This window comes from Paenibacillus qinlingensis, assembly GCF_031455095.1.
In the GTDB taxonomy this organism is placed as follows: Bacteria; Bacillota; Bacilli; order Paenibacillales; family NBRC-103111; genus Paenibacillus_E; species Paenibacillus_E qinlingensis_A.
Genome location: NZ_JAVDSB010000018.1, coordinates 57,672 through 115,342, shown reverse-complemented (window position 1 = coordinate 115,342; position 57,671 = coordinate 57,672). Strand labels below are relative to the sequence as shown.

Sequence of the window (57,671 nt, the reverse complement as noted above, 5' to 3'; positions counted from 1 at the left end):
CCGATCAATCTCTTTCCGTGCAATCTCAAGTTGTTTGGCTAGATCACTCATAATTCCTCCAAAAGGAAATAACTTTGTAAGGCTAGTTTAGCATAGGAATACGTTGAAAAATAATAAGAAAAACTATCCAATCACAAGAGTTGTGAATATCTTTCTATCAGAGTTACATTGTGGGAGTTTAGCTCCATTTATTCATGTACATAATTAGTGTATTGACATATACTAATCATCAGTGCAAAGCATTGAATTTATTGTACTTTTTAGTGTAAAGGAGTGATGTAAAATGACTTATACTTTTTCATCTGAGCACTTTGTATACGAAGGGGATCGTTTGGTATATCGACCTCACTTTAATCCTTTTGACTATGAGATTCAGCAACTTATTCTAGAAGCAGAGCGTAATATCGGAGCACTTGCCCGATTGGGTCTAAAAAGTCACCCATTAAAACCTACTATCCTACGTAATTCTTTGGTAAGGACTGCACATTTCACAACTAAAATCGAACAAAACAAATTAAAATATAAAGAAGTTGAACAAGTCTATCAGACTTATAAAAAGAATCCATTAACGATTAAACAGAAGGCGCAGCTCGAAGTTAAAAATGTGTTTGAGACGTATGAGTTCATCTATGACTTAGACCCTTCTAGAGACTTCTCCGATATGGATGAACCTATCTTTAAAAAAATTCAACATTTACTGATGAACGACTTGACCAACTATCCTGATGGCTATAGACAAATTCCTGTTGCACTTCAGGACAATGACGGTCACATTAGTTATCAACCTCCCGCTTTTACTCAGGTTCCCATTTTGATGAATGCCTTCTTCTCTTGGTTGTATACAAGTGTATCCGGTTGTCTGCATGCCTATGATTCTGAAATTATTAATGAGAGAAAACTCCATCCTCTATTAATATCCGGCATAACTCTTCACCTAGTCGGATATGTCCATCCGTTTCCGGATGGTAACGGTCGAACTGCTAGAGCATTCTCAACTTTAGTTGGACTCATTCATAATGATCTCGCTAAAATTAAAGATGCTTTCAGTGTCGAGGAATATTTTGATAAACGTATAGAAGATTATTACGATACCCTAATGCTTGCTACACAAGGTGATCTAAAACCCTTTTTAGTTTTTTATCTGGAATGTGTTAATGCATCCCTTACAAAAGTACTGAATGAGCTGCAACGATATGATCGAATTAAGCACATTCGTGAGATCCTTGGAAAAGGCCATGCTAAGACAATGTTTGAGCTCATAGCCAGAATGGATGATGGTGAAGTATTCCACAGAGAGTTATTTGACGATACGTTAGATGCTTCTTCATCAAGTATTGCCAAAAACTTATCAAAGTTAAAAGATTTAGGGGTTATTCGTTCTGGTGAAAATCGCGGGGAATATACAATATGCATTTTAGATTAAATAAAAAAGAGGGTGTCTCAAAAGTCAATCTAGACTTTTTGAAACAGCCTCTTCTTTCATTAATGACTTACGAGTAATGAATCTGCTTCCTCTGATTCCCACAATCTAACTAGAGTTTCTCCATCTATTTAAAGCGAATTCCTCGAATTCGAAATGTTAACTGTATTACTTAGCCGCCAGCTCTCCAACTTGTTCCCAATCCGATTTCGTATAGTTCCCCATATACCATAAGGAAACACCTTGAAGATCATAGAATTTGGCGAGCCAAATTTTCTTGGCTATGCTCTGCGAGTCTTCGTAGTACAACACATGGCTGCCTCGCTCGTCTGCGAATGTAGCTTTCTTTAAGAAATACGGCATCGCCCAAGCAGCATCCACACCTGGCATCGCCAGCCTTTTCTCAACATCTGCAATAGCTGGATTAAGGGCTGATCCGGTTACGCCGGATGTGGTTATCCACTGGTTAGCTTGTTTGGAAATGCCAAGAACCAGTTTCTCCTTCGGTATGGATTGCAACGCTGCCATCACCGTATCGTTCACTAAAGGTAACGGAGCCGATGGCAGCATGTTATCGTCATGCGTGAAGTCATAAGCCATAAGGATTACCATATCGGCTAGCTTACCGATCTCTTTTAAATCATAACCCTTATAATAATAAGTTGGAGGAACAGCTACGGACAATGTAAGCGAACCTAACTGACTTTTCAACTCCTGAAGAAAATGGGTATAGTCCGCCGCACTTGCCGCATCCTTCAAACCTTCAAAATCAATGCTGACCCCAGTAAACGAGTATGCTGGATCTTTCAAAGTATGGAGCAAGGATGACATAAAGGCCGCCCGGGCCGCTTGATCTTTCAGGAAGTCTTTTAAATTAGCGCCATCATAGAAAACCATCAATTCCTTCGGGATTTGAGCCGCATTCGCTGCAGCAAGGACTTCTTCATAACCACTCGGCACGCGATTAACCGTTGAGTTGATATTCAATGAAGCTGTGCCAGCAGTACTGTAGGACAAGTTAGACCAACCTAATATGACATGAGAAAGCTTATTCATTTGCTCAATCGCAGCATAGGACTGGATCGCATAATAACCTGTGACATCGATCTTTTGCTCGGCAATACGCTTATCAATCAAACGATAGATAACAGCAGCAGCCTGTTTGCGTATCAAAGACTCCTTCGGGTTGAATCCCGACTGATCTCCCTCCATAATGCCACGATGCGCTGCGTAATACACATAAGGTTTCATAGCTTCGTTCATTGCCGAATCATCTTTAAAACCTCTAACGATCCGCTCATTCAACCAATCCGAAGTTAGCCATTGTTGGCGTGTCTTCTCGCTTTCGGAATCTAGCAACGATTTCCCTACGAGCATCGCAACTTCTTCTCTAGTAATCGTCTGCTCTGGATGAAATAAACCAGCTTGATCTATCAAGTTATCTAACCATTTCCGTTCATGAACAGCAGCAATATAAGGTGCCGACCAGCGATCCTTCGATACATCTGCGGGAGTACGCCCACCGGTGGCTTTGTTCTCTATTTTGCCTGCCATAACGAGTAACTTAATGAAAGCCTCTCTAGACAGATCATTATTGGGACGATAAGTTTGATCCTCGTAGCCGTTAATAATACCTAGTGCGGATAGTGTATAAATCGGGTCCTTGGCATAATCTTGTTCTTCATCCTGAAAGGGCTTGAGTTGCACATCGTAAGCAAACGCGTTATTTGCAAACAATAGGACAAACAGCGCGCCTAGTAACATTGTCTTTTTCCACATAATCTACTTTCCTTTCCCTCTATCGCAGCTGTCGCTAGCATTGAATTTATAGCAACATAGTAATAGACGAAATAAGAGAGTGTTAGTTCCGCTAAAATTATGTAAAAAAAATATAGAATCGTAGTCCCTCCTACTCAGGGTTACGTTCCAATAACATTCGAATGGGCATATATAAACTCAAGATTAGAAGAATGCCACCTAGTACGTTCCACAATATCATCAACATTTGGACATGCCTCCCTCGGAATTTCATAAATCCTCTCTCCTCATTATAAGTGATCCTAAAGGCCTATCCAAGATGAAGAAAATCACTAGAATAGCAAATAGACTGTCGATTTTTGTCAGTTTTCTATGACTTAAGTCATGTTTATGGTAAAATGAATAAAATATAGCATGTTACTGCCATGAGGAAAGAGTAGAAGATGTAGGAGGAACGTTTGAAGGAGTGATTGCATTGTCTCACACAACTATTCTAATCGCAGATGACCAGCCCCTGATCCGGGATGGTTTGGCCGCCATTCTAGGCATGGAGGAGGGATATAGCGTCGTAGCAACAACGGGGGATGGCATAGCCACCCTTGAACAAGTACAACTTCATCGTCCTCAACTCGTTCTGATGGATATCCATATGCCTAAACTAGATGGTCTAGAGACTACCAAACGAATCAAAGCCGAATTCCCGGAGATCAAGGTGCTTATTTTAACCACGTTTGAGGATGAATCCTATATCTGGGAAGCGATACGACACGGTGCCAGCGGCTATTTGGTAAAAGGCGTCGAGACGAAGAAAATACTCTCAACCATTCAAGTGTGTCTAGATGGCGGCATTACATACCCCTTAAGTATTCAGTCGAGGCTTGTTCAAGCAATGCGTACATCAGAGGAATGTGAAGAGCGAGCTCTGGAAGAAAAGTCTAGCGAAGTGCAACAACAGGATGACAAGCTTGCTGGTTTATCTACCCAGGAACGAAATATACTGAGGAATTTAAAACAAGGGAAGTCCAATCAAGCTATCGCTGCTGACCTGTTTTTGACCACGGGGACTGTGAAAAATTATCTAAGCGTTATCTATAAGAAGCTGAATGTCTCTGGAAGGTCGGCAACGATTGCTTATTTGCATGAGAATGATTTGGTATAGGTTAAAAAAAGGAGTAAGGTTCTTGGAACCTTGCTCCTCTTTGTTGTCTTACGTTACAACGTCATGGCCTGACCATACCGGGCTAAGAATGCTTCCTTCTCTTTAAAATCCGGCATAAGGCTGCCTACACGTCTCCAGAAGGAGCGATCATGGTTCATATGCAAGAGATGACACAACTCATGCACGATGACATAGTCAATGACATCAACCGGTGCCATGGCTAGGCGATAATTAAACGTTAGCTTTTTATCCGAGCTGCAGCTCCCCCACTTTGTTCTCGATTCATCGATTTCGATGATCTTGGGTTTGACTTTCAGCTGGGTTTGATACGTTTTGATTCGCTCCGCGATGACCTTCTTGCAGCTTGCGAAGTAGAATTTCTTCAGGCTAATTTTCAACTCATCCTGCGAAAGACCATTCGTTTCAATTAACTCGTGGAGAAAATAATATTTCCCAAGATGAAGGAACTTGCCCTCGTCTTCATATTCCCTGACTTTCGGGATAGGTTGTCTAGCTCGGTTAATGGCGTCTAGCTTGTCTAGAATAGACTTGCTGTGTTGTTGCACAGCGTCGATGAGTTGTTCTTCACTGGTGCCGTTGGGCGCTTTGATCGTAATGAAACCTGTATCATCGATGTGGATATATAGTTTTTTACGGATAGCATATTGGACGTTGACGTCTATGGTTGTGTTATTGAGTTCGATTTTCATTTGGTTTTATCTTTCATTTTGATAAATTCAATGATGTGATCAACGGTTTCCTGTTGCTGTTGCTCACTGGAAATCGTCGCAGTTCCATCGCCTTTTTGAGCACCGTAATTGCCAAATTGCCCATGATTACCGCCTTCAATAACGAACACGTTCTCTTTGTAGGTGATCTTCGATTTATCCAGTACACCATCAAGCGAGCCGTATACGGTTAACGCATTTGCTGGCGGAATGTCACCATAAATGTAGGCGCCAAGCAATATAAGCCCCTTAATCTGATCTTGGTGCTTAGCAGCGTAATTGCTTGCCATTGCTCCGCCTAGTGAATGTCCACCGATATACCAGTTTTTGATTTCGGGCAATTTGCCAAACACGTCATCTGCGGCATTGCTATTAAAAAACGCAAGGTTAAAAGGCATATCAACCAGCACGCACGTTATCCCGTTTTGACGCAACTTCTCAAGCAGAGGTAAGTAAGCAATATGTTCAACCTTTCCCCCTGGATAGAAAATGAAACCCGTCTCGCTCGGCGTTGAAGGTGATAGGATAGTCAGTTTGCCATCTGTTGTGATCGTCTTTTCATTGACTAAGGCATCCTTGGAAACATCAACCGCATGATAATAATTAGAGACATAGATTAGAAATGCCACTGCGAGTACAAGAATGAGCGAAAGAAGTGAAATCAGTGTTATTTTGAGCCATTTCTTCATGTATGGGCCTCCGAAGGTTGGTAGTACTTGTTATTTCTTATATGATCTACGAAAAATCAACAGAATGCAAACAAAAGCACACTTGGCTATCAAGTGTGCTCTTGTTTATTTTTTAAAAATTAAGGAATTGTCCACGACTACTCTCATTAATTAAATATGTGATAATTCGTTTCACGACATAATTAGCAGATTCGTCAATGGATGACTTGCTTGCATCGATTTGAATTTCGGAGTTGCCAAGAGAACCATTGGTGCCCGAGCTCACCTGAACCTCAATAAATTCTTTGCCAATGATATCCCGTGCGGTTTCTAGATCGTTACCGTTCGAGGAATTATACGATACTAATGCAATAAGTCCAGCATCGTTCATCAATTTAGCAAGTTCTGCTAATCGCTGTGCCGATTCTCCTTGGCCTTTCCCCAGCAACATGGTGTGATGGCCTGTTGATACTAGACGTTTTTCGACTTCCTTCGCAAGGGTCGATTGATCTGAACCCGTGAACCAAAGGGTCAACGGATTCTGACCTTTTTGCTGAGCACGAACTTCTCTGTTGATTTCCGTATCTAGTCCTACCGCGTTGTCGGAGCTTTGAAGAGTCTGCTCAATCACTCCACAAGCAGAAGTCATATTGGTGACACGATCAATAAGAATAAATCCGCCGATGCTTTTATTTAGTTCGAAAGAATCAATAACGATAGCGTCAGATAAAGAAAACTCACATTTGGCCAACTCATTTTTGACAATATGATCGGTTGGCACCGTTTTTCCCGTATTAATTTCGATTTTATGTGTAATCGCCGTTACAGTACCTGGCAGGATTTTCGTTCCTACTTTGACCAGGTAGTTCTTGCCTGGCGTCAGTACAGAGTCGTCCATCCAAAGAATCGTAGCACTAAAACTGTCTGCCTCTTGCATCTGAGTATCCTTCGTGAATACACAGCCCCGCGACACGTCGACTTCCCGATCCAGTTGAATGGTTACGGGCTGTCCAGCATAGGCATAATCTCGATCTTGGTCGCCCACGAGGATCCGTTTGACTTTCGCCTTCTCATGACTAGGCAACGTGATCAACTCATCACCAACCGCGATACGACCACCCTCAATTTGACCTTGGAAACCTCGGAAAGTATGATCCGGACGGCATACACGCTGAATCGGCATCATAAATGGCTTCGTATTATCGCTCTGATGAACGTCCACATTTTCCAAATATGGCAACAAGGCAAGACCCTCGTACCAAGGGGTATTTGGTGATTTTTTCGTAATGTTATCCCCTTCAGTGGCGGAAACAGGGATCACCTGAATGCTTTCAAAATGAAACCCGGCGGTCAATTGCGAGAATTCTTGTTTGATCGTATCAAATACCTTAGGATCAAAACCGACTAAATCCATCTTATTCACAGCAAGAACGATATGTTTAATTCCCATAAGTGCACAAATCCGAGAGTGGCGCTTGGTTTGGGTAATAACCCCTTTCTTCGCGTCCACAAGAATGATAGCCAGATCCGCAAAAGATGCACCTACAGCCATGTTACGGGTATATTCTTCGTGTCCCGGCGTGTCCGCTACGATGAACGAACGGTGATCCGTCGTAAAATACCGATAAGCCACATCAATCGTAATACCTTGCTCACGCTCTGCTAACAGCCCGTCAAGCAGCAAGGAATAGTCAATTTTGCCGCCGCGGCTGCCAAGTCTGCTGTCTAGTTCCAGCGCTCTTTCTTGGTCGGCGAACAAAAGTTTTGCCTCATAAAGCATATGTCCAATCAGCGTAGATTTGCCGTCATCCACACTTCCGCATGTGATAAATTTAAGAAGACTCTTCATTTTAGAAATAACCCTCCCGTTTACGTCGTTCCATACTTCCAGCCGCTTCTTGGTCAATTACCCGCGTCGTCCGCTCGGATGATACTGCACCCAGGGTTTCTTCAATAATGGTATCAAGTGTATTCGCTTCTGACTCGGCACCGCCAGTAAGCGGGTAGCAGCCTAGTGTGCGGAAACGCATCTTCTTCATTTCAACTTTCTCATGAGGCTCGATCCTCATGCGATCATCGTCCACCAAGATGAGATGTCCGTCACGTTCGATGACAGGTCTTTCTTTGGCAAAATAGAGCGGCACAATATCAATATTTTCTCTGCGAATATATTGCCAGATATCTTTCTCCGTCCAGTTGGAGATAGGGAACACACGCATGCTTTCGCCTTTATTAATTCTTGTATTAAAAAGTTTCCACATTTCCGGTCGTTGGTTCTTCGGATCCCAGGCATGGTTCTTATTCCGGAACGAGAAAATTCTCTCCTTCGCGCGCGACTTCTCTTCATCCCGTCTTCCGCCGCCGAACGCTGCTGTAAATCCGTATTTGTCCAATCCCTCTTTCAGGGCTTGGGTTTTCATAATGTCCGTATACGCGGAACCGTGATCGAACGGGTTAATCCCCTGGTCAATTCCCTCTTGATTGGAGTGAACGATCATGTTGATTCCGAACTCTTTGGCTTTACGATCGCGGAATTCAATCATTTCCTTGAACTTCCACGTCGTATCAATATGCATGAAAGAAAATGGCGGCTTCTCTGGATAAAAAGCTTTCAGCGCCAAATGCAGCATAACGGAACTGTCCTTGCCGATCGAATACAGCATCACAGGCTTTTCACATTCCGCAGCTACTTCTCGGATAATATAAATCGCTTCAGCCTCGAGTTGATCCAGATGTGTCATTTCATCTATAGAATCAAGTATCAGTTTTTCCATGGAAAAGGTGCCTCCTTTTAATTCTTACTAAATCTATCGCCTTTCTTTATATACTAACAGAAAATGGCTTTCGTGCAAAGTGGAAGAAAGTGAAAAAGTTATGATTTCTGATAACTTTGTCGAATGATGTCGTACTTGCAAAACAATCATCATTGTATCATGGGAGCCTAGAGTATCTAAATTATATATGCAAATCGTGGGCTAATAGTTACGGATGCGTGCTGTGGTCATATGCAAGCTGCTTTTGATCGAAATCTATAAAAGTGCAGGTGGGCTACCGCTCGTCAGGAGCGTGATATTTTTGAAAAAATAAATAAGTAACCAAAAGACCTTCAATGACGCAACTACTTTAAATAAAGTTACGGGAAAACGCTAATCCGTGTAAATGGACAACCAGTTGAAAAATAACGTTATGCGATAACGCTAAAAGCTTCAAAATCGAAGTTTCCTGCGTATCTCAACACTTTAGCGTTATACCATCACTTTATTTCCAGTAAAAATGAGAAAACACACAAGTTAAGATGATGCCATCACCTTATCTTGCATGGTCTTCTGAGAAGTGGAAATTAAAAAGGAACTTAGCAGGTGTATCAAACCGCTAAGCTCCTTTTTCACAGACGCGAACAATACTGTTATTTACTAGCTGCCTTCTTTTCACCAATGAGCGAACTCAATCTCTCCAACAGATCCCCGCCGCCTGTTAATGAAATCGAACCGACTTTCTCGCATATTTTCTCGAGGAATTCCAGCTCCTTCAGACGAAACAACGTCTGATTCTCGTCCATTAGCTTCGCGGTGTTTAACAAACTACGGGTCGATGCGGTCTCTTCACGACGTGTAATGAGATTCGCCTGGGCCTTCTTCTCAGCCAGCAGCACGGTATTTAAGATATCTTTCATTTCGCCAGGCAAAATGACATCCTTCACTCCTGCGTTCAAGAACTGTACGCCGTACTCTTCGCCCTTCTCCCGCAAACGGGATAAGACGAACGATGCAACGTCCTCTTTCTTTTTCAAGAGATCGTCTAACTTTAGGTTTCCGACATATTCACGCAGTATGAGCTGAAGCTGGATGTGGATTTGATCGTCAAACGATTTCATTTCCAAGGCACGTAATGGCTTTACGATCTTGTATTGGCAGACGAAGTTCAAGCGTAGGGTAACCTTGTCTTCTGTCATGATTTCTTGGCCGATTAGATCCATTTGCAGCTGCCTTACATCAGTCGTTTTTACCACAGTCGAGACAGGACCTCTCCAGAAGTAGTACTTGCCAGGAGAAAGCTCACGCTGCAAAACGTGATCATAAAACAAAAATCCAGACTCATAACTCGCAATTTCATAGCCCTGTACATAGGCCGTAAGCTTCGGTAGAAGCGAACGATTTACCTCAACAGGTAACTCTGGTTTTCTAATATCCGCATGTAAAAATGTATGCTTTTTTAGGACATTCCAGTAAGCGTAGACACCAGGTTTGAGCAGTTGTATAAATTGACCTTCCTCATAATGCAGCATGTATTCATGATCTTGTACACGAACGATTTCTAGTTCCTGCACCAGGTTGTCATCGTGGAGAAATAACTGTAAATCTTTGCCCGCTACAACGAACGGATCCGCGATATTCAATACGACAACCGAAGATTGTGACCACATGATATAGTGGTAGGTCCCTGGCATAAGCTTTTTCACATAACTTCCTTTATGAAAGAGTAGACCGCGCTGGTCAGCTTGAATCGTTATTTTTTTTAACATGTTCGTTACCTCCTAAATAGTTCGACCATCGGTTGAAGAATCCCATCTGTAAGTCCGGCGGAATCCCGTTTGAGATAAGCAGTCCCCCTGTGACGTTGAAGGACATTGGATTCCGGAGGTTGACCCTACTTCAGCCACCCTTCCTCCCCCTTCTTTCCCAAAAAATCTACCGGAGTCTCGCCCCATCTGTATCCACGGACTGCAAAGCCTACCTACAGTGCGCTTAAACTAGCCGCTAGGGATTCTACCCTTTGGTCTTAAAAAATAAATTTTTTGCTCGATTGGAAATCGAGTGTTCAACCAGAATCGCTCAAATATGCGATTGGGGAATTGAACCCCAATGGTGGATTCTTATCGATCCGAGCGTACAGGATACCGTCGCATATGATGCACGGCACTGCGGGATAACGGATATCCATGCCTCGTTACGACCGTCCGACTAAGAACCAATGTGTCTTACAAGTTCTATATTCGCTTATTTTGAACAGTACGAACATGGCGAAAGTATTACGAGTAGGGAAAAAAAATGCCGCAGAAAAGGAACCCTCCTTCTCTACGGCATTTCTATATATACTACCCAACGCCCGCCAAACTCACCAACGGCTGCACATACGGACGGCTTTCATACAGCGGAATTCTGACCTCAAAAGCACTTCCGACGCCCAACTCGCTGCGCACGCGAATGCTGCCATTGTGAAGCTCCACAAGCTCTCGCACAATGGCAAGCCCCAGACCGGAAGAGTCTTTATGCTTCACGGGTCTGCCTCTCTCCACTTTGAAGAAGCGCTCCCAGATGAGCCCTTGATCCTCCGGTGATATACCGATTCCTGTATCGGTTACCGTGATGAGGACACACCCTTCCGATGGAACGGCCATCGCCTTCAATTCGATTGTTCCGTTCTCGGTGAACTTAACGGCATTTTTGATCAAATTGTTCAGAATTTGTTCTAGCCGATCCGGATCGGCATGAGCTTGCGGCGAATTGTCATCCTCATAACAGTGAATGAACGTTCCGCGTAGTTCTGCCTCCGGTTGAAATTTAAAGGCTAGCTTGGACATCATTGCCTGAACATCGACCGCCAACCACACCAGATCAATTTCCTTATTTTCCAACTTCATTAGATCCGTAATATCATCAACCAGTCGGTTCATATGTATCGTTTCGTTATACATGATTTCGTAATATTTATCCCGCGATCCATCTTCAATCAAACCATCCTGAAGTGCCTCCAAAAACCCTCGCATCGCCGTTAGCGGCGTTCGCAGTTCATGGGAAACATTTGCTAAAAAGTCATGTCGCAGCTGGTTCAGCTCTCTTTTTTCCAGATCAACGCGCGCCAGCTGCTCCACCATATGATTAATGGTCGTGGCCAGCTCGCCAATCTCATCCTTGGAATCAATCTGGATTCTCTCGCTATAGTCACCGATAGCAATCTTGGCTGCTGCCTTATCGATCTGTTGGATGGGGCGGCTAATGGTCCATGACAAGTAAAAGGATACGCTAAATGAAAAAAAGATACCGAGCAGCGTAACCCAAAGGATGGTTTCTCTCAGCTGAGCGATCGTCTCATTCATCCCTTTAAGAGGCGAATGCAGGACAATCCCCCCGTACACGTCGTTGTCCTTTCCCCATGGAACGGCAACCGAAAGCATACCTTCCTTAAAACCGTCGGATTGATTCCATATGGCAGGTTCACCATTCAGAACTCCGTTGATCACTTCCTTGCTGACAATCTTGCCTACATTCACCTCATCCTTGGATGAGGTCGTGACGATGTTTCCGTCCAAGTCAAATATCCAAATACGGGAGTCAAAGGCTTGATCGAAAAAGTGCAGCTGTTCCTTGGAACGATCACTCCATTCCTTCTGATTTTGAATGGCTAGATTCACTTGCTTAGCTTGCCGGATCATCTCATTACTTTTGGAATTGACGATATAATCCTTGGCAAATAACGAAATAACGAGCCCCACCGCACATAGCCCAAGCAGCACCGTAACGACGGAGCTAGTCAGCATTTTTCGTAAAATGCTCTTATTTAGATTTAGATGATTTAGGTACATGCGGCTACCTCAAATTTATAGCCCACGCCCCAAACCGTGTGAATGCATACATGATGACACGGGCTTAATCTTTCTCGAAGCTTTTTAATATGAACGTCCACTGTTCGCATATCGCCTAAAAAATCATATCCCCACACCTGCTCCAGCAGCTGTTCTCTCGTAAACACGTCGCCCGGCGATTTCGCAAAAAAGGCGAGCAGTTCAAACTCCTTCGGGCGCATGTCAATTTTCGTACTCCCCGCGAGCACCTCTCGGCGGTTCACATGAATAACCAAATCATCAAACTCATATTGGACGGGTGCATCTACCTCAACAGTAGGCTGTCCCTTCTGCATTCTGCGAAAAATCGCTTTAATGCGCGCCACCAGCTCCCTTGGACTGAAGGGCTTGGTCATATAATCATCGGCGCCTAGCTCAAGGCCCAGCACCCGATCAAACTCATCATTCTTCGCCGTCAACATAATGATCGGCACATCCTCATAACGCTTGGTAATCTCACGGCACGTTTCATAACCGTCGAGCCCCGGCATCATCACATCTAGTATCACGATATCAGGCTTAACTTCCGCTAACAGGGTCAGGGCCGCGACGCCGTCAGGGGCTTCGAATAATTCGATAAGCTGCTGACGGAAATAGAGTCGGATGATTTCTCTCACATTCGGATCATCATCCGCAATCAACACTTTCCAAGTCACAAACGGTTCACACCTTTCTATGAATTCCGCGGAGAGGACCTACCACTGCAAGTTGCGAGGTGAACCCGCGACTTCCTAAGGTCCCCCTTTAAATGTTCTTCCTTTCCCAATTCATATACGGTAAAATGAGTACAGAACATTTGTTCTAATTCACTATATGGACTGGAGGTGAAGTCATGTCAGCGCAAAAGTCAGTTTACAGAACCTATCAAGTATGGATTAAGCCCGGACATCGGTTGTATCCGTACCTGGAGAAGGTGTGTCAGGATGCCAAAAATCTCTACAACACGACCAACTTTTATATCAGACAAGTTTTTACCGCTTCTGGACAGAGCCAACCACTACAACCACTACAGCAACAAGTGATAGACACGCTACAGACGCACATTGACGCCATGAATGAACGACTGAGTGAGAAGAATCGTTCCCGTCCATTTCAATTACCATCGCAGGAGAGTCCTTTTGTCAATTACCGCTTTCTAGACGCCTTATTCAAAGTGATGGAGCAAGTCGACTATCGAAAGCTCCCTACCCAGAGTAGTCAAGGGGTCATGCAGGTTGTGTTTCAGAACTGGAAGTCCTACTTCGCCAGTATCAACGACTACCATAATCATCCGGAGAAGTACAGTGGAAAGCCTTGTATTCCGGGCTACGCCCGCAGTCAAGCAAAAGAAGTGGTTTTCACGAATCAGGATTGTGTGATTAAAGAACGGAAATATCTTAAGCTTCCGAAAACGCGATTACAGCTTAACATCGGCAAGTTGGGTCATACCGATGGACAGTTGATGCAGGTACGTGTTGTTCCAAAATACGGACAATACATGGTGGAAATGGTCTTTGCATGTCGGATTGAAGAGAAAGAATCAGAGAATAAACATGTACTAGCAATAGATCTTGGCATCAACAATCTTGCAACCATCGTCACGACAACCGGATCCAAACCGGTGTTGGTGAAGGGCAAGGTAGTGAAAGCCATCAATCAGTATTACAACAAAATGAAAGCTCGATATACAGGTATTCTTCGGCAAGGTAAGGAGCCGCAAGAAGGCGTAAATACTTCCTACCGTTTAAAACGATTGCAACTTAAACGCCATCGAAAGCTCAAAGACCTGTTCCACAAAGCGAGTTATCATATCATTAAACTGGCTGTGGAGCAAGACATCAGCACTATCGTAATCGGGCATAACGACGGGTGGAAGCAATCATCTAATATCGGGCGGCGAAATAATCAGTCCTTTTGTCATGTCCCTCATCAGATGTTCCTTTCGATGCTCCAATATAAAGCCGCTGCACAGGGAATAGCCGTTATCTTCACAGAAGAAGCCTACACCTCGAAAGCCAGCTTCTTGGATCATGATGCATTGCTGCGTTATGACGAAGAGAGTGCTTTGATGTTTGCAGGGAAACGGATCCATCGCGGACTATATAAGAGTGCGAAGGGTTTGATCCATGCCGATGTTAATGGCGCAGCCAATATAATGCGAAAAGTATTCCCAAACGTATCCGCTAAGGAAGCTAATGGGATAGAGGGGTTGGATGGAACAATAACCATCAATGTGTCAACTCCACTGGTGTTAAGCATCCTGAAATAAGTAAGGTTGATACACTAGAAACCCCCCACTTCAATCCTAGCTTTAGCTAAAGGTAAGTGTAGGGAGTATTCATGATCCTTTCATAGATTTCTACAACTTTTTCCATTTTAAGGGGGTATTCGAGATCGTATCCTTCATATTACACAACAGGAATTGCATGATATCGCTTACAAAAAAGTGACAAAAAACCGTAATATACGTACACCTCACACCGCCAGATCCCGCGTACTGCAAGGTATTTATCGCTTACAGCTCAGAAAAAAGAGACTGCTTCAAAAAGTCAGTTTAGACTTTTTGAAGCAGTCTCTTTTTTTTTGATTAACTGTATGTTACCACGAAGAAAGTGCCGTTCTCTTCCATGTATTCGGTGCCACACACACATAGACGAACCCATCATCCCACGCCATCTCGCCAACTTCTCCGGGGGCCGTAGATGAGGCAGGCGTCATAGACTTTCGGATGCGGATGCTGTCATCACTGATGTCCAGTTTCGTCTTGGCGTCCGAATTTCCGATACCGATATTGCCGCTGCTGCGGTTAATTGATAACGGATTGTCCAAGGCTTTACCCTCATCCGAATAACGGATGATCTGCAGATTGGAGCCGGCGTTTCCTCCGGTTTCCTCGGAGTTATCTGCACGCATTGCCCAGCGTGGCGTCGTCACGTTCCCATCGTCGGCTTTGGCCCAAGTGAGATCTCGATTAACGCCACCCGTGCCGGCAACCCTTAGGATGCCATCCATCACATTAAAATTAGAGGAATGCGTGCGAATTTCAGCTACATCCTGGTCGAACGGAATTTCTAGTCGCGTGAAAAGCTCATTCGCGTTCTTACCGTCAGGTGCCATCGTCGTCTCGAACGACATATGATTGTGATCGTGCTGCTCCGGGTTATTCGCTTTGGCATGAGCGACGATAGCCGCCTTGTCTTTTCCCTTCTCATCTAGCCAAGAGATGGCCGGCTTCGCCCGGTCTTTGGTCCACTGCAGCCGGATAAGATCCGACAAGTGACCTTCTGAGGAGATCCACTGCTTATCGGTAGAGAGATGAATCCGATCATTGTGGGGGACCTCTAGGCCGCCTCCTGGTAAAGAAGATTTCTGAAAGGTGCCGCCCGTACCGGTCGCCTCATTACCGCCTGCGAAGGCCATTCCTGAGACACCAAGCGCTGCACCAGCCAACAGAGAGATTACTAAAGCCATTTTTTTCATGCTGCATCCTCCTCCTTCTTGTTCATCGAACCCGTTCAACGATTAGCGGTCAATAGGTCGATCCATCTCACGTAATCATGGATAGCGATGCCGATATAGCTCGGATAAAGGGAGAGGTTTTCCTTGACCTGTTTCAATTCTGACTCCATAATCGAGGAATTCGACTTATAGAAGGTCGTATAATCGGCTTCCATACTGGGCAACGTATCCACGGCAATTACGGCCTGTTTCTTCAGCGTAGCTGCTTCTAAAATGATGGATTTGGCTCTGGCAATGATACCATTGCTGCCGAGTGCCTTATTCCGATAAGCCATAATGACAACACTATCCGCTTTCTCCAGAAGCCAAGCGCTAAAGGAGTAGTTAGATCCGGGAACCTTACTGTTGTTGATCCAAAAGGGAATATCGAGGCCCATCGTCATGCTGCGATCCGAGTTGTTCATTTCCGATTCGATGAATCGGATCGTTGCCATCCACCGCTCGAGCACCCAGGTCTGATTGGTCTTCCACATAGCCAAGGTATAGGGTTCAATATCAAAATGGAAACCTTGGAAGCGCTCCAGAGCACCTGCCGAGGCGTTATATTGCGTTACTGCTGCAATCCATTGCCGGATATCGATTTGGTTATCTTCGTAGATCCAATCCGATTGACCGGCCAGCGCCTCAATCTTGATGCCCTGCTCATTCGCTCTGCGGATAAAATTCCGGTAAACATCCTGACCTGGATATGTTTTTTCATAGCGCAGATAAATGGATGTCAGTTTTTGGCTCGCCGCAAACTGCAGGATGCGGTCACCATCGGTCTGAATCAGCTTGCTGTCCCAGATCCAAGTGGACCTTTGCGCTTTGTCCGCCGAAGTAATCAGTACCAAATTTCGTTCTCCCACCCAATCGACATCGGCTCCGAGGCTCTCGCTAACCGCTCTCAGCGGAACCATGGTTCGGTCATTCTTCAGGACTGCCGGAGCGTCTAATTCGACTTGCTTGCCGTCGATCGAAACTATATTTTGACCAATGGTCAATAATGTGGTTGCGTGCTGACTTCGAAAAGTTACCTGTTCCAAGGAACGATTCCATGTCACTTCAGCCCCCAGCTTTTCGGCAATTTCCCTAGCCGGCACCATCGTACTCCCCGTCTGTTCATTGATGTAAGGCGGAGCATCCGTAAAGACGATCTTCTCGCCGTTGACCTGCACGCCAAGCTCCGTGACAAGCGAGTACACGGGGAAAAATAAAGGAATGCTTGCTAACATTTGAATAAGAATTAAGCATACAATCGTCTTTCTCATCGGAACGAACAGATTAAACCATACTATATTCAAGCTCTTCCTTGACCACCTCTACAATGCCTTCCACATAACCGGACAATTCCCTTTCATCCGGTCCTTCCGCCATCACACGCACCAGCGCCTCCGTGCCTGAAGGTCGCACAAGTACACGACCACGGCCGGCCATTTCACTTTCCACCCGACGGATGACGGCATCGATGCGGCCATTGCCTTCCAGCTTATATTTATGAATCACGCGTACATTAACCACCAGCTGAGGGTATTTGACGACAGGCGACACGAGCTCCGACAAAGGCTTCCCTGCTTGAAGCATGACCTGCAGCAGCTGAAGGGCCGCTAACATGCCATCCCCTGTCGTTGAATCATCCAGCAAAATGATATGTCCGGAAGATTCACCACCTAAGTTGTACCCGCCACTCTGCATCGCTTCCATGACATGTCGGTCTCCGACCTTGCTTTGATAGGAATCGAGGCCGAGGGTTTGCAGCGCTTGATGAAAACCAAGGTTACTCATAACGGTAGAAACGACGGTGTTGTGGCGCAGACGACCCTGCTTGGCCAGATGAGCGGCAAGGATATAGAGGATGTGATCCCCGTCCAAAATTTCGCCCCGTTCATCAACGGCAATCAACCGATCCGCATCCCCGTCGAACGAGAGCCCCACATGGGCGCTATGTGCCAGCACAGCCTTACGCAGATGCTCCGGATGTGTTGAGCCGCAATCCTGATTAATATTTAAACCGTCTGGCTCATGATACATGAGCACCGTCTCCGCACCCAACTCGGCGAACAGTTGTGGAGCTAGCACAGAAGCTGCCCCGTTCGCGCAGTCGAGCACGATCTTGCAGCCAGACAGCCCCACTGCAGCCGTAGATTTCAAATAACTCACATAATCCTGCGCACCCTGTGGGTCATCGCGCAAGGTGCCAATCGCCGCTCCCGTAGGGCGGGAACTCCGATGCTCGTCACCTTGCAAGCGGAGCTCGACTTCCGCTTCCCAGGCATCCGGCATTTTGAAGCCATCGCTGCCAAAAAATTTGATCCCGTTGTCCTCCACCGGATTATGAGAGGCAGAGATCATTACCCCTGCGTCCATGCTCGACTGCCGAGTGACATAAGCCACCCCCGGCGTCGGCAGGACGCCTAGTCTTACCACATCCGCCCCAGCCGATAACAACCCGGAAGTCAAAGCCGCTTCCAGCATGTGCCCGGAAATGCGGGTATCCCGCCCGATGGCGACAGTAGGCCGATTCCCTTCACAGCTGCGCGTCAGCATATAACCAACAATCAACCCTAATTCAAAAGCCAGCTCAGGCGTTAACCCGCGGTTGGCAACTCCTCTAACACCATCCGTACCGAAAATAGCTCCCATATCAGCTCTCCTCCCTATGACTTGTTAGGCAAAAATCCCCATGTGTTCATAAAAGGCGCGATTCGCCTCTTCCAATTGTTCCGGGGTATTAATCCCCATTACCTCTGTCGGATCCTCGAGGATCATCGCCTCAAATCGCTTCTGACCTCCGGCAATACCGGTCTGGCGCATCACCTTCACGATATCGGTCAAGTAGTATTCCTTCTGTGCATTCTCATTGGTAATGCCAGAAAGTGCTCCAAACAAGCTTTCATTATCGAAACAGAAAATCCCTGTGTTAATCTCGTTAATCAATTTCTGCTCTGGCGTTGCGTCTTTCTCTTCAATGATATCAACAACTTCCCCGCTAGCAGCATCTCGGATAATTCTACCGTAGCCAGTTGGATCGGCAACGATCGCAGTTAACACCACACCAGCACTCGTATGGGCCCGCTGGGCCGCTAGTAGCCGTTCGATGGTGGATTGCCTGATAAGAGGCGTATCGCCCGTCAGCACCAAGGTTGAGCCGCTACGGTTACGTAACAGCTGCTCAGCTTGCTGAACGGCGTGTGCCGTTCCCAGCTGGTTCTCCTGCTCGACATAGGTAACACGCGTTCCCAAGCACTTCTTGACCAGCTCCCCTCGATGCCCGATCACCGCCAATATCCGGGTGATCGGTATCGCTTCCAGCTTGCCCACCAAACGAGCGATCATCGGTACGCCTCCGACGGGATGAAGCACTTTGGGCAGCTCCGACTTCATCCGAGTGCCTTTACCTGCCCCTAACAAAATAGCGAATGCTTCCATGTAAGTGATTCAGCTCCCCTCTGGTTCGTTATTTAACTATCACGCTTTTATTCTACCGTCACGCTTTTGGCCAAGTTGCGCGGTTTATCTATATCGTTCTCCAGCGCCAAGGAGGCGTAATAGGAGATTAACTGAAGCGGCACGACAGCCAAGATCGGTGCCAGGAGCTGGTGAGATGGCGGGATAAAGCAGATTTCATCGACGCTATTCAACAGCCCCACATTGCCTTCTATTGTAATCCCCATGACATGCGCGCCACGGGCCTTAACTTCTTTAATATTGCTAACTGTTTTTTCATACAGATCCATCTGGGTAGCCAGCGCAATCACTGGTGTATCCTTCTCAATCAGCGCCAACGTACCGTGCTTAAGCTCTCCGGCTGCATAAGCCTCGGAGTGGATATAGGAGATTTCCTTCAATTTGAGAGAGCCCTCAAGCGCAACGGCGTAATCCAATCCCCTGCCGATAAAAAACAAGCTTTCCGCATTCTTAATTGATTCCGCATACAGCTTCACTTCATTAGCATCTTCCAGCACCGTCTCCACCTGAACGGGAAGTGACTTCAAGCCTTGGATCAGTTCCGCATGAAGCTCAGTAGACAATGTCTGTCTTTCCTGAGCCAAATATATGCTGAACAAATAGAAAGCAAGCAATTGAGCGGTATAAGCTTTCGTCGAGGCCACGGCAATTTCCGGGCCGGCCTTCGTCGCGATGACATAGTCCGCATCTCGCGCAACGGAACTGGTTGGCACATTCGTTATCGCCAACACTTTGGCGCCTTGCCTTCTGCTTTCTTGCAGGGCAGCAAGCGTATCCGCTGTTTCCCCTGATTGGCTCACGACGATGACCAGCGTTTGGTCTGTGATAATCGGGTCCCGATAGCGGAACTCCGATGCGATATCGCACTGCACCGGGATGCGCGTTAGCTTCTCAAGGACCGTGCTGCCGACAAGGCCGGCATGATAGGCGGTACCGCAGGCGACGATAAAGATTTTATCCACCTGTTGAAATGCGTCTGCGGCATGCGCCAATTCCGGGAAGCTCACTTCATCTCCCTCGTTGATGCGCCCGAGCATCGTGTTGCGAAGGGTTAACGGCTGTTCATGAATTTCCTTCAGCATGAAGTGCTCAAACGGCCCCTTCTCTACCTGATCTGCGCTCCAATCGATATGCATCAGCTTACATGCCGCCGGCTCCCCTGTCTCGACCTTTGTGATGGAGACGCCCTCGTGCGTAAGGATGGCCAAATCGCCATCCTCCAATATATACACCTCACGAGTATGTTCAATCAGCGCGGAGATATCCGAAGCAATGAAGTATTCACCTTGACCCGCTCCAACAACCAGCGGACTGGATTGTCTGACTGCAATAAGCTTATCCGGCTCATATTCCGTCATGACGCCAAGCGAGTATGCCCCTTGCAGCCTCTGAATGACCGCAAGCATAGCGATGTAGATATCACCTTCGTAGTGCTCGGCAAGCAAGTGAGCAATGACCTCGGTGTCCGTCTCGGAAGTAAAGATGACGCCTTTATCCTCCAGCTCTTTCTTCAGCTCCATGTAGTTTTCCACGATGCCGTTATGCACGACCGTGAACTTACCCGACATATCCGTATGGGGATGGGAGTTAACATCCGACGGTCTGCCGTGAGTAGCCCAGCGCGTATGACCGATTCCCATCGATCCTTTCAACGGCTGCTTATCCAGCTGACCCGATAGATTGGCTAGGCGTCCTTCTGCCTTGCTAACCTTGAGTTGATTCTGCACCAATACCGCGATCCCCGCGGAATCATACCCTCTGTACTCCAGCTTGCTTAATCCGTTCAGCAGAATCGGCTGCACGTCTCGCGTTCCAATATACCCTACTATGCCACACATCGTTGGTTTCTCCTCTCTCTTTTAGGATGATTCTACACGCCTACTGCGAGCCTTACTTCTTGCTGGCGAATACCAGTTCCTAATTTGTAAATATTATCAGCTTTTATGTCGACAAAAGCGTTGCGTGTATCAATAATCGGCACGCCTAGATCTGCGAGTTCACGGTTATTGAAAATGCGATGATTCGTGATCAACACCATGCAGTCATATTGGGCAAAAGCGGACAGATCATAGTTCACAGAGTGTACCGTCTTATCATCTTTATCAAGGAAGGAAACGGCATGTGGATCGTAATATTCCACTTGTGCTCCGCTCTCCCGTAGAAGCTCGTACAGCTCCAACCCCGGCGATTCACGAAGATCATCCACATCGGGCTTATACGCCATGCCTAGAATTAGAATCTTCGAATTGCGAATGGATTTTGCATACATATTGAGAACCTGAGAAGCTTTGTACCGGACGTACTCCGGCATATTATCATTGATGGACTGTGCCAACTCGATAAATTTGCTATAAAAACGGAATTCCTTCGCTTTCCACGATAAATACATCGGATCCAGCGGGATGCAGTGACCGCCGATGCCAGGACCTGGATGGAACGGCATGAAGCCAAACGGCTTCGTCGACGCCGCCTTAATGACCTCCCAGACGTCAATGTCCATTTTGTCGCACATCATGGCCATCTCGTTAATGAACGCAATGTTGATACTGCGGAACGTATTTTCCAGCAGCTTGGACATCTCCGCTACTTTCGGCGAGGAAACCGGTACAACGTCTTTCACGACATGGCTGTATAACGTGACGCCGAGGTCGATGCACGCTTCCGTCGTACCGCCGATCACCTTCGGCGTATTAAACGTGTTAAACTTCGGATTACCTGGATCGACCCGCTCCGGCGAGAAGCAGAGGAAGAAATCCTTGCCGACCTTGAGTCCTTGCGCTTCCAGCTCGAACTGGATAAGCTCTTCCGTTGTTCCCGGATACGTGGTGCTCTCCAGGATGATCAGCGCTCCGCGCTTGAGATTTTTCTTAATTTCTCGGACGACACTCTGAATATAGGAGGTATCGGGATCTTGGTTCTCACTAAGCGGCGTCGGTACGCAGATCGAGATCGCATCCAGCTTTTGAACCGTATGGTAGTCATCCGTTGGAATAAACCGACCGGACGCTACCGCTTTCGCTACTTCTTCGCTCGGAACGTCCTGAATATACGATTGACCGTTTTGAAGTGACTCTACCTTTTTGAAATCAAGATCGATACCGTATACCGTAAACCCGCCCTTCGCCATCTCCATACACAGAGGCAGCCCTACATAGCCTAGACCGACGACCCCGATTTCGGCTGTTTTTGCTTGAAATTTATATTTTAATTGGTTATATGCATTCATTGTAATTCTCCCTCCTATGTTTACACGTAGATTAGCCCAGACGGGAATTCAGTTTCTTAATTCGCCACTCCAACTCCGAAATGGAGAAGGGCTTCGTCACATAATCCGATGCGCCCAATTCAAAGGCACGGTCCATGCTTTTCGGCAGCTGCTTGTCCGTTAGTACGATAACTTGCCCTTCGCCGGCATAATTCCTCTGAATTTTGTCAATCAACTGGTACCCATCAAGAATCGGCAGGTTCAGCTCCGTAATCACTAAGTCCGGCATCGTTTGCTCATATTTCTCGAGCGCTTCACTGCCATCCTTGGCCTCCTCGACCTTGTATCCGTTAATCTCAAGCCGCAGCTTGACGAACTCTCTGCTCACCTCGTCTGGATCGGCGATGAGAATCGACGTTATTCCCTGCTGAACCCCATGATTCATGAACAGGTGAATATCTCGGCTCTCCCCTTTTCCTTGGAGCGTTGTTTGGAGCAGCTGTGACATTGACTGTTCCGTCAGCTCCCCACTCTCTGGGAAACTGGCGACGACCATCTGGCCTTGGAGCAAATCTTGCTGTTCTAGGAACTCTTTGAGTACGAGAGAAGCATAATGGGTGTTGATGAGCTTTTGGCCAGATAGAACAATTCCGAGAAGGCCGCTTGCATTTAAGTAGAAGCAATGAAGGGGTACCTCCGGCTCAAAGCCGCTCACATAGGACTGCATTTGTTCCAATACCTTCTGGCTCACCACTCTGCTTGGCGCAAGGATCATCCCGTAGGGAGCACCCTTTTCATAGGAAGCTTCAACCTTTTCTGCTAATTGCAACATCGCTTCTTGAATCGGATCATGAACGAGTACCGCCATCTTCTCCACTCCTCTTGTCTTTGTTTATTTATTAAAATTGGTGCGGACCATCGTTCCCCATGAGTTGTTATTCCGTAGGAATTGAACATGTCCGTTTAACCTCCACCAAACACCGATTTGCCGATACCCCGCGAACATGAGGAGCGAGAACAAGAGCATTTTGTTCAGGTCGCGCAGCTTGGGATACCGGCTGAAGGCCGTCTCTTCAATAAACAAGGCCCCCAGACTTAACGCAAAGCAGGAAAATAAATTGACTAATGAAAAGATCACAACGGTGTGCCAATCTGTCATATTCAGCATCCAGTAGCCCAATATCGCCAACAGGCCGCTAAGGCGGAAATACGGATTCAGTGTTTCAAACACAATGTTATAGGGAAGTGTCAGCAGCCCAAAAATTTTGTATTTCGGACGCAGCACCATGTGAATGCCTTCTTCAATCATATTTTTCAGATTTCCACGCCCCCAGCGCTTACGCTGGCTGCTCAAGATCCGGTACGAATCAGGGGCTTGTGTCCAGCACACAGCATCTGGGCAAAAGGCTACCCGGTAGGGAATTTTATTCTCCAAACAGTGACGGTGAAGCTTAATCACAATGTTCATATCTTCACCGGGGTAGCCCCCACGGTAACCGCCGACGGCGATGACCATCTTTTTTTGAAACACGCCGAAGGCTCCCGAAATAATAATGAGACCATTCACAGCGCTCCAGCCAATCCTGCCTCCCAGAAAAGCTTTCGTATATTCGACATGTTGCAGGGCTGGAAGCAGCTTACGTGGGAATTGAATATCCTTCACAATGCCATCCTCCACCGTGCAGCTGTTCACGATACGAACATTGCCCCCAACGGCGATCGTCTCCTCGGGGTTCTCCATATAGACACGGGCAATCCGCGTTAAGGCATCCTTTTCAAGCAAAGAATCCGCATCAATCGTGGAGATTAACGCATAATGGGAAAGGTTGATACCAGCGTTTAACGAATCCGCCTTCCCGCCATTTACTTTATCTATGAAAAAAAGATTGGGATAGTCGGGATTATGGTACACCCCTCTGACTTTTCCGGTCTTAATGGAGCTAGAGAGCACCGGATGAATGAGCTCCAGCTTGAATTCTTCCAGCATGCACTTCAAAGTCCCATCCTGTGAACCGTCATTGACGACGATGACCTCATATTCCGCATAGTTGAGTGCCAGCAACGACCTTACGTTCTCAATAATGGTTAACTCCTCGTTATAAGCCGGCACCAACAGAGAAACCGGCGGGAGCTGACTGGAACTAGATAGCTTGTTGATCCGGTTATACTGAATGCCTCGCTTGATCGCGAAAATATGCCGAATCGAAAATCCGAAAATGAAATAATAGAGCAGCGTGACAAGAACGACATAAAAGAGCGCGACGTAGCTATAATAAAGCAAAAATTCCCTTAAACCATGGAGAAATGAATCCCATATCACTTGATATCCAAAAACCCACATGTTTACACAACCCTCCTATACGACACGATAGATACGTTTTGACTTGCGAAAGATTTTGTCATAGGTATACATCAGCGTGTTATATTGCATGAGCTTATTCCAATTGTGCAGCCCCATCGACAGATGCTTGATCTCATCCTCAATCAGCTGCTGCATGAACTGACCGCGTTCCGTGCCTTGAGCCGCTGCAGCACTTTCACAAAATGCCACCATACCTTCTTCTCCCATACGGAGCAGCCCCTTGCCTACCGCATACACGATTCGTTGATCGGGGTCGCTCAGACTGATGGTCATGAGCTCGACGTAAGCCGTATTCTTGAGATCGGCCAAAGCCTCAATCGTTAAATGGCGAATACCCAGATTGGGATGATTCAGCAACTTGCTAACGATGTTTCTAGGCAGCAGACGGGAGCTTTTTAGGTACAAATCCACCGCTTTCGTTTGAATGTCCTCCTGCTCGGCATCCATGAGACGATAGACCGCGGAAGCCGCTGCCGGATCGGTGTAGACATTGAGCCCGATGAGCCCAATTCGAACGTAAGCCAAATTCTGATGACTCACATAGCCCGTGTACAAGGAAGCGGCATCCACGTCCGAATCGGCGATAATATTCACAATTAACTCGTAGTATTTCTTATTGTGCTGAAGCAGCATCCCAACCATGGCTTGGAGATCCTGCTGGCTGCGGGCACACTTAGCGACCGCTCGGGCGACAACAAACAGCGACGAATCGAGCGGGTGCTTCTGTAACATGTCCAGTAGGGCTGGAGCTGCCTCCTTCACCCGCATGCAACCCAAATGATACGCGGCATCCAGCTTCACCCGATAAGAGCGGCTGTTGAAGCGCTGCAGATGGTGCTGCACGAGCCCAATATCTACGCAAAGCTGCACCAGCTTGTGCCGCTGTTCGCCCGCAAAGATTTCCATCATGTCGTTCAGCTTCTCTTGCATCGCCTCTCTCTCCACCGAGTTCATGGTCCAAGGAGGGACTCTTAACGGCTCCATCCCATCCAGATTGGCTTGCACATACGTCAGGTAATCCTTGAATTTCGTTTGGAAGCGGTCGTTCAACTTCCTCCTTCTAATACTTCTCAACTTAATGGCATAAATAATGGCCACACAAATCAGATTAAAAGCCAAAATAATATATAACGCTTGTATGGCTACATGAAGATTGGTGTACACACCTGCACTCTCCTCTATTTCAGCTCCCCGATTGAACGTTAGTCGTAATGGGGCCATTGATCTTTTGCAACGCCTCTTTCATGATGTTGTAGCTTTGTTTCGGCCGTTCCACGTATTTCACCTTATCCTCCCAGCCCGGCCAGGTGTATAGCGGCATCTCAGACACTTGGACCGGCTGAGCCGCAGCTGAGTTGTCTAGGCCAACGACCTGCTCATTCTTCACAATCCATGGAACAAAGCGAACGCCTTTTACGTGCGTCATTGCAAATTTGTTCTTAGTCGGGGCGGTGTAGTTAATCACGCTCAGAGAGCTTGGATCGCTGAATCCCAGCAACATCCAAGGAATACGCATTTCGAGCACCTGCCCTTGAACCTGCCACATCGCCTTCGAATTGTAGTCAGGACGTGCTGGATCGCTATAGCCTCTCGCAAAAAGGCCAACCTCTACATCCCCGAAGGGGTGATTCACCCTGGAGTCGGGATATTCCAGCAGATAATTAACCGCTAGCTTCCATGGCTTGAAAATCCCCGAGTCATCCTGCTTTTCCTTCGGATCGACCTCCGGCAGCCCAGAACGCTCATAAAGGCGAGCGTGAATATCGTAGTTAGAAGCGATCGTTAAACGGCTTTTTTTGTCATCCGACAGCTCGATTAAGGTTTCCAATCCTTCATCAAGTGTCATGCCGTGAAGCTCTGGTCCGTGACGATTGCCGCCGGGCAGCGTATCTGCCCCGAAATAGATGCTTTCCTTCGACGGATCAAATGGCTCAGATAACTTGGCTTGCAAGTAAAGGTAGCCTTCGTCCTGTGTAGCCCAAATCTCCTCAAAGCCGGGTGCCTGCACATCGAGTTTCTTCTTATCCTTCACCTTGTTCCAATCTGAGGCGTCCCCATCGATGAGGAGTTTATTGTCTTTACTCGGGTACATCCCGAGTACCCCGAAGAACGACTCATTCGTCAGCGTGTTATACCAGTACGCCCGGCGGTCCGCTTCATCATAGCGCTGCGTGTTCCACGTCTTCTTGAACCATTCGTCCTGCCACGTGAACAAAATCGCCCCAGCGTAGCCAGAGCCATGAATCTGTTGTAGTAAATCCGCATCAATCTCTCCCTGCTGCTGCTCGCTATGACCACCTTGATTGCGGCCGAGCGTGCCCAAGTGAGCTACACCCACGGAAGCCGGCACGCCATATTCCGTCACCATGACCGGTAGATTGGGATGCGCTGCTTTTAGCTTATTCAGGTACGTAAGGTAACTATCCGGTTCCCCCTTGCTGTTGGTCATTTCCTGGAACGACTTATCAAAGGCGAAGAAATCCGGATAATACGGATACACATGATACGAGGCAAAATAGCCTACCTCCCAATTCACCGCCTCAATATGCGTGGGATCGACACTAACCAGATCCTCTTCAACCAGCGGCTCGCCCGGATGCGCAATCGGATCCGTCGTCACCCAATTGGCGAAAGCCATGGGATGCTGCCAACCATATTGAATTTCCGTTTGCGCCGCCGTGTCGACCATCAAGGCCAGCCACTTTTCAAAAGCATTCGCGCCCGGTTTATTCCGAAAATATTTCCCGTCATAGTCTGGGGTGTCCGCGTGCCGATCATTGGTCCCCTTCACCATCTTCGGATCCCATTCCGTCCCAACAATCCAGCCCATCAGATACGGACCAGCATTGTATTTGTAGGCACCTCCTGCTTTTCCCGAATGGGGCTCGGGTGTGAGCGTCGTCTGGCCATAAACTGCCGCAACCGCGTCCTTAATCTCTTGCTCGAATTTCTCCTTAATCTTAGGATCGAAGGCATCCTGCCCTTCAATCAACTGTTCCTCCGGGCTCCAAATGCCCTGAAGGAAGAAAAGCGGATCTTTCTGATGCTTCATGTTGTATTTGGAAAGCGCCTCGTAAAACTCAGGCATCATGATCGTATACACCCGAATCACATTGACTCCCATATCCTGAATCATGCCGAACCATCTCTCATAGTCGTCCTCCGAGATGACCAGTTCACCAGGAAAATGTCCGGGGATCGTCGCCCCCATATTAATTCCCTTAGCAAAATAGGGCTGCCAGGCTTCATTCGTGTATTCCTCGACATTCGTTCCTACAGTCCTAAATTTGACATGTATGCCGCTTGCCAGCGTCGTGCTTTCAATTCTAACCAAAAGCGGACGCAGCCAATAATAAAACGCACCGGCTATAATCACTAGGACAAGACCTAATCTTACCAACCATTTGATCCACTTCCGCATCCTATTCACCTTCGATAATTTGCTAAATTCATCTGTCTATTGCCATGGTACGACAGGAAAGTGCATATGTCTGTTTTCAAAGTGTTAAACATTGTGAGCGAATTATGGGCATTGTGTTCGGGATTTGAATTGTGTGATCAAAGATTAAAAAGATTGTTAGAGGATTGTTAACAGGGGATAAGATTGTGTAAATGAGGGGGGTTAAAAGTAAAAAACACCTGATTTGGGTATCAGGTGTTTCGTTATACTAAACTATTCATTTCGTAATTAATGAAGCAACTCCCAGTACCCGTTCCGTGCTACCTAACTGGATTGCACAGTGGCGCTATGTAGATTCGCTTGCAGCTGCAACTCGTGGAGCTTGTGCTCAAGAATCCCCTTTTCGAATCTGACGTGGAGCAGCTCTGTATCGAGATTCTGTGCCATTGCGTGGATCGTCGTGACGATATCCTCAGCAGTGAGGATGTGAATCGAATCGGCGTGGCGGGAGATGTATTCAAGTAAGATATCGATGGAGTCTTTGCAGAGGGAGATTCTTTGCGTGAGCGTGACTTCTTCTTCGATGATGGATTCGTATTGGGTTTGGATGGGTTGCATGGGATCGCCTCCGGGGGTGAATGATACGCATATACGTACCAGTTTTTAACATATTATATGGTACGTTATCGCGTATAGTCAACCTCCAAACATGGAAAGGTGATCCTTTATGGCAAAAAAAGTCGTAGTTAAAATCGCGGAGCTTACTCAGAAACACAACATCTCCTTACGTGAGCTGTCGAGATTATCGGATGTGAGACACGCCGCGCTTAGCGAGTTGGCGAATGGAAAACGTGAGAATATTAATTTTAGTCATATTGTACGGATTGCAGAGGCGTTGGGGATTGAGGATATCAGGGAGATTGTGGATTTGGTTGAGGGGTAAGCTGGATTGCTCGTTCTTCTTTATATGATATAATTCTAATAAGAATTACTCTAAATGAGGTGCATGTACTATGCAATGGCAAGAAGTACGCAATATTTACCCTCACCAGTACGTTTTGCTAGAAATCCTGACTTCCCATACCAAAGATAATGTTCAGTATGTAGATGAAGTCGCTTTGGTTAGAGCGATTCAAGACCCCGATGAAGCTACTAAAGAATTATCTAAGTGTAAGGACAACTACATCGTCTACCATACCGGTCAAGAAATTATAACCATCGAAATCAGACATAATCCCTTATATAGGAGTAGACGACATGCAGATTGAATATGCTCATAATTTACTCCAAACATCTATGACAATTTGTTATAAAGGGCAACCTCGTTATAAACCATATCAGAATGGATTTTGGTGTATTCCACAATGATATTAATCACATTAACGGACTTATTGGCCTAGATATACTTAAAGGTGGTAACATGGTTATTGATCTTCAACAGATGGAAATGTATCCATCCTCAACGGCATAACATTGAAATAGGGACGTGCATAATTCGCATGTCCCTTTTCATGTCCAATACCAACGTCCACTTACTGTTAAGCCGTCTCCTGTTCAGTCTAGTTTTTGTTATTCTTAAACCGATCTGGTCTGCCTACATTTAGGAAACGTGGAACAACCCAAGAACGCCTTCCCCTCTCTCCCTTTCCTAGTAACCATTGGAGCACCACAAGTGCATGTGGTTTCTTTGGCAGCTGCGACTTGTGCTTGGGATAGTAGTACCTCTTTTCGAACTATATCTTTCACCGGTTGAACTTTTATCTTCTTGTTCATTTCCGCTCCAGATAAGATATCTAGCGAACTATTTAAAATTTCTTGATCCGATCTATTTTGTACCATCCGAGGCCCTTGAACCTTAAAACTGCTAGTTTTTACTTTCCTTTTCCTGACACTGCCTTTTTTCTTGCTAACAAGTAAAACACCAATGACACCCAGAGCGACAACTGAAATTAATACTCCTATCCCCATACCAGTAATAGTCCAGTTTTTAACGAAACCCTTTATATCATCAAATCTCTCAGAACTTGTAAATAAAATAAAGACGGCTCCAATGAACCAGACTAGTGTCGCAAGCTTCTCGGGTAACCATTTGCTCAGGAAACGGTAATAAAGCAATGCTCCTATAAATGTAAATAGAGCAATGCACATGGCAATGAAATAAAATGGTGCAACAAAACTTTGTGTTGCCAATTGAGATAATTCGCTGTTCATATATGTGGTTTCCTTTCTAATTTCAAGTGGGAATGTAGAATTATGATATACCCTTCTGGGCTTTCCATCGTTTTATTTTATCGTCTAACATTAAACCATTAATCAATTTAATATTAAGCTTCTCCGCCGCTTCTTTAGCAGCTCTTGTGTAGTTACTAGTCGTAACAATCCAGGCATCGTAACAACCGTGAACTTGTTTCCCTGCTTTAAGTCTCAGAACAATATCGTTCCCAACATCTTGCTTCCATCTTTTGCATTGTACCGCAATTTTGTAACCTTCTTTTCCTTTTAGAATCAAGTCAACCTCGTGATCACCTGATCCACCAATACATTCTACCTGATAACCTTGATCTTTGTAGTACAAACTATTGCTTTGAGCTCTTTTCGTTGGAGCTGTTGGCCTCTGTTTTATTTCTATCCTTTCTATCTGCCCTTCTTTTCTTCGTCCATCTTGAACCAAATATTTCACCAAGCAGAATAGAAGAGAAAATAATTACGAAAAACATCCACCAAATTTGTTTTAAGTCTGTATAAAAGAAAATTGATAGACCAGTAAGAACAGATATTCCTCTGATTATATAGGCTACTTGCCTTCCTTCTGCATGATACGTTCTTGCCATTTTAGAACCACCTTTAAAGAGTATTATCATGACGACAATCAAAACTATCACTAAACTTACAATATTCGACAATATTCCTGATTTTTCCTTTAATTCTAGATACTCTGAAATATTAAACATAAAAATAGACTGCATAAAAAGGTTAATACCCCTTTAGCAGCCTAATTTGCGTTATCCTCCATCCTACTCAACTTCAATCCCCACAACCAAACTACCTTGATCCAAATGCTCCCGATCCAACGTCACCTTTACCTTACCAGCACGCCGTTTCTCTCGCCAATCACGAAGCTCCTCTTCCGTTTCCAAACGTAACTCAGAAACTTCATTAGCCCTATTAAAGATATAATCTGTCGTATACAAAATCCGATAAATCCCATGTCCCGCGGGAACAATGGCCGCATTTCTTTGGACCCACTTATCCACTCCAAAAACAACATAGAGCTCGTCCGTCGCACCACGGCTTGAGGGAATTGCTGTTATGGCTGAGCGTGGAACAACCTTCCAATCCCTTACTCTTCCATACCAAGAAATACCCGCTTCTTCTGTTCCGAATAATCGAATGGACTGGTACAATGCCACGTACTCTATGCGAGTCAACACCTTATGGTCCGTAATATTGCGCAATGGCGTATGATAAAATCCATGCTCTAAAGCAGCTTCCAACTGAGGCTTTTTACTTAAAGCACCAACCAAAACATTCTTACCAGACATCTTATCCTTGTAATACTCCTTCGTACCTCGCGGCCTAGTAGTCCGTTCGTAAGCCTTCTCGGGACTATCCATAATGATCTCGTCCAAGAACTTCTCCATCAAGCTCGTTGAATTTGGCAAAAAGGGAAAGGCACCAATGTTGATAAGCTCCACACTTTTATAAAATTTATGCTGCTGGAACCGCTCCTCATCATGATAAGGAAACAACACATAAGCCCCGAACATGCTCCGCTCGTACTCTCGGCCTTGTCCCTCGGAGTAAACAATCGCATCGCGATAACGATGCATTGTGTTAATATCATCTTCTTCTGGTCCGGGCATCCGGTACCTATCAAAATATGGCGTCCCCTCATAAGCCGGATTAATCCGGTATTTGGCATCAAAAATATACTTATACTCCGCCGCGGCGTCGTTTTTCTTCAAAGTCAGAACATTATCTGGCCGCTGGGAGAGAGTCGGGCTCTTATCTCCCTTAGGCAGCGCATTATAGAATAGCGTGAATATCTCACCATTCATAGGATTCTTATAAACCATCTTAGCCTGCTGCGACTTATCCAGTGTGACGAACAGCCCACTCCGATTAAGTTTAATAATATCTTGTTTCAATAGTTCATACTTTTTGCTTAAAAGATGGTGAATCTTCAAGAAACACCAATATTCATAGAGTTGAGCCAGATCTTTCATCGATAGTCGGAATAGATCATTCTGGATCGATAAACCTTTTAATAGCATTAAATAATACCGATACACCTCTCGGTACCCTGAAGCCATTTGCAAGACTAGCGATATTGAAAACTGCCGCATCTCACCTACATTTAGAAAATCATGCTGCAACAATCGCTGCACATGACTCAACATCAAATTCAATTTCTTCGTAAGTTCAGGATCTTCCATGCGGCTTTTCTGCGCCAAACGTGTTTTAATGTCCTTAAGCTTTTGCCCAATACGTACAAGCACCCATTTCACAAAACGATTCTCAGCCGTATCATAATTAACGTGGCGCCTATTTTCTAACATATGAGTTGGGGTATATCGCTCTCCACTTACCGAAATAACACCGTTCACCGAGTCTTTCACTAATAGTTGTGGACGCTTAGCTAGAAAGCTGATATTCTCTTTGCCAGCTCTTTTGACACGTGCAGCGTCTACCAGTCGATTCTCGCTCTGCAGCTTGGAGTGGGGTGAGAGCTTAATGCGTTCAACAGCCTGAACAAGCTGCGTAAATATATGCTGAAGGATCGTAAAATACTCCGTCAAACTCTGATGATTCGTCTCTTTCAAACCGGTCATGTTAAATGTTTTGCGCAAAAAATCAAAAGATAAGTTATAAATCTGTGCATTAACGTCGTTAAGAATCATTTGATAGTCATTCTTGTAATCGATTTTGGCTGGAAAAATCTCTAGCTGAAGGCGGAAAATAGCCTCCCCATTCAAACGAAGCTCCAGTTCGGACTGGCCGACTTCATTTTGAAAATTAAGAATCCCTGACAAAATCATCTTCCCTAGCGGCTTAACAGCCTGCCTCAAATGAACATTATCATGGAAAAAGGATAAGGAAATATCCCGCTTCTTTTCGATTACCAACTCATAAGACTGTGTCTCATAAAAAGTTGGCGTACATGCATCGCCTGGGCACCAGCCCCTTACAGTACCATGCTCATGGGAGAAAACAGAAATAGATTCGATACTTAGCGTATCTTTAAGTGGAGCAGCATGAAAATGTGCATCCACCCACTCCTGATCCCCATTACGATGAAGATTCAACGTCTCAACTGTAGGATGGAACGGCTTACCCTGAATATAGAGATTAAAAAGATTCGTTTCAATCCTTAGTAATTCCCTACTTTGATTAAGAGATCCAGTATGAGGTAAATCCATCTTCTTCTAACCTCCGTAGCATGAAGGCAATTTTCCTTGCGCTATGTGGATATTTGGACGCTGCCAATGTCTCCATTGAAAGATAAAGCTTTGAGGCATCTTCCATGTATTCTGAAATAGGTAGATTGCGATCCTGAGCTACTTGCATGATTTGAAGCAAAACTTTTTTCACAGATGCACTACTTCCCTGGATACGAGGCAAAATCTTCTGAAGCAACTGCATATCAAACGCGGCTTCCCCACTCAGCAATCCAAATCGTTCGTTATAAATCATATAAAAACAAACCGCATCCCGAATACGAAACCCTACATGTGAATGGATCTGTTCCAAAATGCCATTGATTTTAACCAATAACTCGGTCGTATTTTCCGTTAGCTGCTTATGATCCCTGTAGACATCAACAAGCTGTAAGTATTCACTTCGTAATAAAGAATTCGGAGGCAAGGGGGCATCGGTACGATCTGTAGTATCTTCCAACGACGGATATTGACCAAGCTCAATATAATTAAACTCAATTGTGTTCGCACGGTCTAATACCTTCTTGCTAAAAGGATGCGTGGTCTCATCCATATTTACTGTTCCTATAATGTAGACGTTGTCTGGCAAATAGAGATTGCCATACATTTGTTTATCCGACTCATTTTGTAAGGAGTCTCTATGTATAAGTGGCGTTGTGACAATCCTTTGATTATGCCACTCCTGCGTCTCAAGTACACTCAATAGATCACTAAAATAATGCTCAACCCTAGCCAAATTCATCTCATCCAAGCAGATAAAATATGGCTTATGTTGGTTACCCGACTTTGTAGCCTCAACCAAAATCTCAGTTAACTTTCCAGGGCGAAAAGCCCCTGATAAGTCCTTATATCCCAATAGATCTGAAGGATCGCTCCAATCTGGACGAACTGGGATGAGCGAGAACTGGCCATTACTCGTCGTAGCTCCAACAGCCTCAGCGAATAGTTTTACCAGCTTCGTTTTTCCTGTACCTGACACCCCTGCAAGGATGACGAATGGCTTTGTTTTTAGGGATAAGAAGAAGTTCTCGATCCAATGGTCAGGATACATGAACCCTTTATTAGCAATGAAATTCTTGATTGTGGCTACTCGCTCAATTACCGTCATTGAATCCACCAGAGGTGTCTCCTCCCACTCCGTATACGTGTATTGCTGGCTTGATTTAGAAACAAACTTCAATATCTCTAACCAGTTAAGCATGAAAATAGAGCGTTGTTTCTGGGTAACTTCTCCCCAAGTCTCGAGAGTGCCGAGTGCTTCGTTAAATTTGGGAGAGAATTGATCTAAGGTGAAGGATTCTAATTCCTTACAGATTTGAATAGCTCTATTGATACTTTTAACAAGAGGGGTCTGGAGATCTGCGTCGGTTAAATTGCTTCGAATCAATCTGACTTGTGCTTCGCTAAGTGTCCATTTATTTTCATTGAAATGGTTTGCGTACTCCTGACCTAAATCAGTTAATGAGAATTGGTTCTCATTTATAGTGATTAAACCTAGATCTCGCAAAGCTCGTCCGAGATGCTTAACTCGCTCTTTGGGATGCTTCACGTCATCTCCGGAGAGAAGGACTGTGGCTTGATCGGTTATTAAAGTCTCTAACGAAATAGTGTTTGGTCCGAATTCGTGGATGTATTTTAAGATACCCTGACCAGCATACAAATGGCTGATCGTATAGTTAAAACTGATTGACTGTTCGGCTTCTTCAATCGGATTAACGACTCTACGAACGTATTCGTTATAGTTGGTGACCGTATTTTTTAAGTCTGCAATTAGTTGTTCATCATCTGGAAGTTGATCCAATTCGTAGCGATAGTAAGCTATCGTAGAAACTTGATAGTCTTGGCCTAAACCACCAGATGTTAGATAAATTGCATCATCTTTGATCATGCCTTCCAACGGGAGCATGCTTCTAATTTCATTTACTTTTTGTTTGAAATATTCATAGGCTGCTGGCTTACCTTTTTCGGCAACTGGGATCGTAACACCTTGCATGAAGGTAAGGTAAACAGACTGCATGTCTTCCGCGAAAAGATAGACCAGGTACTCGCCTTGGCGGGTAGTCTCTGTAATACGCTTATCCATAATTGATATCCATGGAATCGTTGCCCAGTTACCTTGTCCAACCGATCCCTGGATCTTCAATTCTGAGTGTATGAAAGGAAGCTTCCTTAGCGCTGAGGGGATTTCTTGGCGTACAAGATTACCTAGTCTGTGTCCTGCAAAGGTTTCTCTTTTAGCGGTTATGTAGGCGAAAAGAATATCGGATATGGCTTCTTTTAAGGAGAAACTATCGCTATATTTCTGATTATAGTAGTTCACTAGTTCCGCTTGGGCGTACTCATAAAGCTCACTTTGAACTTCATTGGACCACGTTTCGTATAACTCTTTCTTGAAGCCAATTGAGTCTTCTTGTTGTTCAAGAATGGCGGACAGTGCTGCAATTGGAGTGGAAATAACAGACTGAATGCTATTTACGGTCATACTGTTCCAGCTAGTTCCGGCCTTATCTGGTGGTTGGTCGACAATTAGACCGTTCGACTCTCTTTCTTGAAGCAATGAGAGGAATCTATGCTTTAAGTTTAGTAAAGATACCAGTCTGGATCCGCTTGCTTGAATCTCGGTTATAAGTGCTATGATGAGCACCATTTTGTAGGATTTTTGTTTGTTTGAGAATATATTATGAAGTTCTACTGGTAGAGACAAAATTATCACCTGTTTCTTAAAGAGTATCTGGAGAACTTTACTAAAATGTAGATATTGGTCTAATCCATTCGACAAAGAGAGGTCATCCCCTCCTTTTAAATGTGAAGAGGAAATAAGCTTGATTAATTTCCATAATTTAAGCCAGCAGAAACAGTCTCGGGATATCGTAAACAATATATTACATATTTAAAGGTATCTTTCCCAAGTTGTAGAATTAATGCTATTGGACGGAGCGGTAAGAGAAAATCTAGTAAAAGAACAATTAACCTAGGGGAAGTATATCATGAGGAAGTTAACTAGTATTTTATTGTCAGTAATGGTTATTTTGTCGCTATCTGGGTGTAGTACTAATAATACGAATACAACTAATCTAAACTCACCAAAAACACCAATTCCAACAGTTTCACCTTCTCCAATAGCATCTGCAACTGCAATACCAACAGCAGTACCTCTGATAACTGCAACTCCCGCATTATCTCCAAGCCCAACACCTTTAATTATAACTGCAACTGCAACTGATAAATCAAAAGCCAGTCCAGATCCTATAATGACTCAAAAACCAATACAGACACAGACTGCTGAAAAACCAACAAAAGAAGTTAAAACAACTGTAAAAAATCATTTCCGTTTCCTCCCCAGCACAACGGAACTCGACAGCAACATTAAAAGCTAAGGTTGCACCAGGAGCAACAGCCAGTATCGTCGATCATTACAAAAGTGGACCAAGTACAGCTGCTGGATTGGAACCAAAAAAAGCTGATTCTAATGGAAATGTAAGTTGGTCTTGGCGTGTTGGTGGAAATACAACGTTAGGAAACAGGAGAATTACTGTTTCATCAGATGGTTCTAGTGAAGAAACGACGTTTGAAGTTGTTCATTAAGCAAAATCCCCTCCTGCTATAATTAGTAGGAGGGGATTTTTAATACAATAATTAATATAGTACACACCTGTTTATGTAAGACGAGTACTGTCAAGATGTACTATCTATAATTTCAAAATGACCAAAGGTGATAAGAGGATCTGATGATACTCTCTGTATAACATAAATTGACGGTTTAAGAGTAACTCCTCTAGTATATTGATTTCCAACAACATCTCTATAATTTATTTTAAGATTTAATAATGGCCAATTCATAGCCTCTTCATTGTCGAATACATCTAAGAGAACGGAGCAAAATAATAAATAGGAGCTAGGTAATTCAATCTTTGTTGATTCATTTATTACATTTACGGGGAGTATATAGTCCGTTTTATACTCTAAATCACGTAAAAAATAATATGAATGATTTGTAGAGTTTATTTCAATTCTTTGGGTCTTACTATCATAAGTAAGTCTATATACATTGGCGTTATTATTTTTATGTATTCTATCTATAAGTGACTGGACATCATAAGACCAAGAGAGTTGTATATTTTTAGCTGCCCCTAGACCTATATTAAAAAATTCTAGTTTAAAATCTGCCGATTCATCACTTCGATTGTTAGACCACTTTAATAAATAAGAGGAATTTTTCCCCTTAAATGCAGCAAAAGATGCTTCTTTAATAAGAATAACTGGAATAGTTGATTTCTGAATTTCTTCCCTCTGTAGAGTAAGTTCTTTTCTCTGTAAATAAATCGTATAGATTATCCCAGCAAAGGCCAATCCAGAAAATAACGAATTAACTGCCCCAAACATATCACCGAAAGTGCCCCTCTTGCCTTCAATACTTTCACGAGCTGAAAGACAATCATTCTTTCCTGAAACTATACAATCCTTTACATATTTTTCTTCTAAATTCTCATAATAGTTATTTATCCCATATCCAGATAATGCCCACACTAGGATAACAAGAAAGAGAGATAGAACAAATATAATAATAGACCATTTTTCATTTTTCATTTTTATTTTCATTATCGATCTTTCCCTTTTTTCATTTACAATATTCTAGTATTTACGTTATCTGAGCTGACACTATAAAACGGTTGCTGACCTTATCAATTTGCTATGCTGATTCTATTGATGAAACAACATTATTTAAATTAACTTCCTCAATATCACCATCATTAAAATACTTTTCTATTGGATCCCTTCGATATCTTAAAACTGCAGGTCCCATTCTTCTCTCATCATTTAAAGCATCAAAAATTACTTGCCTTGAATCGATTTGTAATGCAGTGAAACTCTTCCAATCTAGAGACACATCAGACAAAACATGGCTATTAAATCTGTATTCATAGAAACTACCATCTTCTTTTATTAACAAAGAACGGGCTGAGAGTCTATTTGAGTCAATATCTTTAATTGAGATAATTCCTGCATATTTAAGTAATTCATCAAAGTTAAAGTTGCCCTGGAGTATGAATGAGATATCTGGAAGTCGAAGACCAATTAAAAAATCAACTAATCTTCGATATTTAATTACTCCACGTGCAATTTCTTTAGTCTGAGTATTGCCAATAGTTGATAATATCGCTGTTTTCAAGTCTTCAAGTTGTTCGGATAGACTCAAATTTCTTCTAGATTCAAAAGCTATCTCTCTTTGTTCTTTCAATAACCTTTGAAAAAGTGAAGCCCATTGTTTCCTAAGATGGCTTTCTATATCTTCTACTCTGGAAAATGAAATAACACTATTTCCTTTAACTCTAGATCGTAAAAAGTTAATGAACTCAAAAATGTATTTTGCTGTCTCAGGTTTATCTATTGAAGGAAAGTTAATTTTCCCTATTAGCTGTTTATTTTTTTCATATACAAAATGATCATGCCATACTTTGTCCTCGATGAATGCAAAAACTGGTACAGAACTTTCAATTGCTTTTAATACCTCAAGTTGAGTTATTGATAGTTGTTCAACGTTATCTAGTACATCTACATTAAAACTTGAAGTTAGTAAATCTTCAATATTTAATGAGGAGATTGCATCTGGTATTATTCTTCCACCAAATCTTGATCCAACTATTAACACAATCATATCGGAATTAGGTACCTCTTGAAGGCAACTGGTATGTGTGTGTGTTCTTGGGTCAAATAGAACATCAGAATATTCACTCATTATAGGTTCATAACCTAATCCTAATAGAAAAGTCCTTAATTGTTCTCTCGCCATACCAAGATCATAACAAGTAGATGAAATAAAAACTTTGGGATTTGGCACGCTTTTCCCTCCGAACATTTTAATTTAACGATACCATATTTTCCCTGTAATAGAAAATAACAAATTATTATAAGTTGACATTATTCTAATACCAATTCGCCTACTGTTCTTTTCTTTCAAATCCTCGTCGGCTTAATCAGCGGTAGCCGCGATCTGAGCTTGCCCTCTCAGTACATCTTTTACTTCATTCAGATTTTTGTAGCATGACTATTTAACATCTGAATAATGTCTTTACATAAAGAAAGGTAAAGGATAGAAATGATCTAGGGAAATAGATAGGATTGATCGATGAAAATCAGTTTGGATCAAGGTTGGATATGGTTTGAACAAGGTGTTTAATTGGATTAATAACTAAAACAACGTTGAAATATCGAAATATCTAGGGGTATTTGGCCGCGGCAATGAAATCACCGCTTTCTTGCTTTGTTTACTCATTTCATTCTGATAATAAAACAACCGAGTGAATCCAGGTGTACGCCTGAATCACCACTCGGTTGTTTTTGCTTTCTTTTCGGTCTCACACTTATGCCTTCCTAGTAATAGCATTATGAATTTGACACACTCTTTACTAGCAGCGCCACATTTTCTACATGTGTCGTCCAAGGAAACATATCCACCGGCGTCACCTCCGCGACGCCGTACCCGCCATTGACCAGCACGCGTAGGTCGCGCGCAAGTGTCGATGCGGAGCACGACACGTACACCACGCGCTGCGGCCGCAGCTCGAGGATGGTCGCCAGCAGCGCTGGGTCGCAGCCCTTGCGCGGCGGGTCGACCACGATCACGTCAGGCCGGACGCCCTGACGTGTCCACTCCGGCAGGACGACCTCGGCCGGTCCTGCCTCGAAGTGCACGTTCGTCATGCCGTTTAACTCGGCATTCTTACGTGCATCGGAGATCGCCTCTTCGACGATCTCGACGCCGTACACCTGTCCCGCGCGCTGCGCCAGGAACAGGGAGATCGTGCCGATGCCGCAGTAGGCATCGACAACCGTTTCGCCGCCTGTCAACGCGGCGTACTCCAGTGCCTTCCCGTACAAGACTTCCGTCTGGACGGGGTTCACTTGAAAGAAGGATCGCGCGGAAATTGCAAATTTCACATCGCCGATATAGTCATAGATGACGTCGCTGCCCCAGAGGGTGCGCGTCTCATCTCCAAAAATAACATTCGTCTGTCTCACATTAATGTTATGGCAAATGCTCTTCACCGCAGGCAGAGCCTCGCGAATGCCAGCAATCCACTCATCCGCACGCGGAATCTCCGTACCATTGGTCACCAATACGACCATGACCTCGCCCGTGCGGAAGCCGACTTTGACGACGACATGGCGCAGCAGCCCAGATCCCGTCTCTTCACTGTAAGCGCGAATTCCTAAGCGCGAGCCGATCTCTTTCACACGCGCCACGACTTCGTCGTTAGCCCCATGCTGAATCAGGCACTCTTCCATGTCGATGATGCGGTGACTGCCCTGCGCATAGAATCCGCCGATGAGGCCGCCCTGCTCTTCCCCAAAAGGAACCTGAGCCTTGTTCCGATATCTCCAAGGATCGTTCATCCCCAAAGTGGGATGAACAAGGATTCCTTCCGAAAGCGGTGAAGAAGGAGAGGAAGTGTTTGTAGGTTCCCCCGCAACCCCCAACTTCCCAATCCGCACCAAATTATCAACAACCTGCTGCCGCTTCACGCGCAGCTGCGCCTCATAACTCAAATGCTGCAGCTGACACCCGCCACACTCATCATAAATCACACAGTCGGGAGCAATACGATCCGCACTCTTCTCAATCAGTTCCACCAAAGTAGCGTACCCATACTGCTTTTTCAGATGCCCTACTCTAACCAACGCACGCTCACCCGGCAGCGCCCCCGCGACAAAAAGGGTAAAGCTGTTCACACGGCCCACCCCTTCGCCATCATGGCTGATCCCAATGATCTCAGCCTCGTATTGCTGTCCGATTTGCACAGGCAAGCCAGCCATCCAAGCAGGCACTTCTTTTTTCCCTTTGCTGCTACCATTCCCTCTATTGCCTGTCGAGTTCCCTGCTCTTCCAGCCGCTCCCGACCTGCCACTACCTCTATGTTTACCTGGCGCGTTGCCAGACGTACCTTTTGTTTTCATAATAACCTCACTTAATTCTACCTAAAATTAATCATTATTCTTTGGTGTTGGGTCTCGCATTTCCAACCCTACTCCTCATCATGCCCATTCCCATGCCCCTTCAAATGAAACGGCGTGGTCAATGCCTCTAAAAACTTCTTCTTATAAATCGACTGCCCCGACTCATCCACAATCACCTGCAAATGGCTCTGCAAATTAGTCATCACGCATGGCAACGTCCCGCCAAACTCTCCATCGAGGTTCAACTGAACGTAGTCCGGTGAATTAATCTCAATGTGATTCGTCTGAAAATAAATCAAGTTCGGATCACTCAAATGCTCGCCGCGCAGCGCCAGTGTGACGATACGGATGAACTCTGCCAGATTACATTTCTTCAATATAATCACATCAAACATACCGTCGTTAATATTCGCTTCTGGAGCCAGCTTTTCAAACCCACCAACGGAGTTGGTGTTGCCCACGAGGAAGAGCATGACTTCTTCATGCATCTCGCGATCGCCGGCTTTGATATAGAGCTCGATGGGCTTCAGCCTAGGCAGCTTCTCGAGTCCCTTCATATAATAGGCCAACTGGCCGATCATGGTTTTGAGTTTGCTTGGGACTTCATACGTCAGCTCGGTCATTGAACCGCCGCCAGCGATATTAATGAAGTAACGGTTGTTGATTTTGCCTACATCAATCGAGGTTGTATACTGCTGGATGATGAGGTCGCAGGCATATTCCAAATTCTTAGGAATACCGAGCGCACGCGCAAAATCATTTGTCGTCCCGAGCGGCAAAATGCCCAGCGGCGGCCTGCCTTCTCTTTCGGCCATGCCGTTGACGACTTCACAGATGGTGCCATCGCCGCCAGCCGCGATAATTAAATCGAACCCCCTACGCACAGCCTCAGTCGCTGCGAGTGTTGCATCCCCTTCACCAATTGTCGCGTGAGCGGAGGTCTCGAACCCGCCGCGCTCTAAGCGCTGGAGAATTTCGGGCAATCTTTTTTTCATTTCTTCCCGGCCTGAAGTCGGATTATAGATCAATCGTGCTCGTTTGACCACTCAGTTCATCCCCTGTTCACCTGATGGGAATACGGAGGCTATCTGCCCCTCAATCCATTCGGAAATTTGCGGACTTGGCAACAAAGCCTGTCCATGATATTGGTATGTGAACCCTTCCAATCGGGAAGGAATCACTTTATGTGTAAAATACCCTTCACTTAAAAAAAGCGGAGCCACAATGACTTTATACGACGGCTTCTCGCGTGCCCACCAAGCCATCTTCTCAGCCAGCTGATCGGGCAAAAGCATAGCAATATCCGCCTCGGCGAAGCCGCCCAGTTTTTGAACCCGCTCCGCGAGTCGTTCCAGTCCTTGGCGCCATTTCTGATGGAAGCCTTCTTCCTTACTCCCATGCCCCACCAATAAAAGAATCTCTTCCTGCGGCGAGACCGAAAGCTCTTTGATTTTGCCATAGAGAATAGCTGCAATATCGGGATGATCATCAATCGGCGACGTGAAATGAATCCGTGCTTGGATCTCCATAAGTTCCATGTCGGTTTCGAGCAACGGCTGGGCAATAACACCTAACGCGTAGCTGATCTCATCAATATGTGTACTCCCAGAGGACACGAACAGCGGAACGACAATAATGTCGGTCACGCCCTGTTTTTCCAAGTTGGTTATCCCATCTTGTATCAATTTACCCTCGACAAGCTCCAAATATGACGCATATATGGGCATGGCATCCGGTATCCGAACCGCTTTTACGGCATTCTCCACCAGCTGAACCCAGCCCTCATCACGGGATCCATGGCTAATGACCAGCACACCATATTTCTTCATTCTAATTTCCCCCACCCGTACGAACTAAGCCTATCTTCCTATGCTAACGAATGTGTTCACCTATGTCAATTTGATACCTATATAAAAAGTAAAAACCCCTCATTTACACGTGGAGATGTACAGTAGTTCCCTTTCGTTCTGTAGCCGCTTAAACAAAAAAACCGCTGCGTTAGCAGCGGCATTGTTTATGGTATTACGAGGGAGGAGGAAATTTCCGCTCAACCCTCAGATCCGTGATGTGAAGCACGAGGTCAGAGACCGCGCCCGGGCGTTTCACCCTAACAGTAATATTATTATATGCCACAAAAGGCCGGAAGTAAACATGTATTCTTAAGAGACTCTGACGTTATGTACTGCTGTACTAATTTCTTCACCAAGTAGGTCAACTAGCGCTGGATTCTTTTTAATTGATTCGCTTACTTTATCAACTACTGCCTCATACTTTTTGATTTTTGCTTGAAGCTGTTTTATATCTTCATCTTGCGCAGCAACTGTTACATCTACTAATGCCTTTGCAGCTTGCAGAGACGCCTTATCTGCTTCTAACAATGACTTATCCTGCAGTAAGTAAGTATTAATGGCAATAGTTTTACGATACAACGGAATCGTCTCAAGCAACCTCTGGTCAATCTTGTTTAAAAGATCACTTCTCGCAGTTCCTGACTTTCTTGTTATCCTGTTCTTGTGTATCCATCGAATGTTTTCAATTTGAACCCCAGTGGGTTTCGCAAATCCATCCGCTCGGGTTGCGTTTATGCAGTCAGAATATGCAACTGGTATACGGTATCGTTTTGAACTGCATGGAACAACTAGAACTCGATTTTTACGCTCAAAAAGAACAATACACGGATGTTCAAAAGAAGGCTCAAATCTAAAGTTCATCGCACCTAATTCTGCATATACAATACTTCCTCGTTTATAATCTCTCGTTACCTCTGGCTGCGTGAGATTTTCTATCCATCTATTGTTGTAAAGAATCCAATGAGACATTAGATATACGCTTGTACCGCTTAAATTTGTTACTCCATCAATGATGTTCCAAATTGTATTTTTGAACGCATCAGTCACTGCAGGTCTACTAGAAGGCGGAATATTTTTGTTGTTGTCTGCATCTCTTTCCGCTTCGATTGTTGCTTTATCTATCGTAAACATTAAAGCTTTAAACCCCCTACTAATAAGTATACGAATAATTATAAGTGTTATTTCCAATAAAAGGTAGGGGCGTTACAAATAACGTTCTCAACATGGGAATGATCGTAGAGCGATGCAGGAAACGTAAGTCCTGAACCCCCATCGCCCGCGGCCGATAAGTTTCATAATTTGTTTTCTTTACATGTCAAACAGATAGATAAAAAGACGTTGGGATAGCTTATCTCCCAGCGTCTTCATTTTGGAATTCACAAGTCATCATTTAACGATTCAAACGATCCAACGTCAACACATAACCATCGTTCCCGTAGTTCAGGCACCTTTTGACCCGCGAAATGGTTGCTGTGGAAGCCCCTGTTTCCGCTTCGATCTGGTTATACGTGCATCCCTTACGCAGCATACGAGCTACTTCGAGGCGCTGCGAAAGCGACTGAATCTCATTCACGGTACACAAGTCATCAAAAAAGACGTAACACTCTTCAATATCCTTCAAGGTTAGTACAGCTTCGAAAAGCTGGTCTATGGCTTTATCATTTAATTTTTTTAATTGCATCTGTTGTCAACTCCCGGTCAAAAAGCATGTTAGCTCATTGGTACTTCTTTAAGCTCCTGTGTATCATTCGACGCGACGTGAATAATTCCTTCCTTTAGGATTGCGATTCGTTAAAATTTCTATGCGTTAATGAGGTAAACAATGACAATACCATGGCAATCGCCCTTAAAATAGGAGCATTCGCACAACAAATCCCCCTGACCCGTGACATTCGTCCATACCAAAGGTAGGCAAGTGACATATCCTGTAGGAGACAAATCTGATAAAAAGGATCGTGAATCCTAGTGACCAACCCAAGACAACAAATTATTGGTAATGGCGGAAATCGTCCTGAAGTAGTGGAAACAAGGAGCTTAACCCTTCCAGGTGAAGGCTTCGGTCAATACCCCGGCTTAGGCGGTGGCAATCCCTTTGGCGGTGGTGGCGGCGGCTTTGAAGGCGGTGGCGGCTTCTTCGGCGGTCCTCCTGCTGGCGGCAACGCCGGTGGAGGTTTGTTCGGTGGCGGTGGCGGCAATGCAGGCGGTGGTCTATTTGGCGGTGGCGGAGGCAACGCCGGTGCTGCTGGAGGTGGCGGCGGCGGTAACTTCCTAAGCAATCTCCTTGGTGGCGGCGGCGGTGGTGCTGCTGGAGGTTCCTCGAACCCGCTCAGCGGCTTAAATATGAAACAAATCTCCGGCTTCGTCGAGCGGATGGGTGGTATTGACGGCATCATCGGCACGATGGGCAAAGTTCAGAAGTTCATGTCTACCTTTCAGCAAATGGCACCGATGGTGAAGACGCTCTTTGGCTCTATCGGCAAAGGCAAGGTCGCTTCTGGCGACGTGGAGGAAGTCTTCCGTCCGAAACGCAAACGCCGTAAGAAATCCGGCACAGGCAAGAGACGCAAAGGCCGCCCTACATCCGGCACGGCTAAGCGCAAACGCAGATAACGTAACTACACAGTGAAAAAGCGGGGACCCTCCCGCTTTTTGTCTTATCGGTCCCTCATCTCAGAAACAATAGGAGCTGTCTCATGACAAAGACAAATCAATCTTCCCATCCACTATTGGATTCCCGTTTTATTACAAACTCCGATCCATCGGTTCCCCATTTCATCTATCCATTGCCCACTACCTGGTGGAGCCGCCCTTATGAATATGCCTGGTGCTCCTCTTTTGCGAATCCTACTGATACTGTGCTAGACGCTGCCTGCGGTATTTCGCATCCATTCAAATTCTATTTGGCACGGCACTGTAGAGACACTTACGCTTGTGACCTAGATCCCGCCATTGCCACCTTCGACAGCATACTGAATGAGATTAAGACCGATATCGGAGAAGATGCCGCCGAACAAATCGCAGCCGAATTTCGTATAAATCATTCCTTTATTCAAGCTAGTATTACTTCGCTTCCTTACGAGGAGAATAAGTTTGATACCATATTTTGCATTTCTGTTTTGGAGCATCTTCATCCAACTGATGCCATAGCGGCGCTATTAGAGTTCAATCGCACATTGAAAGACAATGGTAGGCTCGTACTAACACTTGACTACCCCACTGTTAATTTGCGTTATTTTCAGGAGCTCGTTGACACTACGGGGTTCGAATTTTGCGGAAGTGTAGATTATGAACAACCAACCGATGCACTAAATACTGATCTCTGGGGAGGACTTTACTGCTTCCGTGCCCTATTACAAAAGAAATCCTAGAATACCAATAAGGCGATGGCTTCCCCTTTCGAAGGGAAACGATCGCCTTATTGGTACGTAAATCTAATCCACTGCTATTCACTCCACTTCACGAGACGCGGCGCAGGGTCCAGAATGGATTCATATTGTTCCTTCCAGCCATAGCTTCCATCGGGATCAAGCCTCATGTATCGTTCGTATTTATGCGCACGAATCTCAGGCGTTGACCAACCTAGATGCTTCACACGATTGGGCAGAATGAAAGCCGGTAAGTCGAACATATTATCTGGGAACCGCCCACAATGCAAGGGCTGTTCTTTCCATTTAAAAGCAAAGTTCTTTCGATAGCGTAACAACAGCGGACGGTATACAAAATGAGCACGCCAATATTCGTCTTCGCGGTAATGCGTATCGGACCACATATCATAAAGACGAAAGCATCCGACATCTCCATCCACTTGCTGTAAAACAGACGCAATGTCAGAAGCAAAACCTTCCTCGAACTCTTCGTCCGCATCCATATTAAGGATCCATTCCGGCTCTCTGCGTATCGTTTCTTCCCACTGCTGTTTCCTTAACATGACCTCATTGTTGAAATTGGCTGTTTCATTGCGTATCAAATGCAGAGGAATGCCTTTCAGGATCTCGCGGCAAATCTCCGAACTGTTGTCACTACTTCCATCATCGATAATAACGGCTTCATCTATATACGCCCTGTGTTTGGTTAACACCTGCTCTAGGTATTTCCCAGCTTCGTTATGAACAATCATAGAAAGTGTGAGCTTGGGACGGGCTATTGTAGGGGTTGGAAAGAGAATTGTTGGAGGAACCTCTGTTTCATTCAATGGCTGCAGGGTACTTGGCGTTACATGATATCGCCGCATAAAGTCTTCTGCCCCCGGTAGATCCGTTTCCCTATATATATGAAAAGCAGGATAATGCGTATCGACGAACAAGGAAAACCCAAGTACCTGAGCACGAATACAGAAATGGCGATCTTCGCCCCAAAAGGATAAATTATTGATTTTATTAAAGTTGACACCTTTCTGTAAGGCATCTTTCCGAATGCATGTACATGCACCAAGACCGCCTACTTCGTAAACGCCTGGTTGACGAAGGCGGGCTAGGAACCTATGCTGACGCACAATCTCCTGCTCTTTGGACAGTACCTCCCTGCCAATTCGCTCAAACATGATATATTCATCGCTTACCCACACTTGAGGAAGTGGAATTGAATTTGTCTGCCAATGGGTCCAAAAGATTTCAGAAATAATGCTTTTATCCGATTCCAAGAGCTTATCTAGCGTTTCTGGACGAAGCAGTAAATCGGAATCGATCAGAAGCAGGGCATCATAATCGTTTTCTAATGCATGTTCAATGATGCGATTTTTAAATACTGCGACTTTCCATATTAATTTGTCATTCCAATGATGCGTCAATTGATCCCGATAATAATTGCCTGAAGTAGCATTTTCATGAAAAATAGTCGTTTGCTCTAGATGATCTTCTTGAAATTGACGCAACAGCTGCTTGGATTCCCCATCCGAATTATCATCAATAAAGAGATAATGAACTTCTGCCGTTGGTACGGACAATAGATGAAGTGATTGCAGAAACAATCGAAGTATGGAAGGTGCTTGGCAAACAGGACTTCCGATGAGAACACGCATTCCAGTTACCTCCCGCGGGCTATTCGGCAGCACAGGCGCCTACTTGCGCCCCCTTTGTAGTACTATCCCATCTAGTATTATTCTTCTCCGGATACAAATATGATGCCTCTCACCCTAATTCGCGTACATTATGACAAAAAGACTCCTCGTCTTTTCAGACGTAGGAGCCTTTGGACCATTTATTTCTTCAATGTTCGTAAAATGATTGCTGAAGCTTCTGCGCGCGTCGATATCCCTTGCGGTTTCAACGTGCCGTCTTGGTACCCATTCAATAACCCCTTGGAAGTCAAGACACCTACTGCCTCTTGTGCCCATTCCGAAATAGTTGAGTTATCCGTGAATTGCGTTCCTACTGTGCCTTTATCCGTCATATGAGCAGCACGTACAAGAATGACAGCCATTTGCTCGCGGGTAATCGTATCGTCCGGACCAAATGTCGTATCTGTGTACCCAGAGATGATGCCATTCGCTGCAGCTGTAGCGATAGCATCCTTAGCCCAATGGTTCGTGGTGTCGCTGAACGCTTTACCACCTTGATCGCTGAGCTTTAAGAACTTGACTACAATAGAGACGAATTCTGCTCTTGTAATGCGTCCTTCTGGTTTGAAGGTGCTATCTGGATAGCCATTAATCGCGCCTTGCCCAATTAATTCGCGAATGCTAGCCTCTGCCCAATGTCCCTTAATATCCGTCAGATTGGCTCCATCTGATCCAGGTTTACCCTCTTCTTTCGGAGTAGCAATGACAGCGAATTTCGTGAAGTGCGTAACAGATCCCGTCACAGTCCCTTTCACCTTATCCACGACAATGTTGTCTAGTTGCACCCATGTACGTGTTGTTTCATTAAACCAATATAGACTAACGTCTGATTGATTGAGATCTACTTTACTCACCTCAAAAGGCAAGGTAACTTGGATCGCTTTATTAAACTCACCCGCAGTATCTTTCAGGATCTCATATACAGCACTTACGAGTTTCGATGTTGTTGCAACAGGTAGCGATGCTGCATCTGAGAGTTTCTTCACAGTTACTTTAATCTTACTTGTAACCGCACCATCTGGAATAACGATCTGCACACCATCGAGAGTCGCAGTTCCTCCATTGACTGGAATGGTGGCTTCTGTGTTATTTGATGGAACACTAGGGCCTCCACTACCGCCGCTGGAATCGGAATCCTCCCCTAGGGTCGTGAATTTCCAGATATCCGACTGCGATCTGCCTTCGTACACATCTTCGGCAACCGTATACCATTGGTAACTTGTACTAGAAGCAAGGCCGTGCCAAACGACAGATACTTCTTGTCCACTTTTTACACCATCAACGCTTCCGATTTTCTTATCCGTGTACACGTTGACCCCGATATAGTCAGTAGCCACTCGTTTCGTTACTGGTTGCAAACCTAACTTGCCTAAATCTAGGGAAAACTCGTCCTTGCCAGGCTTCTCGATAGGATCATAGAAGTTATAATCATCTAAATACGGTGAATATGTCTTCATATTGATTTTGTCATGTGCCAAGTCGAACTGCATAAGTCTCATATAGCCAAGCCCACCCTCAGGAGCGCCTTGGTAGTCTGCTAGCATTTGAAACACTTTACGATCTTTTATTCCGTCATTATTATCGTCCATTTCATCAATTTTTAATTGAGCATCATGATAATGGCCAGAAAGAGCAGCAATAACGTTCTTATTCGGTATAATGACGCGTTCGAACACTTTTTCCGCCATCGGCGCGCGGTTATTGGAAACGAGCATGAATTCGTGGAAGTTCAGAATGGCCTTCCGGTTCGGGAATTCTTTTAAAACCCCATTAATCCAATCAATCTCTTTGTCCCCGTAACCCCAACCCATGTAAATGATAATAAAATCATTACCGTTCGAGGAAACAAGATCATAATGTCCCCGATTGTTATCATAGGATTCGCCATATGTAGTCTGATTTTTAAAACGATCTTCCCCGAACCATTTGGAATAGTAGCTATAATCGTTGTCTTGATGGCCTACGTCGTGGTTACCTGCCAATACACCATAGGGAATGCCGGCCTTTTCCAAGACTTTCATATCCTTATCGGCTTCTACCCATTGATACTCTTGATCTGCATTATCAACGATGTCACCGGTGTGGATGACATATTTAATCTTATTATCTTCTTTGTGATCTGCAATCCACTTCACCATTTGCTGATAGATATGTGGGTAGCCTTTGGAATAATACTGCGTATCGGACATCCATACAAAAGAGAAATCATAATCTGTTGTCTCTGCCGGTTGATTATTTTGAACGACGGCAATCTGATCCTGGACCATCACCTGAATCTTACCCTTGTTCGCGTAATCCCCAGCTGCTACAACAGCCTTCAATTCAAAATTCGTCTCACCGGTAGCAATAACCGTCTTCAGTGGACTCCAAGATTGCTTGCTAGGACTCCAGGCATACAAGGTAACTTTGCGACCGTCTAGTGACTTCCCTTTCCAGTTAATTTCCACCTTATCTGAGCTTTGAATCGCTGGATCGAGTGAAACCTCAAACCGTTGATACGGAAATTTTTCATCTGAATCATCAATTAGGTAATTCCCATCAACCTTACTTACTTTCTCATAATCTTCTGGGGCAAAAGGTTTCTCTCCATCCGGCTTCTCCTGCTTAGGAGGCTCAGTATCGGCTGCATTGCGGTAGCCAGTGAACTGCCCTGGGGTGCTTGCATCGTATTTGAAACCGCCATAGAAGGATACCTTCATGTCGTCATTCATCGGGTCTGATACTTGTACCTTTAGTTCCGTATCGCTATTCATACCCGCCGCGCCTTGCGTTGGTGAAACGAGAACAGGCTGCGCTGGATTTTCATTCGGTACCTCGAAGTTAATGGTCTTCTCGGAGACGTTCCCGACTTTATCCGTCGCTTTCACTTTGAATACATGCTTACCACCTGGAAGCTGTGCTGAGGACGTTGCTAACGGTAAAGTGATCGGTTGCTTGTCCAGAGTGGCCTCAACCTTCTCTACTTGAGCTAGTTCATCGTTTACGATCGCATCCAGAGTAAAGGGACCACGGTACGTTTTGCCATCCTCAATAGAAGGTGCGATAGTTGGCGCAGAGTTATCCACAATGACTTTAGCGGTAAACGAACCTGCAATCGCATTGCTGACTGTAATCTGATGTTCCCCATCATTCGTCGTTGGTGTTTTCCACTCATAAGCCTTGGAAGCTAATAGCCCCGCCGGTACAGTGAAATTGAAATCGACAACGGGTGCTTTATTGGAAGAATCCCCCATGCCAATTACTTTGGACGGAACATTATATTTGGGATCATAAATAATCGTACCATCGTCAAATACGAGACGAACATTTTTCACATCGAAATTATCTTTATTCTCCAGTTCATTGGTATCAAAAGGCGAAGCCTTCGAACCCGCTCTGATGGAGAATATATTGCTGCCTTCCATCAAACGGTCCGCGCTAATCGGCGTCGATAACGTGGTGTAACTATCTACCGTGTCTTGAAACGTATAGAGAATATCTTTCCCTTGGGTAACAGCATTCTTGAAATAGTAATTTACACCTGTGACTTCAAATGCGAAGTACGCATTATGTTCAACAGCATGGTACGTAGAACTTGATACATCTTTCCCATCAATCGCAAGCTTTAGATCATCAGCGCCAAGTCCTTGACCTGTCCCTTTAACCACTTTCGAACCAGCAACAATGTCACCGTCCTTGAAATTTAAGCGCAGAGCTGAGTGATCAGAACCACCCGTTATGGCAATGCGCTTCGTGGCTGTTGTCGTCTCATTTTGTCCATCGGAAGAAACAAAGTAGTAATCTACATAAGCATTACCGATGAGTTCTGGTGAGAAAATGGTGTTGTGGTACAACGTATCTGCGAAGCTTTCTTTTAAAAGCTTTTTGGTAAACGTCGACTGCTTTTCTGTTTTGTAGTAGAGTGCTGCAGTCTTAAGAGATGTTTCATCCTTGAAATCGGCGATCATTTCGAGATCGTTGGATTGTTCAATGCTGATCTCTTTCGTCAAATCGGTGATAACCGGCTTGATCGTATCTGGTGTCAAGATGACCGTCTGAACGGGTACTTGAAGCGGATCTACGGTTCCCGGCGTTCCCAGTGCAACAGTAGTGCTGTATTTGGTCATTGTGCTCTTGCCGTCACGCGGATACTTATAGAGGATCCCCATATTTAAACCGGAATCGCCAGCTACGTAATTGGCGGATGATACTTCGATACCCGTGTTCGTAGCCACAATAATGCCTCTACTAGCGCTATTTGCCATGCCATCATTGCGAATGCGTACCAAATTCGTACCTTCTACCAAACCGGTCGTATTGTAATTTTTATTGAAGTCAGCCGCAGTCTTATTCACATTCGAAGCATTAATTACCCAGAAGACAAGCGTCCCCTTAGACGGAATGACGATGTCTTCCTTGTCTGCTGGCCAAATGAGATCCGGCGTCGCGGTACCCGTATAGCGATAGAGCAATTGATAGTCTTTATAATTAACAGGTTTATCCGAGTTGTTATAAACTTCAATAAATTCATATTCGTCCGTTGTGCCAGTAGAATCAGGCACAAGCTCCGTGATGAGAAGCGGTGGCACCTTCGTAAAATCCGTTGGTTGGAGAGCCACGTTCGCACTATAAACATTCGATCGAACCGTACTAAAGCCGTCATCCGCTTGAATGTAATAATTCAACGGGGTGTCGGTAAGTTTGTCTTTAGGTATAGTCGCTTGATACTGCGTATTTCCTAGTACTGTCATAGGTACCGAATCGTACCAGGTTTGAGGACCCGTTTTATAATACACAGCTGCAGACACAGATTCATTCTGCTCAGGGTTTGCTATTTGGGTTAGCAAAGTTAAATCCACTCTCTGATCCGCTTGCGTAACCGGTGTGTGGTTAATAACCGGCGGCTCCGAATACATCCGTGGAATCGTTGGAACTTGAGTGGTATCCAGAACGCCTGGTGTAGCAGCATATTCTCCTACAGAATACATGGCCATATTCTTCGTACCATCTGATGGATAGCGATAGAAAATACCTTTGTCCGGTTTCGCAACCCCGCTTACGGCGCTTGTCTGGTAGCTTGCAATTGAGATATCCGTACCAGTTTTCTCTTGAATAACAAGGCCTCTTGCACTCGTATTGGCCATGCCATCATTGCCAGCCACACTGTAAAGATTCACATATTCTTTCAGATTCGTACCGAAGTTCGTATTGAAATCAGCCACCGTCTTAGTGCCATTTTGCGTATTTGTTACCCATAAGGTAATCGTGGATTGCGCAGGGATTTTCATGGTGGCATACGGGGTTGTATCATTGTGCATTCCTGGCCAAACGGTATCCACTCCTGCATTGCGATAGACCAAGTTATAATCCTTAAAATCTATCTCCTTATTTGAATTGTTGTACACTTCAATGAATTCATAAGCATCGGCACCGCCCACATTAGCGGTATCAGGCACAAGCTCCGTAATCAACAGCTTCGGTACCTTCGAATAATCCACCGCGCTCACTTGAACGCCGTTGTCCGCTGCAACCGCCATAGGCGCCAGCATGCCGAACATCATTCCGAATACGGTTACCCCGGAAACCAATCTTTTTAAACCTTTTTTATACACGTAGTAACGCCCTCTCCTTATAAAATGGTCCAAACTTCCTACTGCTATCTATTACAAAAGAACACGCTCAATCAACCAGTACAGCCCGAATACGCCAACGATGCCGGAAGCATACATATTCCAATTAATTTTTAGCGGTATACGGCGAATTAATAAGAGCGCAGGAATCAGAACGCCTACGACAACAAGCTGACCAATTTCGACGCCTAAGTTGAAAGAGAACAAAGGCAACGCCATATGTCCAGACAGTGTTCCTCTCAGCACTTCTGCGAATCCGAAGCCGTGCACCAAGCCAAATAACATCGTAACGACGACGCGTGCACTCTCTTTCTTCTTCCATATGTTTTCAGCTGCTACATATACAATGCTTAGGGCAATCAAGGGCTCCACGATGGTAGGTGAGAGATAAGCGATCTCCAAGGAGGACAATACAAGCGTTATGCAATGTCCCACTGTGAATGCCGTGATCAGCTTAACGATTTTCCATACCCTTTGTTCGGCTGCAAGCAGCAGGCCAAATAGGAACAGCATGTGATCAAGACCTGACCAGATATGCTCCATGCCCATGAGGACGTAGGTCTTTAGCGTATTTTGCCAGGATCCAGTTGCATTGGAAGACACTTCATTGACTGGCTTGGTTGTTGATGCTGATGCTGTCGCTGATGCATTAACTGGATTCCCCGCAGCCGCTCCTGGCCCTTGAATCTGCACAATATAATTCTGGCTGCCCAGCACCTGCTCGATGGTCTGTCCACCGACTTGAATGGTCGCATAGTTGCTATGATTCGGATCAACCCCGCTGTACCAGAAGAAATTATACTGCATGAGATAACGCTTCACGGTGGCAGCAAATGTATAGCGAATGTCAATGCCTATCATATCTAAACTGGCACGCTTCTCATGTTTGGCTGCCACAATGATCGCTGTTCCAACCTTGCCATCGCCAGTAACGATGATCCCATCATCGACCAGCTTGCCGATTGCCCCTAAGGAACCGGCTAATTGCTTATCACTGATCTTGTCGCCACCGTCTGCCTTATCGGGGAAGATTTGAAGAAAATCATGCTCCAATAAGGAGAGATGGTACGTCATCGTATCTGAACCTACTTGGATATCCGAATAACCACTCGAAGTGAAATGCGCCCCTGCCGAACTTGCTGCTGTAAGAGATATCATGACAGTTAAAGCGAAAGCGATGATGCTTTTTCTAATGTTCCACACATTCCTTTTCCCCTCATCCTTCATTTGCACATACGCATGATGAAACTTTGCTGATGACTCCTTTCTCTAAGCCTCGTTGCTACATGCTCATCATATCCAGCCGTCTGCGCCTTGCCTATGTACATGATTTTCGTTCTTGCTCGATTGTTACGATTTTTCTTTTAAGCTTTTATAAAGCTGAAAATACATAAAAGCGCCCAGCTTCCAATAAAAAGCCCATACCCTTCCCCACCGTTTTCATCTACAATTAAGGTAGATAACTCGCGGAAGCACGACAGCGGAGCATTTAGAAGGAGCCTGCGGCTTATGAAACTTTTCTCTACACAGCAATCACTATTTCGAACGATCCTAGCTAGTTTTATGATCTTAATTCTCATCTTCTGTTCGTTTAATCTCTTGATTTTTTGGCTCGTCAAAAAGCACCTCCGCAGCGAGATGATGGCACAGAATCGTCTCACACTGCAGAAAGTGGCTGAGCGTTATCAATTTCAATTAGATAAAGTACGAGAGGCTTTATACAAGCAATTTACAGATAAGAATGTCATTACACTTAACAATCAAGTGATTTTGAAGAGAGATAGCGAGACACTGTCTACGCGACCCATTGTGTTGAGCTTGCAAAGCATCGCAAGTGATTCGGAGTTATATGTGGATAACATCATCCTCATGTTCCGATCCTCGGATCTGACGCTAAGTAAGCTGGGTCCCGGCAGCACGCTTGATTTATTCAGCAGCATCTACCAAAGTACGCCCTATCCGCTCTCCTACTGGCAATCACAGTTTGAGCGTAGTGACAATTATGTGCTTCATCCGGGAACTGTATTTGGGAGCCCTACGCCATCTGGTGAATCGGCAGGAAGACTATTAATTCCTTATTCCATTAAACCAGCGCTAGCCGACAATATGATGATTGCAATGATCGACGCCAATCGCTTGCGTGATGCGGTTCTTAAGGAAAATCCCGATTTGGACATCACGATATTGGGCCCTAACCAAACGGTCCTTTATGAAACGCACCAGGATACACGCCAGCTCCCTGAACCCGTTGATATTGCTTATCAAGGTGAAGACGGTTTGCGTTATGTCATGAAGATAACGAGTCCCAAAATCCTTCGTCTGGATACTCTCATGATCATTCTGTTAGGGGTATCTATTGCCATCGCCTACATCGTCGCTTTATTTTTCAGTAGACGTATTCATAAGCCCGTCCGACAACTAATTCAAGAAAAAGGTGAAATACAGCAGGAACTGCAGGATCAACAATCCGAGTTAATCAACTATCATTTCATGAATAAGCTAAAAAATATCCATCCAGATCCCGATGAATGGCAGCATATTCAAGGCACCGAGGGGACTTACACCATTGTGCTGTATGAGCTGCGCTTCCGCTCGCCTGCATTCACCCAAGTCCCCATGAGCAGAGAACACATTTCGCTTACGATCGGCGAGCAGCTCAAACGTCTAACCGATGAGCGGTTTCCGGATGCCCATACACTGCAAATGGAACATCATCAGTTCCTAACGGTATTCCCTGGTAATGAACGCGAACGCATCCTGCATATGCTCGAAGAAGTAAAGCTCGTTCTAGACGAGGATCTCCGGTATTGTCTAGTGACGGCCGCCATCAGTTCGGCGTTTGAGCATTCGATGCAGTTCGGACATGCCTACCGACAAGTTAATGAATTAGCTGCTAATGCCCGGTTACGTGAAGAAACACAGATCGTCGTTGATTATCGTTCAGATCGCGCTGCGTATTTGCTTACCCTTACCCAAGAGCAAGAACTGACAACAGCGCTGAAATCAGGCAAAGAACAGGAAACGCTGGACCTCTTCCTTCCTTGGCTGGATGAGCTTGACCTGAAGGAAGCCTCTGTGGATATGTTTAAGCACATGGTGCTTGCTGTAACTGATAAAGCCAAAATGGTGCTTGAGCATTACAAGGTTCTTACAGATGATACCTTGCAGCTGAGATCCATCCTGCTTCAATTAGAGGAATGCTGTACGTTGGACGAGTATAAACGAAGCTTCGAAGCTTATTTCCGTATCGTCACTCACCTCATCCGTGAGAAGAAAGAGACGTATGATCCCATCATTGATCATGTGCTTAACGTCATTAAAGATCAGTACGCCGAGGATCTTTCACTCGATGTTCTGGCTGATCAACTAACACTGAGCAGTTCCTATCTCTCGACGTATATCAAAGAGAAAACCGGCGCTAATTTCATGGAGCATTTGCACGATCGACGCGTGGGTTACGCGCAAGAGCTACTGATCCAAACCGACTCGAATATC

The 57,671-nt window shown here is 45.0% G+C and carries 44 protein-coding genes (2 of these 44 cut by a window edge); 9 read left to right on the top strand and 35 right to left on the bottom strand.

The window, feature by feature from the left end:
* Positions 1 to 51: the beginning of a TOTE conflict system archaeo-eukaryotic primase domain-containing protein gene (locus J2736_RS29245; protein ID WP_310502110.1), read on the bottom strand. Its footprint begins 2,373 nt before the window's first position; 51 of the gene's 2,424 nt are visible here — the first part of the coding sequence; the start codon lies at positions 49 to 51; the stop codon falls past the left edge of the window.
* A 232-nt stretch (positions 52 to 283) separates the two neighbouring features.
* Between J2736_RS29245 and J2736_RS29240 the strand changes: the two genes are divergently transcribed.
* Positions 284 to 1,423: a Fic family protein gene (locus J2736_RS29240; protein ID WP_310502109.1), complete on the top strand. Its 1,140-nt coding sequence runs from the start codon at positions 284 to 286 to the stop codon at positions 1,421 to 1,423.
* Between the two features lie 165 nt (positions 1,424 to 1,588).
* Here J2736_RS29240 and J2736_RS29235 read toward each other — a convergent pair whose 3' ends face one another.
* Positions 1,589 to 3,199: a glycosyl hydrolase family 18 protein gene (locus J2736_RS29235; protein WP_310502108.1), complete on the bottom strand. Its 1,611-nt coding sequence runs from the start codon at positions 3,197 to 3,199 to the stop codon at positions 1,589 to 1,591.
* Between the two features lie 454 nt (positions 3,200 to 3,653).
* Here J2736_RS29235 and J2736_RS29230 point away from each other — a divergent pair, with 454 nt between their 5' ends.
* Positions 3,654 to 4,337 carry a response regulator transcription factor gene (locus J2736_RS29230; RefSeq protein ID WP_310502107.1) on the top strand — a complete coding sequence of 228 codons (684 nt, stop codon included), beginning with the start codon at positions 3,654 to 3,656 and terminating at the stop codon, positions 4,335 to 4,337.
* 53 nt (positions 4,338 to 4,390) lie between these two features.
* Here J2736_RS29230 and J2736_RS29225 read toward each other — a convergent pair whose 3' ends face one another.
* From J2736_RS29225 to J2736_RS29195, 7 genes are all read right to left on the bottom strand, one after another.
* Positions 4,391 to 5,047 (bottom strand): M48 family metallopeptidase, encoded by a 657-nt coding sequence (locus J2736_RS29225; RefSeq protein WP_310502106.1) that lies wholly within the window; start codon positions 5,045 to 5,047, stop codon positions 4,391 to 4,393.
* Positions 5,044 to 5,754, bottom strand: a complete 711-nt coding sequence (locus tag J2736_RS29220; protein WP_310502105.1) for an alpha/beta fold hydrolase — start codon at positions 5,752 to 5,754, stop codon at positions 5,044 to 5,046. Before J2736_RS29220 ends, J2736_RS29225 begins: the two co-directional genes overlap by 4 nt.
* 112 nt (positions 5,755 to 5,866) lie before the next feature.
* Complete coding sequence (locus J2736_RS29215; protein ID WP_310502104.1) at positions 5,867 to 7,582, bottom strand: GTP-binding protein; 1,716 nt, start codon at positions 7,580 to 7,582, stop codon at positions 5,867 to 5,869.
* Position 7,583: 1 nt separating this feature from the next.
* Complete coding sequence (gene cysD, locus J2736_RS29210; protein ID WP_310502103.1) at positions 7,584 to 8,507, bottom strand: sulfate adenylyltransferase subunit CysD; 924 nt, start codon at positions 8,505 to 8,507, stop codon at positions 7,584 to 7,586.
* A 632-nt stretch (positions 8,508 to 9,139) separates the two neighbouring features.
* Positions 9,140 to 10,255: a slipin family protein gene (locus J2736_RS29205; protein WP_310502102.1), complete on the bottom strand. Its 1,116-nt coding sequence runs from the start codon at positions 10,253 to 10,255 to the stop codon at positions 9,140 to 9,142.
* Positions 10,256 to 10,828: 573 nt separating this feature from the next.
* Positions 10,829 to 12,271 carry a sensor histidine kinase gene (locus J2736_RS29200; protein ID WP_310502101.1) on the bottom strand — a complete coding sequence of 481 codons (1,443 nt, stop codon included), beginning with the start codon at positions 12,269 to 12,271 and terminating at the stop codon, positions 10,829 to 10,831.
* Between the two features lie 35 nt (positions 12,272 to 12,306).
* Positions 12,307 to 13,011 (bottom strand): response regulator transcription factor, encoded by a 705-nt coding sequence (locus J2736_RS29195; RefSeq protein WP_310502100.1) that lies wholly within the window; start codon positions 13,009 to 13,011, stop codon positions 12,307 to 12,309.
* A 176-nt stretch (positions 13,012 to 13,187) separates the two neighbouring features.
* Here J2736_RS29195 and J2736_RS29190 point away from each other — a divergent pair, with 176 nt between their 5' ends.
* Positions 13,188 to 14,603 (top strand): RNA-guided endonuclease InsQ/TnpB family protein, encoded by a 1,416-nt coding sequence (locus J2736_RS29190; RefSeq protein ID WP_310502099.1) that lies wholly within the window; start codon positions 13,188 to 13,190, stop codon positions 14,601 to 14,603.
* A gap of 329 nt (positions 14,604 to 14,932) precedes the next feature.
* Here the strand turns inward: J2736_RS29190 and J2736_RS29185 are convergent, their stop codons facing one another.
* The 11 genes from J2736_RS29185 to J2736_RS29135 form a co-directional block, all read right to left on the bottom strand.
* Entirely contained in the window at positions 14,933 to 15,814 is an 882-nt protein-coding gene (locus tag J2736_RS29185; protein WP_310502098.1) for a hypothetical protein, read from the bottom strand.
* A 35-nt stretch (positions 15,815 to 15,849) separates the two neighbouring features.
* Positions 15,850 to 17,136, bottom strand: coding sequence for a copper amine oxidase N-terminal domain-containing protein (locus J2736_RS29180; protein ID WP_310502097.1), 1,287 nt, complete (start codon positions 17,134 to 17,136; stop codon positions 15,850 to 15,852).
* Positions 17,117 to 18,475: a phosphoglucosamine mutase gene (glmM, locus tag J2736_RS29175; RefSeq protein WP_310502096.1), complete on the bottom strand. Its 1,359-nt coding sequence runs from the start codon at positions 18,473 to 18,475 to the stop codon at positions 17,117 to 17,119. The genes J2736_RS29180 and glmM overlap by 20 nt, the downstream gene beginning before the upstream one ends.
* Before the next feature lie 24 nt (positions 18,476 to 18,499).
* Entirely contained in the window at positions 18,500 to 19,261 is a 762-nt protein-coding gene (locus tag J2736_RS29170) for a sugar phosphate nucleotidyltransferase (protein ID WP_310502095.1), read from the bottom strand.
* Positions 19,262 to 19,308: 47 nt separating this feature from the next.
* Positions 19,309 to 21,138, bottom strand: coding sequence for a glutamine--fructose-6-phosphate transaminase (isomerizing) (glmS, locus tag J2736_RS29165; protein ID WP_310502094.1), 1,830 nt, complete (start codon positions 21,136 to 21,138; stop codon positions 19,309 to 19,311).
* Positions 21,139 to 21,170: 32 nt separating this feature from the next.
* Positions 21,171 to 22,526, bottom strand: a complete 1,356-nt coding sequence (locus J2736_RS29160) for a nucleotide sugar dehydrogenase (RefSeq protein ID WP_310502093.1) — start codon at positions 22,524 to 22,526, stop codon at positions 21,171 to 21,173.
* A 31-nt stretch (positions 22,527 to 22,557) separates the two neighbouring features.
* A complete protein-coding gene (locus tag J2736_RS29155; RefSeq protein ID WP_310502092.1) occupies positions 22,558 to 23,373 on the bottom strand; it encodes a response regulator in 816 nt (271 codons plus the stop codon).
* A 24-nt stretch (positions 23,374 to 23,397) separates the two neighbouring features.
* Positions 23,398 to 24,846, bottom strand: coding sequence for a glycosyltransferase family 2 protein (locus J2736_RS29150; RefSeq protein ID WP_310502091.1), 1,449 nt, complete (start codon positions 24,844 to 24,846; stop codon positions 23,398 to 23,400).
* Between the two features lie 15 nt (positions 24,847 to 24,861).
* Positions 24,862 to 26,031 carry a HEAT repeat domain-containing protein gene (locus J2736_RS29145; protein ID WP_310502090.1) on the bottom strand — a complete coding sequence of 390 codons (1,170 nt, stop codon included), beginning with the start codon at positions 26,029 to 26,031 and terminating at the stop codon, positions 24,862 to 24,864.
* 19 nt (positions 26,032 to 26,050) lie between these two features.
* A complete protein-coding gene (locus J2736_RS29140) occupies positions 26,051 to 28,288 on the bottom strand; it encodes a hypothetical protein (RefSeq protein WP_310502089.1) in 2,238 nt (745 codons plus the stop codon).
* A 303-nt stretch (positions 28,289 to 28,591) separates the two neighbouring features.
* Positions 28,592 to 28,885, bottom strand: coding sequence for a hypothetical protein (locus tag J2736_RS29135; protein WP_310502088.1), 294 nt, complete (start codon positions 28,883 to 28,885; stop codon positions 28,592 to 28,594).
* A 109-nt stretch (positions 28,886 to 28,994) separates the two neighbouring features.
* Here J2736_RS29135 and J2736_RS29130 point away from each other — a divergent pair, with 109 nt between their 5' ends.
* On the top strand, positions 28,995 to 29,210 hold the full coding sequence (locus J2736_RS29130; protein WP_310502087.1) for a helix-turn-helix domain-containing protein: 216 nt from the start codon (positions 28,995 to 28,997) through the stop codon (positions 29,208 to 29,210).
* Positions 29,211 to 29,325: 115 nt separating this feature from the next.
* Positions 29,326 to 29,535, top strand: coding sequence for a hypothetical protein (locus J2736_RS29125; RefSeq protein WP_310502086.1), 210 nt, complete (start codon positions 29,326 to 29,328; stop codon positions 29,533 to 29,535).
* 307 nt (positions 29,536 to 29,842) lie between these two features.
* Here the strand turns inward: J2736_RS29125 and J2736_RS29120 are convergent, their stop codons facing one another.
* The 5 genes from J2736_RS29120 to J2736_RS29100 are packed head-to-tail and all read right to left on the bottom strand — an operon-like array spanning position 29,843 to position 36,352.
* Entirely contained in the window at positions 29,843 to 30,478 is a 636-nt protein-coding gene (locus J2736_RS29120) for a topoisomerase DNA-binding C4 zinc finger domain-containing protein (protein WP_310502085.1), read from the bottom strand.
* A gap of 40 nt (positions 30,479 to 30,518) precedes the next feature.
* On the bottom strand, positions 30,519 to 30,842 hold the full coding sequence (locus tag J2736_RS29115; RefSeq protein WP_310502084.1) for a restriction endonuclease: 324 nt from the start codon (positions 30,840 to 30,842) through the stop codon (positions 30,519 to 30,521).
* Position 30,843: 1 nt separating this feature from the next.
* A complete protein-coding gene (locus J2736_RS29110) occupies positions 30,844 to 31,233 on the bottom strand; it encodes a hypothetical protein (RefSeq protein ID WP_310502083.1) in 390 nt (129 codons plus the stop codon).
* Between the two features lie 48 nt (positions 31,234 to 31,281).
* Complete coding sequence (locus J2736_RS29105; RefSeq protein WP_310502082.1) at positions 31,282 to 33,687, bottom strand: restriction endonuclease-like protein; 2,406 nt, start codon at positions 33,685 to 33,687, stop codon at positions 31,282 to 31,284.
* Entirely contained in the window at positions 33,659 to 36,352 is a 2,694-nt protein-coding gene (locus tag J2736_RS29100; protein ID WP_310502081.1) for an MrcB family domain-containing protein, read from the bottom strand. The genes J2736_RS29105 and J2736_RS29100 overlap by 29 nt, the downstream gene beginning before the upstream one ends.
* A 340-nt stretch (positions 36,353 to 36,692) precedes the next feature.
* Here J2736_RS29100 and J2736_RS29095 point away from each other — a divergent pair, with 340 nt between their 5' ends.
* Positions 36,693 to 37,082, top strand: coding sequence for a hypothetical protein (locus J2736_RS29095; protein ID WP_310502080.1), 390 nt, complete (start codon positions 36,693 to 36,695; stop codon positions 37,080 to 37,082).
* Between the two features lie 298 nt (positions 37,083 to 37,380).
* Here the strand turns inward: J2736_RS29095 and J2736_RS29090 are convergent, their stop codons facing one another.
* The 7 genes from J2736_RS29090 to J2736_RS29060 all read right to left on the bottom strand — a co-directional run bounded on the left by J2736_RS29090 (position 37,381) and on the right by J2736_RS29060 (position 45,192).
* The gene (locus tag J2736_RS29090; protein WP_310502079.1) at positions 37,381 to 38,304 is read right to left on the bottom strand and encodes a hypothetical protein; all 924 of its coding nucleotides are present in this window, start codon (positions 38,302 to 38,304) and stop codon (positions 37,381 to 37,383) included.
* 91 nt (positions 38,305 to 38,395) lie between these two features.
* On the bottom strand, positions 38,396 to 39,544 hold the full coding sequence (locus tag J2736_RS29085; RefSeq protein ID WP_310502078.1) for a DUF4062 domain-containing protein: 1,149 nt from the start codon (positions 39,542 to 39,544) through the stop codon (positions 38,396 to 38,398).
* A gap of 545 nt (positions 39,545 to 40,089) precedes the next feature.
* Positions 40,090 to 41,520, bottom strand: a complete 1,431-nt coding sequence (gene rlmD / locus J2736_RS29080; protein WP_310502077.1) for a 23S rRNA (uracil(1939)-C(5))-methyltransferase RlmD — start codon at positions 41,518 to 41,520, stop codon at positions 40,090 to 40,092.
* A gap of 209 nt (positions 41,521 to 41,729) precedes the next feature.
* Positions 41,730 to 42,656, bottom strand: coding sequence for a diacylglycerol kinase (locus J2736_RS29075; RefSeq protein WP_397341872.1), 927 nt, complete (start codon positions 42,654 to 42,656; stop codon positions 41,730 to 41,732).
* Positions 42,657 to 42,707: 51 nt separating this feature from the next.
* On the bottom strand, positions 42,708 to 43,490 hold the full coding sequence (locus J2736_RS29070) for a sirohydrochlorin chelatase (RefSeq protein ID WP_310502075.1): 783 nt from the start codon (positions 43,488 to 43,490) through the stop codon (positions 42,708 to 42,710).
* A 330-nt stretch (positions 43,491 to 43,820) separates the two neighbouring features.
* Positions 43,821 to 44,642 carry a type II toxin-antitoxin system PemK/MazF family toxin gene (locus J2736_RS29065; RefSeq protein WP_310502074.1) on the bottom strand — a complete coding sequence of 274 codons (822 nt, stop codon included), beginning with the start codon at positions 44,640 to 44,642 and terminating at the stop codon, positions 43,821 to 43,823.
* A gap of 259 nt (positions 44,643 to 44,901) precedes the next feature.
* A complete protein-coding gene (locus J2736_RS29060) occupies positions 44,902 to 45,192 on the bottom strand; it encodes a YerC/YecD family TrpR-related protein (protein ID WP_056612830.1) in 291 nt (96 codons plus the stop codon).
* 284 nt (positions 45,193 to 45,476) lie between these two features.
* On the opposite strand from J2736_RS29060, the gene J2736_RS29055 reads away from it, so the two are divergent.
* Both J2736_RS29055 and J2736_RS29050 read left to right on the top strand, forming a co-directional pair.
* Positions 45,477 to 46,121, top strand: coding sequence for an aminotransferase (locus J2736_RS29055; protein ID WP_310502073.1), 645 nt, complete (start codon positions 45,477 to 45,479; stop codon positions 46,119 to 46,121).
* Positions 46,122 to 46,204: 83 nt separating this feature from the next.
* Positions 46,205 to 46,879 (top strand): class I SAM-dependent methyltransferase, encoded by a 675-nt coding sequence (locus J2736_RS29050; protein ID WP_310502072.1) that lies wholly within the window; start codon positions 46,205 to 46,207, stop codon positions 46,877 to 46,879.
* 74 nt (positions 46,880 to 46,953) lie between these two features.
* Here the strand turns inward: J2736_RS29050 and J2736_RS29045 are convergent, their stop codons facing one another.
* From J2736_RS29045 to J2736_RS29035, 3 genes are all read right to left on the bottom strand, one after another.
* A complete protein-coding gene (locus tag J2736_RS29045; RefSeq protein ID WP_310502071.1) occupies positions 46,954 to 48,528 on the bottom strand; it encodes a glycosyltransferase in 1,575 nt (524 codons plus the stop codon).
* Between the two features lie 179 nt (positions 48,529 to 48,707).
* Positions 48,708 to 54,158 carry an S-layer homology domain-containing protein gene (locus J2736_RS29040; protein WP_310502070.1) on the bottom strand — a complete coding sequence of 1,817 codons (5,451 nt, stop codon included), beginning with the start codon at positions 54,156 to 54,158 and terminating at the stop codon, positions 48,708 to 48,710.
* A 51-nt stretch (positions 54,159 to 54,209) separates the two neighbouring features.
* Positions 54,210 to 55,379, bottom strand: a complete 1,170-nt coding sequence (locus J2736_RS29035; RefSeq protein WP_310502069.1) for a HupE/UreJ family protein — start codon at positions 55,377 to 55,379, stop codon at positions 54,210 to 54,212.
* 306 nt (positions 55,380 to 55,685) lie between these two features.
* Between J2736_RS29035 and J2736_RS29030 the strand changes: the two genes are divergently transcribed.
* Positions 55,686 to 57,671, top strand: partial view of a helix-turn-helix transcriptional regulator gene (locus J2736_RS29030; protein ID WP_310502068.1) — the 5' portion only. It continues 123 nt past the right edge of the window; the window shows 1,986 of its 2,109 coding nt (coding positions 1–1,986); the start codon lies at positions 55,686 to 55,688; the stop codon falls past the right edge of the window.

Bases quoted from the DNA above. Each gene is read 5' to 3' on its own strand.
- J2736_RS29240 (WP_310502109.1), top strand. From the start codon at position 284: ATGACTTATACTTTTTCATCTGAGCACTTTGTATACGAAGGGGATCGT.
- J2736_RS29235 (WP_310502108.1), bottom strand. From the start codon at position 3,199: ATGTGGAAAAAGACAATGTTACTAGGCGCGCTGTTTGTCCTATTGTTT.
- J2736_RS29225 (WP_310502106.1), bottom strand. From the start codon at position 5,047: ATGAAAATCGAACTCAATAACACAACCATAGACGTCAACGTCCAATAT.
- J2736_RS29220 (WP_310502105.1), bottom strand. From the start codon at position 5,754: ATGAAGAAATGGCTCAAAATAACACTGATTTCACTTCTTTCGCTCATT.
- J2736_RS29215 (WP_310502104.1), bottom strand. From the start codon at position 7,582: ATGAAGAGTCTTCTTAAATTTATCACATGCGGAAGTGTGGATGACGGC.
- cysD (WP_310502103.1), bottom strand. From the start codon at position 8,507: ATGGAAAAACTGATACTTGATTCTATAGATGAAATGACACATCTGGAT.
- J2736_RS29205 (WP_310502102.1), bottom strand. From the start codon at position 10,255: ATGTTAAAAAAAATAACGATTCAAGCTGACCAGCGCGGTCTACTCTTT.
- J2736_RS29200 (WP_310502101.1), bottom strand. From the start codon at position 12,271: ATGCTGACTAGCTCCGTCGTTACGGTGCTGCTTGGGCTATGTGCGGTG.
- J2736_RS29190 (WP_310502099.1), top strand. From the start codon at position 13,188: ATGTCAGCGCAAAAGTCAGTTTACAGAACCTATCAAGTATGGATTAAG.
- J2736_RS29185 (WP_310502098.1), bottom strand. From the start codon at position 15,814: ATGAAAAAAATGGCTTTAGTAATCTCTCTGTTGGCTGGTGCAGCGCTT.
- glmM (WP_310502096.1), bottom strand. From the start codon at position 18,475: ATGGGAGCTATTTTCGGTACGGATGGTGTTAGAGGAGTTGCCAACCGC.
- J2736_RS29170 (WP_310502095.1), bottom strand. From the start codon at position 19,261: ATGGAAGCATTCGCTATTTTGTTAGGGGCAGGTAAAGGCACTCGGATG.
- glmS (WP_310502094.1), bottom strand. From the start codon at position 21,138: ATGTGTGGCATAGTAGGGTATATTGGAACGCGAGACGTGCAGCCGATT.
- J2736_RS29160 (WP_310502093.1), bottom strand. From the start codon at position 22,526: ATGAATGCATATAACCAATTAAAATATAAATTTCAAGCAAAAACAGCC.
- J2736_RS29155 (WP_310502092.1), bottom strand. From the start codon at position 23,373: ATGGCGGTACTCGTTCATGATCCGATTCAAGAAGCGATGTTGCAATTA.
- J2736_RS29150 (WP_310502091.1), bottom strand. From the start codon at position 24,846: ATGTGGGTTTTTGGATATCAAGTGATATGGGATTCATTTCTCCATGGT.
- J2736_RS29140 (WP_310502089.1), bottom strand. From the start codon at position 28,288: ATGCGGAAGTGGATCAAATGGTTGGTAAGATTAGGTCTTGTCCTAGTG.
- J2736_RS29135 (WP_310502088.1), bottom strand. From the start codon at position 28,885: ATGCAACCCATCCAAACCCAATACGAATCCATCATCGAAGAAGAAGTC.
- J2736_RS29130 (WP_310502087.1), top strand. From the start codon at position 28,995: ATGGCAAAAAAAGTCGTAGTTAAAATCGCGGAGCTTACTCAGAAACAC.
- J2736_RS29120 (WP_310502085.1), bottom strand. From the start codon at position 30,478: ATGAACAGCGAATTATCTCAATTGGCAACACAAAGTTTTGTTGCACCA.
- J2736_RS29110 (WP_310502083.1), bottom strand. From the start codon at position 31,233: ATGCAGTCTATTTTTATGTTTAATATTTCAGAGTATCTAGAATTAAAG.
- J2736_RS29105 (WP_310502082.1), bottom strand. From the start codon at position 33,687: ATGGATTTACCTCATACTGGATCTCTTAATCAAAGTAGGGAATTACTA.
- J2736_RS29100 (WP_310502081.1), bottom strand. From the start codon at position 36,352: ATGGTGCTCATCATAGCACTTATAACCGAGATTCAAGCAAGCGGATCC.
- J2736_RS29095 (WP_310502080.1), top strand. From the start codon at position 36,693: ATGAGGAAGTTAACTAGTATTTTATTGTCAGTAATGGTTATTTTGTCG.
- J2736_RS29090 (WP_310502079.1), bottom strand. From the start codon at position 38,304: ATGAAAATAAAAATGAAAAATGAAAAATGGTCTATTATTATATTTGTT.
- rlmD (WP_310502077.1), bottom strand. From the start codon at position 41,520: ATGGCTGGCTTGCCTGTGCAAATCGGACAGCAATACGAGGCTGAGATC.
- J2736_RS29075 (WP_397341872.1), bottom strand. From the start codon at position 42,656: ATGAAAAAAAGATTGCCCGAAATTCTCCAGCGCTTAGAGCGCGGCGGG.
- J2736_RS29070 (WP_310502075.1), bottom strand. From the start codon at position 43,490: ATGAAGAAATATGGTGTGCTGGTCATTAGCCATGGATCCCGTGATGAG.
- J2736_RS29065 (WP_310502074.1), bottom strand. From the start codon at position 44,642: ATGTTTACGATAGATAAAGCAACAATCGAAGCGGAAAGAGATGCAGAC.
- J2736_RS29060 (WP_056612830.1), bottom strand. From the start codon at position 45,192: ATGCAATTAAAAAAATTAAATGATAAAGCCATAGACCAGCTTTTCGAA.
- J2736_RS29050 (WP_310502072.1), top strand. From the start codon at position 46,205: ATGACAAAGACAAATCAATCTTCCCATCCACTATTGGATTCCCGTTTT.
- J2736_RS29045 (WP_310502071.1), bottom strand. From the start codon at position 48,528: ATGCGTGTTCTCATCGGAAGTCCTGTTTGCCAAGCACCTTCCATACTT.